Origin of the sequence: Rhodococcus sp. SG20037 (assembly GCF_031763325.1) — a bacterium.
In the GTDB taxonomy this organism is placed as follows: domain Bacteria; phylum Actinomycetota; class Actinomycetes; order Mycobacteriales; family Mycobacteriaceae; genus Rhodococcus_F; species Rhodococcus_F qingshengii.
On record NZ_CP134497.1, the window covers coordinates 3,430,001 to 3,487,671 of the forward strand.

The window sequence follows — 57,671 nt, forward strand, 5'->3', positions numbered from 1 at the left end:
AAAAAACTCAACTAGCAAAAAATGTGTCGGCAACCATTCAGACGGAAGAATGAACAATCACCGACGAAAAATACTCACACCCCAAACATCAGAACCGAAACCCGAAGGCCCGGAACATAATCCGACATGCGAAGTACCAAAAAAATTTGGCACTGACATTCATCGACACACTGTTGAGTTCTCAAAGAACACGCACACACCATCACTTCAACCAGGTTGAAAGCTCCGGGGCAAGGGTTACAATCTTAGCTTGTTCGCTCCAGGGAAGCAAGTTCCCGCTGAGCGTGATTGTCTCCGACTTCGTCCAACCGCGTTTCCCCGGCCTGTCGGTCGGGGTTGGTGTCCGTGTCGCTCTGACTTGGACAAAGTTACGCGAATGAAAACTGAGCGTCAAACGTGCAGGTCGCAGATGTTCGACAGGTTAAATCCGCTGGTAGCCCGCCCGGAGGCGGGCCACCAGCGGCCACAGGAGCCCCGCAAGACAACTGTGACCCCACACACGTCAGTTTGGAAGGATTCTCACGCCGGCGAAGTTGCGCTTTCCGCGCCGGACGACCAACCAGCTGCCGTGAAGCAGATCGGATGCGGTGGGCTCCCAGTCGTCGGCCGACACCTTCTGGTTGTTCACCGAAGCACCGCCCTCTTTCACGGCGCGTCGAGCGGCCCCCTTGCTCTCGCACAAGCCGCTCGTCACGAGCAGATCGATGATCGTGCGCGGCTCCCCCGGCGCCAATTCGCTGACCGATGCTTCTTTCAGCGCCGCGGCTAGCGTCGACTCGTCGAGTTCCGCCAGCTCCGCCTTGCCGAACAACGCCTGACTGGCGAGCTCGACAGCACGGGTGTTGTGTTCCCCGTGAACCAAGGTCGTCATCTCCGCGGCAAGTCGCTTCTGCGCTTCTCGCGCATGCGGCCGCTCCGCTGTTGCAGTCTCCAGCTCCGCGAGTTCGTCCGCAGTCAGGAAGGTGAACCAGCGCAGGTACTTGATCACGTCGGCGTCGCCAGTGTTCACGAAGTACTGGTACCAGGCGTACGGGCTGGTCATCTCGGGGTCGAGCCACAAACTTCCGCCACCGGTCGACTTTCCGAACTTTTTGCCATCGGCCGAGGTCACCAGCGGAACCGTCATTGCATGAACGCTCTCACCGTCGACACGACGGTTGAGTTCGACGCCGGCAATGATGTTGCCCCACTGATCGGACCCGCCGACCTGCAGAGTGCAGCCGAGATCGCGTCGCAAGTGCAGGTAGTCGTTGGCCTGGAGCAGCATGTAGCTGAACTCGGTGTACGACATCCCGTCCGACTCGAGACGACGCTTCACGGTGTCACGCGCAAGCATGACGTTCACGGAGAAGTGTTTACCGACATCACGCAGGAAGTCGATGGCCGACATCTTGCCGGTCCAGTTCATGTTGTTCTCGATGACCGCGCTCGTCGGCGAATCGTCGAAATCCACGAATCTTTCGAGCTGACCACGGATGCGACCTGCCCAGTCCGCGACGGTATCGGCGGAGTTCATCGTCCGTTCCCCGACGTCACGGGGGTCTCCGATCAGGCCCGTTGCACCGCCGGCAAGAACGATCGGGCGGTTGCCGGCGCGCTGAAACCGCTTGAGCGCGAGGAGCGGAACCAGGTGACCTGCGTGCAGGCTCGGTCCTGTCGGGTCGAAGCCCGCATACAACGTGACCGGTCCGGCCTCGAGATCTTTACGCAAAGCGTCGAGATCGGTTGATTGGGCGATCAGCCCGCGCCAGGTCAGTTCGTCGAGAATATTCTCAGTCACGGACTCGATCATCCCATCTTCACGAAATGACCGGCGCTCGCGGGCTTCGGCGATACGCGGACACCGCCGGGGAGTCCGGAATCCAGAGGCGCCACGGGACCTCCGCCGCGGTGCTGACACCCACCCGCGGTCCGCTCACCCATTCCTTCGACTCCCCCAATTCGAGCCGAATCCGCGACGCCGGGTCGAACACGTCTGTTCCGTTGTCCCCCAGCGTGATTGCGGCGGAAGCGCCGAGATTACCCGGCCCTCTGGCCCATTGGTGAGACGGCCGGTCCGGCGATCTCCTTGCGGACACCACATCGTGGCCGGCTTCGATTTCGGCGGCTCGGAGCAGAACACCGCCCGCGACACCATCCGGGCCGTACGAGATGTTCATACAAAAGTGCATTCCATAGCTGCGGTAGACGTAGAGACGCCCCGCCCGCCCGAACATCACGCTGTTCCGCGGCGTTCTCCCCCGATACGAATGTGCTGCCGGATCCGGCCATGGCCCGTCCTTCTCCCCTCCGTACGCCTCGACCTCGACGATCCTCAGCGAGATGTCGTCGACGGTCAGGGTCGAGCCGAGAATTGTCAGGCCCGCTTCCAACGGGTTCTCCACATTTTCCAAGGTCTCGATGCTCACCCTTCGATTGTGCCCACGCCGTTGACTCATCGGTCGGCCGAGTCGCATAATTCAACAAGTGATGAATTATTGAAACGAGGCGAACCGTGACCACAACGCCGGCAATAGATATCCGCGGACTACGAGTCGTTCGCGGCAAGCACGAAGTTCTTCACTCGCTTGACCTGCAGGTATCAGCAGGATCGATCACCGGACTGCTCGGCCCGTCCGGCTGCGGCAAGACAACCCTGATGCGCGCGATTGTCGGAACACAGATCGTCGAAAGTGGTGAGGTCAGAGTGCTGGGCGATCTCGCCGGTTCCGTTGCTCTTCGCCACCGGGTCGGATATGTCACCCAATCCCCCAGCGTGTACGGCGACCTGACGGTCACTCGAAACGTCCAGTACTTCGGCGCTCTTTACGGCAAGTCCGGCGCCGACGTCGCAGCAGCGGTCGACGCCGTCGGATTGAGCCGATACGCCGACCAGACCGCCGCCGATCTGTCTGGTGGTCAACGCGGGCGAGTCTCGCTGGCTTGCGCGTTGGTGGCGTCACCTGATGTGTTGATCCTCGACGAACCGACCGTCGGCCTCGATCCGGTGCTTCGCGTCGAATTGTGGGAACGATTCGCTGACCTTGCTCGCAGCGGAACCACCCTGTTGGTCTCCAGCCACGTCATGGATGAGGCCGACCACTGCGCTGAGCTGATCCTGATGCGAGACGGGCACCTCCTCGCTCAACTCACACCCGATGAATTGCGCGCCAAAACCAGATGTGAACGGCTCGAGGACGCCTTTCTCGAGCTGATTCGGACTTCACCCGTCGGAGGCGAAATATCATGAGCATCAGGATCTTCGGTGCTACGACCGTACGCATTCTGCTTCAGCTCCGCCAAGATCACCGCACGGTGGCCATGATCTTGTTGGTCCCGTCGTTACTGATGATTCTGCTCTATTTCCTCTACCAAGACGTCCCGACGCCACCCGGCCAGGTTTCGCTCTTCCAACGAGTGGCGATCACGATGTTGGGAATCTTGCCGTTTGTCGTCATGTTCCTGGTCACGTCCATCGCGATGCAACGCGAACGCAGTTCAGGAACCCTCGAACGCCTGCTCACCACACCGATGGGCAAACTCGACCTTCTCGCCGGATACGGGGCGGCATTTTCGCTCTCCGCCGCCGCTCAGGCAGCCCTCGCGTGCGCGGTTGCTTTCGGATTCCTCGGACTCACCATCGCCGGCAGTCTTGCCTGGGTCATCGTCATTGCAGTTCTCGGCGCAATACTGGGCGTTGCGCTAGGCCTGTTGGCCAGCGCATTCGCGAAGACCGAGTTCCAAGCGGTGCAATTCATGCCGGTAGTTGTGGTTCCACAGCTCTTCCTCTGCGGACTCCTGGTACCGCGCGACCAATTGCCGACCTGGCTCGAATGGATCAGCAACGTCCTCCCCTTGAGCTACGCCGTCGACGCACTTCAGCAAGTGTCGATGCATGCCGACGCGACGGGTCAGATGTGGCGTGATCTCGCCGTCATGGCGGGCTTCGCCGCCGCCGCACTCTCGCTGGCCGCGGCCACACTCGATCGCCGCACTCCATGACCGACAAGGACACGAGTCCTGCACCGATTCGTTCGGGGCGACGACCGGGCAAGTCGGAGACTCGCGCGCAGATCCTCGATTCGGCGCGACGGGCGTTCTCCCAGAACGGTTTTCGACGAACAACCGTTCGATCGATAGCTGCGGCCGCTGACGTCGATCCGGCTATGATTCATCACCATTTCGGGAGCAAGGAGCAGTTGTTCACCGCTGCGATCGCGCTACCGATCGATCCAGCAAAGGTACTGGGACCGGTTCACACCTCCCCGACCGAAAACCTCGGCGAAAGCCTTCTCCGGGCGGTGATCGGGCTATGGGATTCGGAACACCAGCCGGCGATTCTGGCGGCTTTTCGATCAGCCATTTCCGGCGACGGATCGCAGTTGATCCAGAGCTTTCTGCTCGATGTCGTATTGCGCGACATCATTCCGCGGGTGGACACACCACCTGGTACCGGCTTGATCAGAGCGGAATTGGTGGCATCTCAGATGGCCGGACTGCTTGTCACGCGATATGTGCTCGGACTCGAACCACTCGCATCATTGAGCGTTGACGCGTTGGTACCGCTGGTGGCGCCGAACCTCCAGCGGTACCTGATCGGTGAATTACCGATCTAGCCTTCAGCCCGCGCGAGCAACTTCTCGTGTTCGTCGTCCGCTACATCGCGTGCCTCGTCGATCAACAGAACGGGAATGCCGTTCTCGATCGGGTAGGCACGTCGCAGGCGCGGGTTGTAGAGCAACTCGTCCCCGACCAGCAGCAGCGGGCCTTTGTCCTGGGGGCAGGCCAAAATGCTGAGCAACGTCGAATCAATAGCCACGTGTGTCCTCTCGAACCGATCAAACAGAATGTCCTCAGGCTACCGTGCTCCGGTGCTCACCCTCGTCGGCATCAACTGCGCGGCAATTGCCTTGGTCAGCCGCTTGTACGACTGCGACTCGGAATCGAGGAACCAGGTCCGTGGCCCCGGCGCCGGCAATCCGGCCGCAGCCAACGCAGTGGAGCTCGGACGGTACGACGAACCCACCGGGATCTCGTCAACCACGTGCACGATATCCGGACGAGCGTCGAAAGCGATGCGCGAGAGGGCCTCTGCAAGCTCGGCAGAACGGAACTGCCGCCCCGGACGCCATGTCACGGCAGCGACCGCGAGCTGATGCGGCGCGTCACCGACTCCGTATGCGACGGCAAGATCCACCCGCGCCACACTCGACAACGCGTCGACGATCGGCTGGGTGAAGACGGGACCGCGGACCGTGGAAATGACCGTGTTCTTGTGGTCGATCAGCCAGTAGTCGCCGTCGGCGTCCCGGCGGAAGAGATTTTCGGTGGGAATCCACGAATCGCCGGCTTGGAAGAGACCTCGCATGGCTCCGCCCGAGAGATCGGCGGTGAATCCCGCGCGCCCGAGCAGCAATCCGACCTCGTCTTCGGCGCACTCACGGACAAATCCGTTTCCGTTCTCGAGGAGCCGACCACTCAGCGGGTCGTATGCCGCCAACCGCACCTGCGCGCTACCCGGCAGTGGGCGCCCCTTGGAACCAACTTTGGAGCCTGCAACATTGGCAAGAATCACGTCGCCTTCGGTCGACGCATAGAACTCGAGTACCTGCGCGGGGTCGAACGCCTCCGTTGTCCGCTTCCACAGACCATGGGGCATGCCCGAACCGATGAACAGGCGGACCGGATGACTACCGTCGATGAGAAGAAGATCCTCGTCGAGTATCTCGCGCATCATCGACCACGTGTAACTCACGACCGTCACGCCGTAGCGGTGGATTTCCTCGACGAACCTCGCGGGGTTCAGTCCACGTGAGAGCGCAATGCGTGAGCCACCGGCCATGGCACCACCGATGGTCGCGAGCAGACTCGACGAATGATGGAGTGGTGCAAGGCAGTACACGGTGTCACCGCGATCGAGATCTGCCGCCGTGGCCGTGCCGAAGGCCGACAGTGCCCACCGGTAGTTGGTGATCTGCTTGGCCTCGAGCACACCGCCGGATTCCGCAAAGATGATGAAGGCGAGTTCGCGGGCGACACCGGGATCCGGTCGGTACCACCCGGGCAGATTGACCTTCGTCGGATCGATTTGTTCGAGATCGATCACGTCGTGTGACGGATCCACCTCGAGGCCACGGGCATCGCCGCCGCCGAGCACCAGTACCGGCCGACCGGTAACCACTGCAGCATCGACGTTTTCCGGATCGGTGATGATCCGATCGACCGACCCCAGCTTGACCGCCGCCGTGATGTCGGAGCCTGGCGGAAGCATGACCGCGACGGCACCAAGTCGCGACAGGGCCGCGATGGCCGCGAGTGCGCTGGGGCGGGTCTCCATCAGGACACCGACATGCGCTGCCGGACGCACTCCCACGGAGATCAATCCACGCACGACATTGTCGATACGCGCGTTGACCGCTTCATAGGTGTGCACGCGATTGTCGAAGAGGAAGCACTCGCCGTTCGGCGCCTTTCGACGCTGCTCCGCCAGCAACTGGCTCAGCGAGATCTTGGTGTGCGGCTGAATCTGGTTGAGTCGAGCCAGACGTGGCAACGCTCGTGCCGCTTCTCCCGACAATTCGAAAGTGCCGCGCAACGCACCGGCGGCAAGGTCACTGATTCCCTTGGTGACTCCTGCACCTACTTCAGCGACCGAGGCGACGGTGTGGATGATCCGATTGCTGATCGACACACCGGTCTGGTCTTCGAGGTCGGCGCCGTAGACCATGTTCGCGATACGGTCCGGGAGGGGTCCACCCGTCTCGGTCCACTGTACGAATTCACCGGTGGTCGGCCAGGTGTGATTGGCCGCGGTGGAACCGACAACCAAACCGAAATGGCCTGCACGCAAGGTAGATTCGTAGACCTTCGCCCGCGGAGCGGCTTGACTGATGCCTCGAACCGCTTGCGGCTGGCCGATGTCGTCGACCTCACCGACGAATGCCAGGATGGGGCAGGTGATCTCGGCGAGCGAGACCAATTGATCCTTGATGACGAACCCACCGGTCATCATTCGGTTGTGCACGATGAACTGCTTGAGCAGTTCGGCTACCGCGGGCCCCGACCACGCGACCCAACCCTCGGTCGCGAGGAAGCGGCGTTGCTGCTCCCGCGGAAGCAACGCCTCACGGTCGTGCAGTTGAAGCAGAAAGTCGACGCGCATCTTCAGCGTCTTCACGGGATCGAGCAACTGGAACCCGGTACGGGCCATCCACCCGGTGACCGCCAGGCGATTGAAGACGTGATCGGCGAGGAAATCTGCACCCTTGGTTGCCAATCCCGCCGGGATGCCGAAGGGTAGCGCGGCGAGTGTGTCGACCGGACTGCCGAAGGTGATGACGCTGGCGATGTTTCGACTACGCCGATACGCGGCAGCCTGATAGGCGAACATGCCACCCTGCGAATAACCGGAGATGTGAACATCTTTTCCGGTGTGACGGTGGATGTGATCGACGATGTCGCTGAGAGCGATGATGTGATCGGCGAGGTTACGATCCCAACCGCCCTCTTCGGAGTCGGGCGAACCGAAATCGACGACCCAGGGATCAAGGCCCATCTCGTGCAGAATTCCCACAGCGCCCTGGTCACGGGTCACGTCGTACACGTTCGCCGACATCATCATCGGCGGGATCAGCAAGATCGGTGCGCCGACGGTTTCCGGGTCACTGTCCGGGAAGTAGCGCCGTAGCCGATACATCGCTGCGCGTTCGACGATCTCGAACGGCGACGTGGTCGCATCCGTTTCCAGCCCACCCAACCGGACGACCTCGAGGCCGTTTTGTGCTGTCGCAACCACCCGACGAATCGGGCCCAGCACAGACTTGGAATTCAATCCCACCATTTCACTCCCAAGTTACTCACCATGTGACGTCAGTCTCATTTTTCCCGCGCGCGACAAGCCTACTGACGACGAATACGCGTACGCGGTCAGGGAGCAAATTCTGCTACCTGACCGCGTACGACCGAAGGACTACTGCCGAAAAGAGAGCGACAACACTCGTGACCGCGAGGTCACAGGGTCCATTCCCGCAGTGACTGCGCCACTGCTTTGACTCCGTCCAGCTGCTCGGCAACCCGCACCCCCGCAGTGCCGCCTCGCGCGTTGCGCGAAGCAATGGAACCCTCGACTGTCAGCACCTCACGAACAGCGGGTGTCAGCGCGCTGTCGACGCCGGCCAGCTCCTCGTCCGTGAGATCTTCGAGTCCGACCCCTCGTGCTTCGGCGACACGCACACACGCTCCGGCAGCCTCGTGGGCAACCCGGAACGGCACGCCCTGACGCACCATCCACTCCGCGATGTCGGTGGCCAACGTGAACCCTGCCGGAGCTAGTTCCGCCATGTGCTCGGTGTGGAACTCGAGCGTCTGCACCAGACCGGTGATGGCCGGGAGCAGCATCTCGAGCTGCGCAACCGAGTCGAAAACCGGTTCCTTGTCCTCTTGCAGATCGCGGTTGTACGCCAGCGGCTGAGCCTTGAGCGTCGCCAACAATCCGGTCAGGTTGCCGATCAAACGACCCGACTTACCGCGCGTCAGTTCCGAGACATCCGGATTCTTCTTCTGCGGCATGATCGACGATCCCGTCGACCATGCGTCGGCAAGCGTGATGTAGCCGAACTCCGGTGTGCTCCAGATGATGATCTCTTCCGCCATACGGGAGAGATCGACACCGATCATCGCAAGCACGAACGCTGCCTCGGCCGCAAAATCACGCGAAGCCGTTGCGTCGATCGAGTTCTCGGCCGAGCTGTCGAACTTCAATTCCGCTGCAATGGCTTCGGGGTCGAGACCGAGCGAGGAACCGGCCAGTGCACCGGAACCGTACGGGGACACCGCAGCTCGCACGTCGAAGTCGCGAAGGCGCTGCACGTCCCGCAACAGTGGATGTGCGTGAGCGAGCAGGTGATGCGCCAACAGGACCGGCTGAGCCGCCTGCAGGTGCGTCTTGCCCGGCATCACGGCATCCGGATGCGCCCCGGCCTGAGTCGCCAAAGCATCGACCACGTCGAGAACTCCGGTGGAGATGCGGCGGACCGCATCGCGAAGCCACATGCGGAACAGCGTGGCCACCTGGTCGTTTCGTGAACGTCCAGCACGCAGGCGTCCACCGACCTCAGGCCCGACACGCTCGATCAGACCACGCTCGAGTGCGCCGTGTACGTCCTCGTCCGAATCACTGGGCCCGAAGGCGCCACTGGCGACATCTGCCGCCAGACGGTCGAGACCGTCGAGCATTGTCACGAGATCGGCTTCGCTGAGCAGACCGGCCTTGTTCAGCACACGCGCATGCGCCTGCGACGCCCGCACGTCGTACGGAGCGAGGACCCAGTCGAAGTGAGTCGACTTGCTCAGCGCCGCCATGGCAGCGGCCGGTCCGGACTCGAACCGCCCGCCCCACAGCGCACCTTCGTTGGTGCCGTGTTTTTGAGCGTCTCCGTCACCGCGAGCCGTCATGGCTCAGAGTCCCAGATCGCGCTTCGCGGCGACCTTCGACGACAGACCGTGGATCTCGACGAAGCCCTTCGATGCGGACTGGTCGAAGCTGTCGCCCTCGTCGTACGTCGCGAGGTTGAAGTCGTAGAGCGACTCCGGGCTGCGACGACCGTTGACGGTGATGGCTCCACCGTGCAGGAAGAGACGGATGTCGCCGGTAACGCGTTCCTGCGTCTTGTTGACGAACGTGTCCAGCGCGTCCTTGAGGGGCGAGAACCAGAGGCCGTCGTAGACAAGCTCGGACCAACGCTGCTCCATCTGACGCTTGTAGCGACCGAGTTCGCGTTCGAGGGTGACGTGCTCGAGTTCCTGGTGTGCGGTGATGAGAACCATGGCGCCGGGAGCTTCGTAGATCTCACGGCTCTTGATGCCCACGAGACGGTCCTCGACGACGTCGAGACGGCCGACGCCCTGAGCGCCTGCGCGCTTGTTCAGTTCCTGGATGGCTTCGAGAACCGACACCGGGCGGCCGTCGATGGCGACCGGGCGGCCCTTGTCGAAGCTGATGATGAGCTCGTCGGGTGCGTTCCAGTTGACCGTCGGGTCCTGGGTGTAGTCGTAGACGTCCTTCGTCGGCGCGTTCCACAGATCCTCGAGGAATCCGGTTTCGACGGCGCGGCCCCAGACGTTCTGGTCGATCGAGAACGGCGACTTCTTGGAGACGTTGATCGGGATGTTGTTCTCTTCGGCGAAGGCGATGGCCTTCTCGCGGGTCCAGGCGTAGTCGCGGACCGGTGCGATGACCTGAAGGTCGGGTGCGAGGGCGCCGAATCCGACCTCGAAGCGAACCTGGTCGTTGCCCTTACCGGTGCAACCGTGCGAGACGATGGTGCCGCCGTGCGAGCGTGCAGCTTCGACGATGTGCTTGACGATCAGCGGACGGCTGATGGCCGAGACCAGCGGGTAGCGGTCCATGTACAGGGCGTTGGCCGCGATGGTCGGCAAGCAGTACTCGTCCGCGAACTCGTCGCGGGCGTCGACGACAACGGATTCGACTGCGCCGCAGTCGATCGCGCGCTGACGCACGACCTCCATGTCCTCGCCACCCTGCCCCAGATCGATGGCGACGGCGACAACTTCAGCGCCGGTCTCCTTACCGATCCAACTGATGGCAACAGAAGTGTCCAGCCCGCCCGAGTAGGCGAGTACGACGCGATCGGCCATGGTTTTTGTGCTCCTTCGGTTGAAAATCTCTATCAAAGAATAAGGGGTCAGGCGAGCGATTCGATCATGGCCGCGAGTTCCGCTCCGGAAAGCGGTTCCCGGGCCACTACGAAGATGGTGTCATCTCCGGCGATCGTGCCCACGATGTCCGGCATCGAGGACCGATCCAGTGCGCTCGCGAGGTAGTGCGCGGCTCCCGGCGGTGTCCGGAGGATCGCCATGTTGCCGCTGAAATCGGTGGAGACCAACAACTCACCCAACAGCCGTGAGAGGCGGTCGGTACCGCCGGCCACACCGCGTACCGGGTTCCCGTCCTCCGGCACCACGTAAACACCGGCGCCGCCGTCGGCGGCTCGCAGTTTCACCGCTCCCAACTCTTCGAGGTCACGAGAGAGAGTGGCTTGCGTCGCTTCGATGCCCTCGGCACCGAGCAACGCCGCCAACTCCGTCTGACTTCGGACGGGGTGCGCCGCCAGCAGCGCGATGATGCGCGACTGGCGACCGGCCCGAGTGGGAGCGACGCTCACGCCTGGTCCAGTTGGGTTCGCTGTTCCAACAGCCACACGAGCAACGCCTTCTGGGCGTGCAGACGGTTCTCCGCCTCGTCCCAGACGACGCTCTGGGGTCCGTCGAGAACCTCGTCGGTGACCTCTTCGCCGCGATGGGCCGGCAGGCAGTGCAGGACGACAGCCTTCGGATCTGCTTTTGCGAGCAGTTCCTTGTTGATCTGGAACGGACGGAAAGGTCCGACCCGATCGAGCCCGTCGTTCTCCTGACCCATCGAGGTCCAGGTGTCGGTGACCAACGCGTCGGCGCCGACGACGCCGGCCTGTGGGTCCTGCGTCAGGGTGATGGTCGCGCCGGTTTCCTCGGCGCGTTTGCGTGCTGCTGCCACGACCCAGTCCGCCGGTTCGAAGCCGGCGGGGCTTGCGATGGTGACGTCGATGCCTGCGGTCACTCCGCCGAGCATCAGCGAGTGAGCCATGTTGTTGGCGCCGTCGCCCAGGTAGGTCAGCTTCAGCCCCTTGAGCTCACCCTTCTGTTCGATCAGCGTTTGCAGATCGGCCAGAACCTGACAGGGATGAAATTCGTCGGACAATGCGTTGACGATGGGAATCGTTGCGCCCGTAGCCATTTGCTCCAGTCGCTTCTGGCCGAACGTGCGCCACACGACGGCATCGACGTAGCGGGAGAGAACGCGTCCGGTGTCCGCCAAGGTCTCTTCACGACCGAGTTGAGTGCTGCGCCCGTCTACGACGACAGCGTGGCCGCCCATCTGTGCGATGCCCATCTCGAACGAGAAACGTGTACGCGTCGAGTTCTTCTCGAAGATGACACCGACTCCGCGGGGACCCTCGAGCGGACGCCGAGCGAACGGGTCCTTCTTGAGAATCGCTGCGAGTTCGAGAACTTCGGCCTGCTGCGCAGGAGTCAGATCGTCGTCCCTGAGAAAGTGTTTCACCACGGTAGTCACTTCTCCCCCGGCTGGTCAGCCGATAGTGCGCTGTCGAAGATGGCAGGTAGTGCTGCCACGAAGGTTTCGGCCTGCTCGTCCGTGAGGATGAGCGGCGGCGCCAACCGGATCACTCCGGGTTGCGCTGCATTCACAAGGTACCCGGCTTCGCGCGCTGCGTTTTCCACCGCCGGCGCGACGTCCTCGGTCAGCACGACACCCAGCAACAGTCCTGATCCCCGTACGTGGTCGACCAACGGATGTCCCAGATCTTCGATGCCCGCCGAGATCGACTTACCCAAGCTGTCGGCGCGTGAGATCAGGTCTTCCGCTGCAATGGTTTTCAGCACGGCAAGTGCCGCCGCAGCACACACCGGATTGCCACCGAACGTCGTACCGTGCTTACCCGGTCCGAACAACTCGGCCGTTGCCCCGGTCGCGATGCAGGCGCCGATCGGCATTCCGCCACCGAGTCCCTTCGCGAGGGTGATGACGTCCGGGACGATGCCGACTGCCTGATGGGCGTAGAACCAGCCGGTCCGGCCGATGCCGGTCTGCACTTCGTCGAGCACGAGAAGTGCACCGCGCTCGGCGGTGATCCGCCGAGCCTCGACGAGGTATCCCTCGGGTGGCACCACGACGCCGCCCTCACCCATGATCGGTTCGAGGAACACAGCGGCGGTGTCGGAATCGACGGCCTGCTCGAGTGCCTCGACGTCGCCGTACGGCACGAACTCGACACCGGCGGGCATCGGTTCGAACGGCGCCCGCTTGGCCGGCTGACCCGTCAGAGCGAGTGCCCCCATCGTGCGACCGTGGAAGGAGCCTTCGGCTGCGATGATCTTCTTCCGGCCGGTGGCGCGAGCGAGCTTGAAGGCAGCCTCGTTCGCCTCGGTACCGGAGTTGCAGAAGAACGCGCGCCCGGTGACGTTGCCGAGATGAGCGAGCAACTGCTCCGCCAACTCGACGACCGGCTCGCTGGCGTACAGGTTGGAAACATGGCCGAGTGTCGACAACTGAGTAGTGACGGCTTCGACGACGGCCGGATGTCCGTGTCCGAGGATGTTGACCGCGATTCCGGCCAGGAAGTCGACGTACTGCTTGCCGTCGGCGTCGGTGAGTACGGCGCCGTCACCGCGGACGAGAGCAACCCGGGGTACGCCGTAATTGTTCATCAGCGAAGCGGACCACCGCTGCTGCAGATCGATCGTGCTCATGAGATAGCTCCCTGCTGGGGACCGGCGACCGAGGAACCCGGCACGACCATCGTGCCGATTCCTTCACCGGTGAAAAGTTCGAGTAGGACTGAATGTTCGAGCCGACCGTCGATCACGTGCGCCGACGGCACACCTCCGCGCACCGCGCGAAGGCAGGCCTCCATCTTGGGCACCATGCCGGCGTCGAGACTCGGCAACAACTGGGCCAGGGCGTCGGTGTCGATTTCGGTGGCCAGTGAGGCTCGGTCCGGCCAATCGGTGTACAGGCCCTCGACGTCGGTGAGGACAACGAGCTTCTCGGCACCGATCGCCTCGGCCAGTGCTGCAGCAGCGGTATCGGCGTTGATGTTGTGGACGACACCGTCGGCGTCGGGTGCGATGGTCGAGACGACCGGAATACGTCCTGCCGCAATGAGATCGAGTACCGCGTCTGGGTTCACGGTGGTGACGTCCCCGACCAGCCCGATGTCGGTCTGCTCCCCCTCGACCGCAACAGTGCGTCGAGTAGCGGTGAACAGGTGCGCATCTTCACCGGAGATACCGACCGCGTAAGGACCGTGCGCGTTGATCAAGCCGACGAGTTCACGGCCGACCTGACCGAAAAGCACCATCCGCACGACGTCCATCACCTCGGGCGTCGTGACCCGGAAACCACCGCGGAACTCACCCTTCATGCCAAGGCGTGCCAGCATCGCGTTGATCTGCGGGCCACCGCCGTGCACGACGACGGGATGGATGCCGACAGTCCTCAGGAACGCCATGTCGGCGGCAAATGCCGTTTTGAGCGTCTCGTCGATCATGGCGTTTCCGCCGTACTTGACCACGACCACCTTGTCGCGGAATCGCTGCAGCCACGGCAGCGCGTCGGCAAGGACATGCGCTTTCTGATGCTCGCTGATCACGGGATACGTCTCGGTCATGACGAATACGCCGAGTTCTCTTCGACGTAAGCATGCGAGAGGTCCGTGGTGCGAATGCTCACGGACTCGTTGCCGATTCCCAGATCGATGTCGAGTTCGATGTCGATCCCACTCAGGTCCACCTCACGCGCCCCCGGAGCACCGACGCCGTCGATGCAGACGGGACTCCCGTTGAAGGACACACTGATTCGATCGGGATCGAGCTCGATGGGAGCGATACCCACTGCGGCGAGAACGCGACCCCAATTGGGATCGGAACCGAAAAGCGCTGTCTTGACCAGGCTGTCGCGGGCGATGGTCCGGGCGCCGATCAACGCATCGGACTCGGACGCCGCGCCGCGAACCGTCACCTTGACCCGCTTGGTGACACCCTCGGCGTCTGCCATCAACTGATCCGCGAGATCATCACACACGGCCAGCACTGCGGCGTTCAGTTCGTCCTGCGTCGGCGTGACACCGCTGGCGCCGGAGGCCAACAGGAGCACTGTGTCGTTGGTGGACGTGGCGCCGTCGACGTCGAGGCGATCGAAGCTCAGGTGGGTGGCGGCGCGCAGAGCAATATCGAGCTGCTCGGCCGTTGCGACAGCATCGGTCGTGACGACGCACAGCATCGTGGCCAGCGCAGGCGCGAGCATGCCTGCGCCCTTGGCCATTCCGCCGACGTTCCATTTGTTCGCGTGGTGCAGCGACGCCTGCTTCGGCACGGTATCGGTGGTCATGATCGCGTATGCCGCGTCGGTGCCGCCGGAGATTCCGCCGGCCAGTTCGTGCACTACCTCGGTGACACCGGGGATCAGCTTGTCCATGGGCAAGCGGTCACCGATAAGTCCGGTCGAACAGACAGCGACCTCGATCGCGCCCGTCTCGGTGCCCCAATTACTCAGTGCCGAAGCAACTTCCTCGGCAGTCTTGTGTGCATCCTGGAATCCACCCGCGCCCGTGCAGGCGTTCGCGCCGCCCGAGTTGAGCACCACCGCGCGCAGCTTGCCCGTCGTCAGGACCTGCTGAGACCAGAGCACCGGAGCTGCCTTGACCTTGTTCAGGGTGAAGACGCCGGCAGCGGCCAGATCGGGTCCCTCGTTGAGCACCAATGCGAGGTCCGACTTGCCACTCTTCTTGATACCGGCAGCAATTCCGGCACCGCGGAATCCGGCAGGTGCGGTGACGCCCTGCGTGCGGAGCAGACGTCCCCCGGCGACGTGAACCACGTCTGCAACGGTCGCGTCAGGCTCGGTTGCGTTGTCGATCTGCTGCGGATTGTCGGTGCTCACGGAGCTACTCCCACGGTAGAGAGACCTGCGGTCTCGGGTAGGCCAAGGGCGAGATTCATCGATTGCACCGCGCCACCGGCGGTGCCCTTGGTGAGATTGTCGATTGCCGAGATGACAACGAGCTGACCGGCGTCGGCGTCAACGGTGACCCCGATCTGTACGGCATTGGATCCGATCACGGCACCGGTCTGCGGGAAGACTCCGGCAGGCAGTACGTGGATGAACGGCTCGTCGTTGTATGCCTTTTCGTAGATTTCACGCGCTTGCTCTTCGGTGGCCGTGGTGGCTGCCGTGCAGGTCGCGAGGATGCCGCGCGGCATGGGCGCGAGGACTGGAGTGAAGGAAACACTGATGTCCTTGCCGCCTGCGGCCGAAAGATTCTGAATGATCTCAGGGGTGTGGCGATGGACACCTCCGACACCGTACGCACGGACGGAGCCCATGACCTCGGAACCCAGCAGATCGGCCTTCGGCGCCCGGCCGGCGCCCGAAGTGCCACTGACCGCAACCACGTTCACGTGCGACTCCACGATCCCCGCGGCAACGGCGGGGGCCAGCGCGAGGCTCGCAGCCGTCGGGTAGCAGCCCGGAACGGCAATGCGGGTTGCGCCTACCAATTTCTCACGGGCACCGGGCAATTCAGGAAGCCCGTATGGCCAGGTACCGGCATGAGTGCTCTTGTAGTACTTCTCCCAGGCTGCGGAATCCTGCAGCCGGAAGTCCGCGCCGCAGTCGATGATGACCGTCGATTCGGGTAGCAACTTGGCGTACTGAGCCGAATTTCCGTGCGGGAGACCGAGGAAGACGACGTCGTGACCCGAGAGGATCTCGACAGTGGTCTCTTCGAGTACCCGCGACGAGAGTGGAAGCAAGTGCGGATGATGCTCACCGAGCGTCGAACCGGCGTTGCCACCGGCGGTCAGCGAACCGATCACCAGGCTGCCGTCGACATAGGAGGGGTGCCCGAGAAGCAGACGCAGAACCTCACCACCGGCGTACCCACTGGCGCCGGCAACGGCGACTCTGATCGGCTTGCGTGCGTTCTCGGTCGTACCACCTTCAGTCATGTCACACAGTATGCATCATTGTGCATCGGAATGCATAATTACTTACCCATGGATCGCCGGATCTCCTCGAGCTTGGCCTTTGCGGCCTTCTGGCGCTCGTCCCACTGCTCGTCGACGGACTTTCCGGCAGGACTCTCGTGCGCCAGTTCGGACGAACCTATTGAAGTACCGAAGCGCCCCTCTATCTTCTCCCGAACGCGGTCGAAAGTGGGCACTCCCCCTTCGGTGTAGTCGGGTTCGGGAATTCTCGGATCGGTCGCAAGTACCACCGGGACGTCGATGATCTCGTCGACCTCCACAACGGTGTCGGGCAGTTCGACTTCTTCGGCGTCGGTGATCTCGTTCTCGTCCTCGACGCGGTTCGGCTCGAGGCTCGCGGCAGCGGTGTCCACCACGGAAAGAAGGACCGACAAACTCGGACGACGCTCGACCACTGCGCGGACGACCGCGAGGAAGTCCTTGTCGTCGAGTGCACTGGCGGCCTCGACTACCTGGTGCACGGACCCATCATGTTCGGACCCATCATTTCGTGACACTGTCAGTCCCTTCTCGAAAACGCCGACGGACAATTCCGATCCTTCCACGACCGTCCGTCGAAGGGGTCAGCGTGACGCGAGATACGCGGCAAACGCTTCCTCGCTCGAATATTCGGGGACGTATCCGAACTGTTCCTTGAGCCGCCGATTGTCGAGAACCGGTCGGTACTGGAGAAATCCGACGCGCTCCGGACCGTGTTCCGTTACGCCCAATCGCCGTCCGACGCGTAGAACGCCTCGCAACAACCATGCAGGAAGCGTCACCGTGCTCTTGCCCATCCGGGAAGCCAACTCGTCGACGGTCAGCACGCCGTCGCCCGCGACATTGAAGATGCCCACTTGGTTTCCGGTCACGGCCTCCGCAAAAGCGCCCGCGACATCGGTGTGCCAGACGAAGACGAAGGGGCTGTCGCTCCCGGCAACCTTGAGCAGCTTGCGGCGATCGAACAACGCGGTGATCTGATTGTCGACGCTCTCGCCCAAGATCGTGCCGATCCGGAAGACAACTTGTTCCAACTCCGGGTGTTCGACGCGATATTCGGCGAGCATCTCCTCGACCAGGCGTTTGTGGCGACTGTATGTGAATTCGTCGTTGCCTCGGACAGGTACGTCCTCGGTGATCCACGGTGGGTTGTCGGAGTGGTAGCCGTACGCCGCTCCGGACGAAGACACGACGACCCGTCCAACCCCGTGTTCGACGCAGGCCGCGAGCACGTTTCGTGTCCCGTCGACGTCGACGCGGTACTCCTGCTCTGCTGTCGTTTTCTTGCCGGGATTCACGATGGACGCAAGGTGGATCACGACGTTCGGTCGGTACTGACCGAACACCCGCCCCAATTCTGTGGGGTCGCAGACGTCCGCCCTGACGCGGCGGATGCGATCGTCCGGCGTGTCCTTGACCGTGAGGTCGACACAGACGACGGTGATGCCCTGCGCGATCAGTGCGTCGATGACAGCGGTACCCAGGAACCCGTTTCCGCCCGTGACGAGTGCGACGGTCATGCCGGTACCGCCTTTCGGGCGCGTCGCTTGGACCAGATCGTCGCCAGAGCCAACCCGGCGATGATGTCCCAGATCCCCCACCAGCCGGCCACGACGGCCATGCCACCGAGCCCGTCGAAGAACGTGAACACCAGGCCAAGCCCCAGCCCGGCATTGCGGATGCCGACCTCGAAAGAGACGGCGCGACGGCTGTATTCGTTCAACCCGGTGACGGCGCCGCAGAAGTATCCCAGTGCTAGGGCAACCGTGTCGTGCAGGAAGACCGCGAGCAGTACCACCCCGATGTAGTCGACGAAGTACGACGCGTTCCCCGACACCCCCGCGACGATGAAGATCAACAACGCCACCAACGAACCGTTTTTCACCCAAGGCTGCGCTTTCGCGGCGATCTCCGGAAACCTTCGTGCCGCCCAGATGCCGAGAACGAACGGCACACCGATGATCAGGGCGATTTGCGCGACCATCTCGAGCGCATTCAGGTTCACGGACTGCAACAGAGCGTCGGTCTCCGGGCGTCGGCTCCCCCAGAACGCAAGATTGAGCGGCATGAGGAAGATCGCGAGGACGTTCGACACCGCCGTCATGGACACCGAGAGTGCGACGTCGCCGCCCGCCCGGTGAGTCAGGACGTTCGAGATGTTCCCTGGCGGGCAGCACGCCACCAGGATCATGCCGAGTGCTACCGACGGAGCCGGCGAGAGAATCAGCGTCAGGAGAAAAGTCACTGCCGGCAACAGCAGGAACTGCGCAGCAATACCCACCGCCATCGCCTTGGGTTTGGTGAGCGCACGACGAAAGTCGTCGACCGAGGTGTCGAGGGCGATCCCCAGCATGATCGCGGCCAGCACCGCGTTGAGGATCATCAACGATCCCGGGTTGAAGTTGAGCACCACGTCGTCGATCGGCATCACTGTCCTCCCTTCGTCAGAGCGGCATCAAGCAGTCCGATGTGCCGCTTGATCGCCGAGCGGTAGGCGTCCTTGTTCACGTAGTAGGCCATTCGTCCCAACTTCAGGTACTTGTATCCCCCGGACAGATCGGGAGGAGGACCGGCCGCCGCCGCCGAGAATTCCCGCGCCGCGGCGGGGGCTTCGGTACGTGCGGTGATCAATTTGGCCACCAACTCGGCCTGCTCGAAACGGCCCTGCCACCCGAGACCGGATGCTTCGACCATGCCGAGAACAAAGAGATTGTCGTGGCGGCGACTCGCGACGTTGAGGAACAGGTCCGGGGCAGCGCCCGACCAGTCCAAGTCCTCGCGCGCGATGAAGGGATAGTCGAGGTGATACCCCGTGGCGCAGAGAACGAGGTCGTAGTCGGCAGACGATCCGTCGACAAACCGCACCGTCTTCCCCTCGAACCGGTCGACGTCGGCGCGCACGTGCACATCACCGTGCCCGATGTGGTGCAGGATCAACGAGTTCACGACCGGATGCGATTCGTAGATCTTGTAGTCCGGTGCCGGAAATCCGAACCGCACCGGATCACCCGTGAACTGCTTGAGTACCAAGGTGTCGACGCGTTGTTTGATCCACGGCGGCAACGGCTTTCCCTGATTCAAGGTGTCCGAGGGTCGGCCGAACAGATACTTGGGGACGAAGTAGTAGCCTCGCCGAACGCTCAGGTCGACGCACTCGGCCTGGTGGACGGCATCGACGGCGATGTCGCATCCACTGTTGCCCGCTCCGATGACCAGTACCTTCTTCCCGCGGAAGATCTCGGCGCTGCGGTACTGGCTCGTGTGCATCAACGTGCCGGTGAAGTCGCCCCGGAAAGTCGGCATGTTCGGCTTCGACAGCGTTCCGTTCGCGATGATCACGCCTCGATACCGCGCGACTGTTGTCTCACCGCTGCGACTGCGCGTGGTGACCTGCCATAGCGAATCGACCGGCGAAACTTCGACGACGGTAATGCCGAAGGCAAAGTGCCTGCGAAGATCGTGAGTATCGGCGTAGTCGCGGAAATAATCGGCAAGTTCGACGTGGCTCGGGTAGTCGGCCACCGAATCGGCCATCGGGAACTCCGCGAATGCGGTGGTGCCCTTCGAAGAGATGAGGTGCGCCGACTCGTAGACGGTGCTGTGCGGGTTGTCGATGTCCCAGAGCCCACCGACGTCGTCGTGGCTCTCGAAGCCGTCGAACGCTATCCCGGCCCGATCGAGGTTTCGCGCGCCGGCCAATCCAGACGGGCCCGCTCCGATCAGCGCGTACTTCTCCTCTGTGATCATCCGTCGAGCGTCGCAGATAGTCCGAATCTTGCAGCAATATGCCGGATAATGACGTTATGAGTGCACCAGATGCCGGCAACGGTCGCAGGATAGATGAAATCGATCTGAGGATAATCAATGCGCTCCAGCTCGCACCGCGATCGAAGTGGCTTTCGTTGGCCGAACCACTCGAACTCGACGCCGCGACTCTCGCCCGTCGTTGGAATCGACTCTCCGAATCGTCGTTGGCCTGGGTCACGGTCACTCCAGGGCCACAGGTCCTGGGCAGCATCGTCACAGCGATCATCGAAATCGATTGCTCACCTGCTCTTCTCGACACCATCGCGGCACGGCTGACTCGCTCGGCCCACGCCGTGACCATCGAAGCATCAACGGGCAGAGCAGATCTGCTCGTCACAGCCGGTACCGCGGATCTGGCGTCGATGTCGCGCTTCATCTCGGAAGACGTCGCAACGATCGACGGTGTACTGGCGACACGAACCTCGATCATCACACGCTGGTTCACCGAAGGTGGGCGATGGAGACTCAATGCGCTGGCACCGTCCGAGAAGGGTGTGCTGACCACCAGCGAAAACCGTACTGCCGTGCGCGCTCGGCCGACCGGGATATCCGAACAGGATCGCAAGGTTCTGACGAAGCTCGCTTACGACGGGCGCACTCCCATGAAGGAGTTGGCCGACGCGATCGGTGTCAGTCCCGCTGCGTGCAAACGCCAGATCGACCGGCTCACGTCTTCGGGGTTGGTGGCGCTGCGGTGTGAATTCGCGCGGCCGCTGGCCGGGCTTCCCGTGCTCGCCACTTTGTGGTGCCGCGTCGAACCCGAGCTTCTCGATACGGCGGGACGAGTGCTGAGCCGAGCGCCGGAAGTCCGAAACTGTTTCGCGGTGGTGGGCGCCGACAACCTGGTGGTTCAGTTGTGGCTGCATTCTCCTGCAGAACTCGATGCATTCGAAACTCGTCTGCGCAAGGAGATTCCGGGTCTTTGCGTCACGGAACGATCCATCGTGCTGTATTTGCGCAAACTGCTCGGCCACGTGCTCGACCAGCAAGGGCGACGGACGGACACCGTTGCGCCAGATGTGTGGCTTTCCGATTCACCTCAGTCGAAAAGCCGATAACACGACAGAGCCCACGACCACCGGCAACGGTCGTGGGCTCTGTGATCAGTTGAGGAAATCAGCCGCGCATCTGCGCACCGACGGCCTTGGACGCCGCCTCCACTGCCGCATCACGCGCGGCACTGGCCTCGTCCTCGGTCAGCGTCCGGTCGACACCACGGAATCGCAACGCGAACGCGAGCGACTTGCGGCCTTCACCGACCTGCTCGCCCTCGAAGACGTCGAAGAGGCGAATGTCTTCGAGAAGTTCGCCGCCGCCGGAACGCAGAGCTTCCTGCACCTTGGCTGCCGGAATGTCGCGATCGACAACAACTGCCACGTCCTGGAGCACTGCGGGGAACGGCGAAATGCGCGGAGCGGGCAGATTCTCGACCAATGGCAAAGCGTCGAGATCGATTTCCAGTGCGCAGGTGCGCGCGGGCAGTCCCGCGCGCTCGAGAACAGCCGGATGCAGTTCGCCCGCATGACCGACTACGTTGCCGTCAACGACAACCTCGGCGCAACGGCCGGGATGCCACGGCAGGTACTGCGCCGCACGCAGTTCCACCTCGACGCCTGCTGCAGCTGAAATGACCCGCACGGCTGCAAAAGTGTCCGAAGCCTCGGCCTGACGGCCAGGACCCCAGGGGCCGCTCGGCTCACGCAAACCACTCAACACTGCAGCGATGTGCACGGGCTGAGCCGGCAACGACGCGATCAGGTTCGCGATCTGCTCGTCCGTCGGACGACGATCCACCGGCAATGCATCCACCGGCTTGGTGTCGGGGCCCGGCAGGACGACCTGCGCGATGCCGTACAGCGACAGATCACGCTGACCGCGAGAAGCGTTGCGAGCCAGGATCTCCAGCAGACCCGGGAGCAGCGTGGTCGCCAACTCCGGACGATCGGCTTCGAGCGGGTTGAGCACCTTGCTGGTGTTGCGGCGCGGATCATCCGCGTCGAGGCCCCAGACGTCGAAGACGTTCGTCGGCAGGAAGACCGGAGGAAGGACCTCGACGTAACCGGCGTGAGCCACGGCCTTCGAGACCGTGCGCTTTCGCCGCTGCGACGGAGTCAACCCACGTCCGGCCGGAGCGGCGGGAAGCACAGACGGGATCTGCTCGAGACCTTCGAGGCGAAGAACTTCCTCGACGAGGTCCGCAGGCTGCACCAGGTCCGGACGCCACGACGGCGGCGTCGCGACCAACTGGCCGTGTCCTTCTTCGCTGACGCCGACCTCGACGTTGCAGCCAACCTGGGTGAGGCGGCGAGCTGCGGTGCCGTTGGGGTACGTGACTCCGGCGACACGGTCGGGCAGGTCGATATCCATGCGAATGGCAGCGCGAGGGGCGACATCGCCCACGTCGGTCAGGACCGGTTCGATCCGTCCGCCGGCAATCTCGACCAGCAGAGCGGCTGCGCGGTCGACGGCCGCGAGCGGAATTGCCGGATCGACGACGCGCTCGAAACGCTTGCTCGCCTCACTCGGCAGCTTGTGCCGGCGCGCCGTCTTGAAGACTGCGAGCGGATCCCAAGTAGCTCCTTCGAGGAGGATGTCCGTCGTTGCCGTTCCCACCTCGGTGGTTGCGCCGCCCATGACGGCAGCCAGCGAGATGACTCCGGAATCGTCGGCGATGACAACGTCTTCGGGATCGAGCGTGCGTTCGACGTCGTCGAGCGTCGTCAGCTTCTCCCCCGCCTTGGCGCGACGGACCACCAGGTCGCCCTGCACCGAGGTCGCATCGAACGCGTGCAGAGGCTGACCGAGTTCGAGCATCACGTAGTTGGTGACGTCGACGGCCGGCGAGATCGGGCGAACACCCGAGAGCAGAAGTCGACGCTGCAGCCACCACGGGCTCACTGCCTGCGGATCGATACCCGTGATCTTCCGCATCACGAAACGCGAAGCCTTGGACTCCGGTTCGAGGCGCACCGGCCAGGCTTCACCCTCAGCCGGGTGAGCGGGAACCGAAGCGGGATCGGCGTATTCGAGATCGAAGCCGCACGCGAGTTCTCGCGTGAGACCGCGGACCGAGAAGCAGTAGCCACGGTCCGGGGTGATGTTCAGTTCGATGATCGTGTCACCGAGACCGAGCAACTCGTTGCCGTCCGCGCCGGGTTCGGCGGTACCGGGCTCGAGCACCAAGATGCCCGAATGGTCTTTGCCGATACCGAGTTCCGAGACGGAGCAGATCATGCCGTCGGACACCTGGCCGTACGTCTTGCGAGTGGCGATTTCGAATCCGCCGGGCAGCACCGCGCCGGGCAACGCAACGACGACGAGGTCACCCTCGTTGAAATTACGCGCGCCACAGACGATGCCGCGAGGCTCGGGTTCGCCGACCTCGACCTGGCAGAAGCGGATCGGCTTCTTGAACTCGGTCAGTTCGGTGATGGAGACGACCTTGCCGACGACCAACGGGCCGTCGATCGCCTCGAGTGTGTCGAGTTCCTCGACTTCGAGTCCCACCCGGACGAACCCGGCGTCCAGCTCTTCCGGGGTCACCTCCCAGTCCGGAGTTGCCCGCTGCAGGATCTCGGTCAGCCAGGATTGCGCTACTCGCACGTCTGCTCAGCTCTCTCGTTTGTCGATAAGTCTTTGTGAAGGTTCCGCGGACCGGATCGGTCAGCCTGCGACACCGAAGGGCAGCGTGAAACGCACGTCACCCTCGACGATGTCGCGCATGTCCGGGATACCGTTGCGGAACTGCAGGGTCCGCTCGAGGCCCATGCCGAATGCGAAACCCGAGTACTCGTCGGGATCGATACCGCTGGCGCGCAGAACGTTCGGGTTGACCATGCCGCAGCCGCCCCACTCGACCCAGCCTGCGCCGCCCTTCTTGTTCGCGAACCAGACATCGACCTCGGCCGACGGTTCCGTGAACGGGAAGTAGTTGGGGCGCATACGGGTACGCGTCTCGGGGCCGAAAAGGGCACGAGCGAACGCGTCGAGAGTCCCGCGCAGGTTGGCCATGGTCAGGCCCTTGTCGACGGCCAGGCCTTCGACCTGCGAGAAGACAGGCGTGTGGGTCGCATCGAGTTCATCGGTGCGGAACGTGCGGCCCGGGCACACCACGTAGATCGGTACCTCACGCGAGAGCATGGTGCGGACCTGCACCGGCGAGGTGTGGGTACGCAGCACCTGGCGCGAGTTCTCGGGTGCCAGGTGGAAGGTGTCCTGCATCGTGCGGGCAGGGTGATCCGGCAAGAAGTTGAGCGCGTCGAAGTTGAAGTGCTCGGTCTCCACCTCCGGACCCTCGGCAACTTCCCAACCCATCGCGACGAATACGTCGGCGACCTGCTCGGAAATCAGGCTGATCGGGTGACGCGCCCCGACGGGGTGACGATCGGAAGGCAGAGTGACGTCGATTGCCTCGGCAACCAACACCGCGGCGTCACGCTCGGCGAGGAGGACCTCACGACGAGCGTCGTACGCGTTGTTGATCCGAGTGCGGAAGATGTTGACGCGCTTACCGGCGTCCGCCTTTTCCTTGCCCGGAAGGCTGCCGAGTCCCCGGCGAGCGAGGGCGATCGGGGACTTGTCCCCCAGGTGCTCCACCTTGACGTGCGCCAGCGCATCCAGGTCAGCGGCGTCCGCCAGCGCCTTCTCGGCGTTCTCAGCCGCAGCGGTCAACGCCTCTTCGGTGAGTACACTCGCGTCGACCTCCGGCGGTGTCGCGCCCTCATTTTTGGCCACGGCTGTGACGCTCCTGTCGCTTCTCGGTTTACTTCTCGTACTGCGTGCTTCTTGTACTGCTTACTTCTTGTACTGCGAGCGAGCTTTCGAACTCGCTCGAGCATTGTCTCTGCTCTTGTATTGTCTCAGGCTTCCGCAAATGGGATTCCGTGAGGTCTTCGCGTGCGTTTTCAGCCGTGATCGGTGGCGCGATTTTGCACCCGCGCGCTTGCGTACAGGCAAATTGCCGCCGCTGTCGCGAGGTTCAAGCTTTCGGCGCGGCCATGGATCGGAATCCTGACCCGATGATCAGCCTGCGCGGCGATCGCCGGATCGAGACCGTGCGCTTCGTTACCGAACAGCCAGGCCGTCGGCTTGCTCAGCAACTCGTCGGCCTCGTCGAGATCGACCTCGCCGTCAGCTGCAGTCGCGAGAATCTGAATGCCGGCTGCGCGAATCTGCTCGATCACCGACACTGTGTCTCGATCGCGGACGACTGGCAGGTGAAACAGGCTGCCCGCCGACGAACGAACGACCTTGCCGTTATGCGGATCGACGCTGTCGCCGGCGAGGATTGCCGCATCGGCACCCACTGCGTCGGCGATGCGAATGACGGTGCCCGCGTTACCTGGTTCGTTGACCTCGACCGGCACTGCGAGCAGGCGGGTCTCCTGATGGACGGCTGCGCTCAGCGGTACGTCCAGTAGATCGCTGACGGCAACGAGTCCGGGCGGCGTGACGGTATCGCTGAGAGCTTTGATTGCTCGATCGGTCACACGAGCAACACGAACTCCAGCGGTCAGCGCCCGATCGATGACGTGCTGATAGCGCTCGGCTGCGTCCTCGGTGTAGAAGAGGTCGTGTACCGGGCGGGCCTCGCCATTCGAGAGTGCACCGTTCAACAGTTCGGTGACCGAGTTCTCGCCCTCGACGAGGAAACGTCCTGCTTTGCGTCGTTCTGCTGTGCGCAGGAGCTTGACAGCAGAAACGACCCGCGGAGTCCGCTCGGTGAGCGGGTCCACGGGCCGTTGCTGTGATGCGTGAATCAGGCTGCTTCTCCGGCAGGAGCGTTCACGTCAGCCGGCAGAGCGGCCTTCGCGAGTGCGACCAGGCCGGCAAAGGCCTCGGCATCGGAGACAGCGAGCTCGGCCAGGATCTTGCGGTCGACGTCGACCTCTGCCAGACGCAGGCCCTGGATGAGGCGGTTGTACGTGATGTCGTTTGCACGAGCTGCAGCGTTGATACGCGTGATCCACAGCTTGCGGAACTCGCCCTTGCGCGCACGACGGTCGCGGTACGCGTAGGTGAGCGAGTGGAGCTGCTGCTCCTTGGCCTTGGTGTACAGACGCGAACGCTGTCCACGGTAGCCGCTGGATGCAGCAAGAATTGAACGACGCTTCTTCTGGGCGTTGACCGCCCTCTTTACGCGTGCCACTTGAAAAATCCTGTCAATCTAGGGGCTGAAAGTACGGCCCCGGGTGGTCAGTAAGGGGGCGACTCAGATGCCGAGCATGCGCTTGATGCGCGGAGCGTCGTCAGGGCTGACAACAGCGACACCGTCGAGACGACGGGTAACCCTGCTGGACTTGTGCTCGAGAAGGTGGCGACGGCCGGCCTTCTGGCGCATGAGCTTTCCGCTGCCGGACACCTTGAATCGCTTCGAGGCGCCGCTGTGGCTCTTCATCTTGGGCATGGAGTCCTCAGTTCTTGTTACGTGGTGGATCTTGGGAAATCGACTAGCTGGCCGGAGCCTCGGGAGCGGCATCGCCGGTCGCCGGTGCTTCCGGAGCTGCTTCACTGGAAGCCGGTGCGGCCGGAGCCGGACGCGGAGCAGCCTGAGCCACTGGCGCCTGAGCGCTCTCCTGCGCCTTGACACGAGTCTTGGCGCCCTTGTGCGGTGCCAGGACCATCGTCATGTTTCGGCCGTCCTGCTTTGCCGAGGTTTCGACGAATCCGAGATCTGCGACGTCTGCTCCCAGACGCTGCAGAAGGCGGTAGCCGAGTTCGGGGCGTGACTGCTCACGTCCGCGGAACATGATCGTGACCTTGACCTTGGAACCGGCTTCGAGGAAGCGAACGACGTTGCGCTTCTTGGTCTCGTAGTCGTGGTCGTCGATCTTGGGTCGGAGCTTCTGCTCCTTGATGACCGTCAGCTGCTGGTTCTTACGTGACTCACGTGCCTTCTGTGCAGCCTCGTACTTGAACTTGCCGTAGTCCATGATCTTGCAGACCGGTGGACGGGCGTCAGGAGCTACCTCGACCAGGTCGAGGTCGGCCTCAAGGGCCAAGCGGAGTGCATCTTCAACACGCACGATGCCTACCTGTTCGCCGCCAGGTCCGACCAAACGAACCTCGGGAACGCGGATACGATCGTTGATGCGGGTCTCAGTGCTGATGGGGCCTCCTAGGTTGAACGGTGCGGTCTTCATGACCGCACGCAGCCCGTACCGCCCGCACCCCAACAAAAAAGCCCCGCTGTGATGATTGCTCATCCGCGGGGCCCGATGTCGACCGATCACATAGGATCCAGCTCACGCCGAAACCTATCTCCTCGACTGAGCGAGGAACCTGACGAAGAATGATCTCCGATAACAGGTGACCGGAACCACTGAACTGCAGTTTCACCTGCCGTGCAGAGGTGGGAGTCGGACTCCACTTGCTGCCCCCGAACAAGTCGGAGGCGGTCGTTGCAACAAGAGTAACAGGTCGCCACAGATGAAAGAAATCGGTGCCGCTCCCAGTGCTGCCGGGAGAGGCCCGATTCAACACCGTCACGGCCTGATGGAATCCTTACATCCATGAGTGAGAACTTCGAGGCAGAACAGAACACCGACGGCGCGAACCCCGACGTCCGCGAACTCTCCGAAGTTCCCGCGGTCGAGGTCATCAGCCGCGCTGCAGTGATGCTGATGAGTTCGGCTGCCGAAAAACTCGGCCTCTCCGACGCCGATCCGTCTTCCAGCCCCTACCTGGACCTCGACGAAGCGCGTCGCGTCATCACGGCACTTGCCGGACTCGTGACTGCGTCGGTCGAATACCTCGGCCCTCATGCCGGACCCATCCGTGAAGGCCTCCAAGCCCTGCAGCGCGCATTCCGTGAGGCGTCCTCGCACCCGGACGAGCCAGGAAAGGGACCGGGCGAGAAGTTCACCGGTCCGGTCTACTGAGTTGGCAACCGCCAACAAGACTCAACCGACGCCCGAGGACGTCGACGCATTCATTTCACGCGTCGACGACCGCAAACGCGCCGACGCCGTGGAGCTGATCTCCCTGCTGTCGGCCGCAACCGGCGAGCCTGCTGTCATGTGGGGCTCGAGCATCATCGGATTCGGGGCACGGCACTACCGATATGCGAGTGGCCACGAAGGTGACACCCCACTGATCGGGTTCTCCCCCAGGGCCACCGCGCTCACGTTGTACTTGTCGCTGAACTTCGACGACTACACCGACACGCTCGCTCGCCTCGGCAAGCACAAAATCGGCAAGGGCTGCCTGTACGTCAAACGGCTGAGCGACGTCGATATGACGACCCTGACCGAACTGATCACGGATTCCGTTGCCGCAGCCCGCAACATGATCGACTGAGTCACTCACCCACGGGGAGAAACAGGCCGAGCGTCTTCGGGCGGTTGCCCGAAGACGGTCGAATCGCGTGGTGTGAAGTGATCGTTCGTCAGCGTGGCCCGACGCATTCGATCGAGTCGAAACCACCGCACGGCGTCGCGCTCGCGACACCAGCCGATGAGAAACCACTGACCACGGTCCTGCGCCAGAATGTGCGGCTCAACTGCCCGCACCGTCTCCGCACCGTCCCCATCCACGTAGTGCAACGACACGACTCGACTCTGTTCGAGACCCTGCTCGACGGCCTGCCGGTTCGCGCGCGAATCCGTCAGAGCCCCGCCGTCACCGCGAATCCACACGCGGCCACCGAGCTCGGCGACCTTGCGACGACTCTCCTCGTCCATCACATCGAGCAGTTTCGCCAGCGCTGCTCGCCCATCCGGCGCAAACGGAGCATCACCCATCGCCGTCAAGGCCAACGCGATCGAAACTGCCTGCGGAACAGTGAAATTCACCGGCGGCAGCGTGGCGCGACCCACGAGTCGGTATCCACCTCCGGGACCTGAGCGCGCTTCGATCGCCGCACCCGACATCATCAGCGTCTCGATATCCCTCTTGATCGTCCGGGTGGTGACACCGAATTCCTCGGACAATCGGGAGCACGTAGTCCCTCGATCGCCCTGTCGCCGAAGTTCCTCGACGAGAGCATGCAATCTCGCAGCTCGATTCACGTTCACCAGTGTCTCAGATTCCGATACCAAACGGTGACATAATTGGTGACACTCTGTTGTCACCAACTCGGGTGCACTGTAAGTACATGAAAACTCACATCGTTCTTGTTCCCGGATTCTGGCTCGGTTCATGGGCTTGGGATGCAGTACTCCCCCACCTCGAGCGTTCCGACACCCGCGTGACCAGCCTGACACTGCCCGGGCTCGACGCAGTAGACACAGATCGATCAGCGGTCACCTTCGACGCTCACGTCCGTGCAGTCGTCGACGCCGTATCGGACTCCGACGAGCGCACGGTCTTGGTCGTACACAGCGGCGCCGGCCCGGTGGGGTACGCCGTCACCGATCGCATCCCGGATCGCGTCGCTCGGATCGTCTACGTCGACTCGGGCCCCATGCCCGACGGCGCAGCGCTGCGACCGGATCTGGCCTCCGATGTCATCGAGATTCCGCTCCCCACGTGGGCAGAGCTCGAAGCGGACGGCAGCAGCCTCGAAGGACTCGACGAGAAAGCTCTGGAGACGTTCCGCGCCAACGCGGTACCCGAACCGGCTGGGCCCGCGCGTGAGCCGATTGTCCTGACGAACGAAAAGCGCTACCAGGTGCCGTCAACCGTCGTTTGCAGCACGTTCCCCTCCGCGGTGATCGCCCAGATGGCCGACGGAGGTCATCCGATGGCCGCCGAACTGGCGAAACTCCCCGTGACGTACGTCGACCTCCCGACCGGCCATTGGCCGATGTGGTCGCGCCCCGAAGAGGTCGCCAACGTAATTCTCGAGACCAGCACTTCCTGATCGACAAAGCAGTGATGCCGGGTCGATTCCGACCCGGCATCACTGACCGATTTCTACTTGCTCACGTTCTACTAGCTCACGGAAGCGGCTTTCTTCCGTGGCGCGGCCTTCTTTGCGGCAACTGCCTTCGTCGCACGCTTCTTGGTGATCGGCTTGGCCTTGACCGGCGCGTGCTGTGCGGTGAGAACCTCACTGAGGAACTTGCCCGTGTAGCTCTCGGGGACCGCGGCAACGTCTTCCGGCGTACCTTGCGCCACAACGGTTCCGCCGCCGGATCCACCCTCGGGTCCCATGTCGACGACCCAGTCCGACGTCTTGATCACGTCGAGATTGTGCTCGATCACGATCACGCTGTTGCCCTTGTCCACCAGACCGTTGATCACGATCAGGAGCTTGCGGATGTCCTCGAAATGCAGACCCGTGGTGGGCTCGTCGAGGATGTACACCGTGCGACCGGTGGACCGCTTCTGCAATTCGGCGGCGAGCTTGACGCGCTGCGCTTCACCACCGGACAGAGTCGGAGCCGGCTGACCCAGTCGGACATAGCCCAGGCCGACGTCGACCAGCGTCTTGAGGTACCGGTGAATTGAGGTGACCGGCTGGAAGAACTCGGCTGCTTCCTCGATAGGCATGTCGAGTACCTCGGCGATCGACTTGCCCTTGTAGTGGACCTCGAGCGTTTCGCGGTTGTACCGGGCGCCGTGGCACACCTCGCAGGGCACGTACACATCCGGCAGGAAGTTCATCTCGATCTTCAGCGTTCCGTCGCCGGAGCACGCCTCGCAGCGTCCGCCCTTGACGTTGAACGAGAATCGGCCGGGCTGGTAACCGCGGACTTTCGCTTCCGTGGTGGCCGCGAACAGGGTTCGGATCTTGTCGAACACGCCGGTGTACGTCGCCGCGTTCGATCGTGGAGTCCGGCCGATCGGAGACTGATCGACCTGCACGAGCTTGTCCAGCTGATCGAGACCGTTGATTCGTGTGTGACGCCCAGGTACCTGGCGTGCACCGTTGAGCTTGTTCGCCATGACGGTCGCGAGAATGTCGTTGACCAACGTCGACTTGCCCGAACCGGAGACACCGGTGACAGCGGTGAGAACACCCAGCGGGAAACTCACGTCGATGCCGTCGAGATTGTGCTCGCGAGCTCCGACGACCGTGACCTGGCGTTTGCGGTCCACCGGTCGACGAATGGCCGGAACCTCGATGAAGCTACGACCTGACAGGTAGGCGCCGGTCAGAGATTCTTCACACGTCAGCAGTTCTTCGTATGGCCCGCTGTGGACGACCTTGCCGCCGTGCTCGCCGGCGTACGGTCCGATGTCGACTACCCAGTCGGACGTGCGGATCGTGTCTTCGTCGTGCTCGACGACGATCAGCGTGTTGCCGAGGTCGCGCAAGCGCGTCAGGGTTTCGATCAGTCGTCGATTGTCACGCTGATGCAGGCCGATGGACGGCTCGTCGAGTACATACAGCACGCCGACGAGTCCGGAACCGATCTGCGTTGCCAAGCGGATTCGCTGGGCCTCGCCACCGGACAACGTGCCAGCGGCACGCGAGAGGGAAAGGTATTCCAAGCCGACGTCGAGCAGGAACCCGAGTCGTGCCTGAACTTCCTTGAGGACCTGACCCGCAATCGCCTCTTCGCGCGAGCCGAGAGTGAGGCTGTTCAAGAAGTCCGCGCAATCGGAGATCGACAGTTCACAGACCTCGGCGATGGACTTACTGCCGAAGTCCCCAGCCGCGATAGTTACCGACAGGATTTCCGGGCGCAGGCGAGCACCACCACACGCCGGGCACGGGGTGTCGCGCATGTACCCGTCGTACCGTTCCTTCATCTGATCCGATTCGGTCTGCTCGAGCCGGCGATGCAGGAACGGCATCACACCTTCGAACTCCGCGTAGTAGGAACGGGTACGGCCGTACCGGTTCTTGTACCGGACGTGAACCTGCTCCTCGCTGCCTTCGAGGATTGCTTTACGGGCCTTCGCCGGCAACTTGTTCCACGGCGTCTTCATGTCGAATCCGAGAATGTCGCCGAGGCCGGACAGCAAACGTCCGAAGTACTCCGAACTCTGGCCCATCGACCACGGCGCGATTGCTCCGTCTTCGAGACTCAGGTCGGGATCGGGAACCACCAGATCCGGGTCGACCTCCTTGCGGATACCGAGGCCGGTGCATTCCGGGCAGGCGCCGTAGGGCGAGTTGAAGGAGAACGAGCGCGGTTCGAGATCGTCGATCGCGAGTGCGTGGCCATTCGGGCAGGCCAACTTCTCGGAGAAACGACGCTCACGATCAGGTGCATTTTCTTCACGGTCGACGAAGTCGAGGACCACGATGCCTTCAGCCAAGCGAAGTGCGGTCTCGACCGAGTCGGTCAGGCGCTGCTTCGAACTCGCCTTGACCTGCAATCGGTCGACCACTACTTCGATGTCGTGCTTTTCCTGCTTCTTGAGCTTCGGCGGATCGGCCAGCGAATGGACGACACCGTCGACGCGCACTCGCGAGTAGCCCTGGGTGTTGAGCTGATCGAAGAGATCGACGAACTCGCCCTTACGAGTACGGACCACTGGTGCGAGGACCTGGAACTTGATGCCCTCCTCCATCTCGAGCACCTGGTCGACGATCTGCTGGGGCGTCTGACGTGCGATCTTCTCACCACACACCGGGCAGTGCGCCGAACCTGCGCGGGCATAGAGAAGTCGGAGGTAGTCGTAGACCTCGGTAATGGTGCCCACCGTCGAACGGGGGTTGCGGTTGGTCGACTTCTGGTCGATCGACACCGCAGGAGACAATCCCTCGATGAAGTCCACATCCGGCTTGTCCATCTGACCGAGGAACTGACGCGCGTATGCCGAGAGCGACTCGACGTAGCGGCGCTGACCTTCGGCGAAGATCGTGTCGAACGCGAGGCTGGACTTGCCGGAGCCGGACAACCCGGTGAAGACGATCAGGCTGTCTCGCGGGAGGTCGAGATCGACTCCTCGCAGATTGTGCTCACGCGCACCCCGCACGATCAGGCGATCCGCCACACCAATTCCCTTCATTGTCAATCGTCCGGGGCCGTCCCCCCGGAGAAGTCTCGAGTGGCCTCGCAAACGCGAGTCCTCGAGCGATCGTCATCGTAGGCCGAGCCACCGACACGTTTTTCTCACCAGGCGAGCCCATCGCTCTACCTGCCCCTATTCGAAGGTAGCCTGCGTTTCATGACGAATCAGCCCATCGTGATCGACGACTCCTACACCGGTCAGCTCTCCCCCGATTCTGCCCCTCAGCGGCGCACGGTCGAAGGCGCCGTCATCACGAAGATGTCGGTCGGCCCCATGGACAACAACACTTACCTCGTCGTCTGTTCCACGACCGGGAAATCTCTCCTGATCGATGCGGCCAACGAAGCCGAGAAGATCATCGCGCTCATCGCACAGGAAGCACCTGTTTTCGATTCCATCGTCACCACCCACCAGCACGGCGATCACTGGTTGGCCCTCGAAGACGTTCACGCCGCAACCAAGGTGCCGACCGCCGCGCACCCCCTCGACGCAGAGGTCCTTCCCGTCACCCCGGACGTACTCCTCGAAGACGGCGACAAGGTGACCGTTGGCAACTTGAGCCTCGACGTTATTCACCTGTCCGGCCACACGCCCGGCTCCATCGCGCTGGCTCTCACCGAACCGAGCGGACAGGTTCACCTCTTCACCGGCGACTCACTCTTCCCCGGCGGAGTAGGCAAGACCGCCGACCCCGAGAAGTTCACTTCTCTACTCGACGACGTGGAAAACAAGCTGTTCGGAAGGTACGACGACGCGACCGTCGTCTACCCCGGGCATGGCAAGGACACGACGCTCGGCGCCGAGCGCCCGCACCTGGCGGAGTGGCGCGAACGCGGTTGGTGACGTTTCACCTGTTCCGTACTGGACCCCGCTAACCGACTTGGCTGTCGACCTGTTCACCGTTGACTCGAAGTCGCGGAAGCCAGGTCGACAGAGTCCGGCCCAGTCCTTCGACCATCCGTTCCCCGAACACACACAGCGTGCGTTCCCACGGATGGCCGAAGGTCCCTTCCGTGAAGTCGTCCCGACTGAATATGTAGTAGTCACCGTTCGGATAGACCGGGACACGCCACTCCGCAAGCTCCTTCGCAGCAGCATGTGCCTCCGCGTCGAAGGTGTAGCCCGGATGCTGCCAATCCAGAACGACGAAGTTGGGATCGTCGTTCCAATCGGTGACAAAACAGCGCAACGCTTCGGCGTTGATCGCATCCACGCGAGCGGCCCACGCCCCGGGAGTCGCAGCTGGCGCCGCACCCAAATCGAAGACCACGGACGGGATGGGCTCGGCGATGGCGGGCCAAGATCGTGCGTCGATGCCGGGCGTGAACCCAAAGCGGTCACGAAAGACCGCCCAGTTTCTCTCGTTCTCCTCGTCCGACAGCTGTCCCCAGCCGGTGGGAAGGGTCGAGCCGAAATTCTGAGTCATCTTGGTGGTCACAACACCATCGTGCTCGAACGGTGAGCATACTGTGACACCTTCGAACACGCCGTATGCGGATACGCGGTAACGGATACTTCAGAACGGTGCGTCCGGATCAGTGGAGAAGTCATCGTCGCAGTACAGCGCGCTTCGGCGACCAGGAATCCGGCGACCGGGTCAGGCGTGCCGGGATCGCCGAACCGGACCAATTCCTTGTGAGATCGCTAGGGTGGAAAACGAACCTACATCGGGAGGCTTGAAACATGCTGGTACGTCGAATTGCTCGTCCACTGCTTTCCACGATCTTCATCGCCGGGGGAATCGATGCTTTGCGCAACCCCGCTCAGCGAGCAGCCAAAGCGTCACCGCTGATCGACAAATCCGTCGAGACGCTGCCAGGAGCAGTGACGCAGAAGGTGCCTGCTGATCCGGAAACACTCGTCAAGATCAACGCCGCCGTCCAGATCGGCGGCGGTGCCCTGCTGGCCACCGGCAAGGCGCCGCGGCTCGCGTCGTTGGTGCTCGCGGGGAGCCTGGTACCGACCACGCTTGCCGGTCACGACTTCTGGAACGAAACCGATCCGTCACTGCGAGCGATGCAGCGCACAAACTTCATCAAGAACGTCAGCTTGCTCGGCGGACTGATGATCGCCTCCGTCGACACCGAGGGCAAGCCGTCGCTCGGCTGGCGTGGCCGCCGCGCCGCGAAGAAGGCCCAGGCGTCTATCGCCGCAGCACTTCCATTGGTCGCATCGCAGACCGATCACACGAGCGATCGCGTCGAACACGCTCTGTCGGTGGCGTCCGAACGCGGTTCCGAACTTGCCGAAACCGCGAAGGCACACGGCACGGATTGGCTCGAACTTGCCAAGGAGCGCAGCTCCGAGTTCGCGGAGATCGCGAGCAAGCGAGCCGCGGAATTCGGAGAGGTCGCCAAAGAACGCGGCCCGGACATCCTCGAAGTCGCGCAGAAGCGCGGCTCCGAACTGGCCGAGACCGCACGCGAGCGCAGCGCCGAACTGGCAGAGCTGGCGAGCAAGCGCAGCTCCGAGTTCGCCGAACTCGCCCTCGAGAAGAGCAACGAGTGGGCCGAAACGGCGTCGGAGCAAACCGAGGTGCTGGGTAAGCGTGCTCGCAAGCGCGCCGAGAAGGCGCTCGAAAAGGCTCGCGCCAAGAAGGACGAATTGGCGCACTGAGTGCACCGAAAAACACGGTCAGGCCACCTTCGGGTGGCCTGACCTGTATCTATGCGGCAGTTCATCTGGGGGAACTAGACTGTCTTGGCGCTTTTGCAGCGCGTGAATTTCTCATCAAGCCTAGGAGATCCTTTGCCCGACGCGGACCCGTCACTGAACGAGCAAGAGCTCGAGCAGCAGTACGTGACGATGTTGTACTCCCGTCTCGACGATCTTCGAAAGTATGCCCAAACTCGCTTGAGCACGGTCCTCCTCGAGACCGGCGGAACCCCGCAAGCACGCAGCGAACGCGAATCCTTCAACGCCATGTACACCGAGGATCTCGCCAAGTACGACGCAGCCGAGAACGGAATGTGTTTCGGACGCATCGACTTCGACGACGAGCGACGCTACGTCGGCCGACTGGGAATCCTGGACACCGACAACGACTACGAAACGCTGCTCCTCGACTGGCGAGCTCCGATGGCACGCCCGTTCTATCTGGCGACGCCCGCGGCACCTGAGGGCGTGAAGCGGCGACGCCATATTCGCAGTCGGAGCCGCACAGTCACCGGCATCAACGACGAATACCTGGACCTCGACGCGGCCCGCGCCGCAGGCGTGGTGACCGAAGCCGGCGGCGTCGCCGGTGAGAGCGCTCTCCTGGACGCTCTGAACGCAGCGCGTACGGGTCAGATGAACGACATCGTCGAGACCATTCAGAGTGAGCAGGATGCCATCATCCGCTCCGAGCACAAGAGCGTTTTGGTCGTCCAGGGCGGTCCGGGTACCGGCAAAACCGCAGTCGCCCTTCACCGTGCCGCCTTCTTGCTCTACACCTACCGCCAGCAACTGGCCAAGGCCGGTGTTCTCATCATCGGGCCGAACGCGACGTTCCTCGACTACATCAGCCAGGTCCTTCCTTCACTCGGTGAGACCGGAGTTCTACTCTCGACGATCGGGGACCTGTACCCCGGAGTGCGTGCGACTCGTACGGATTCCCTCGCCGCCGGTGAGATCAAGGGTTCCCTCGCGATCCTCGACGTGCTCAAGAACGCCGTCCGGGATCGGCAGGAAGTTCCGTCGAAGCCGATTACCCTTCGATTCGACACGTACGACTTGAAGCTGGATCGAAAGACTGTCACGAAGGCGCGCGGGCGTGCTCGGTCGTCGCGTCGCCCACACAACCTGGCGCGCCCGATCTTCGTGGCAGCAGTCATCGAGGCGTTGGCACTGCAGATGGCCGAACTCATCGGCGGAAACCTCGTCGACGGTGGGTCACTCCTCAGTCGGGACGACATCGCCGACATTCGCGACGAGATGCGTGAGGACCCTGACATCATGTCCGCCATCGGAAAGCTGTGGCCCGAATTGTCGCCGCAGCAAATCCTCGCGGAACTGTGGACGTCGCCGGCGAGGTTGGCCAAGGCAGCGCCGCAACTCGACGACGCCCAACGCGACGAGCTTCTGCAGAGCGTCGGACCGGGTTTCAGTGCGGCCGATGCTCCCCTGCTCGACGAACTGGCCGAGATTCTCGGCGTCGACGACGCCGCCGAACGCGAACGCGCACAACGTGAATGGCGCGCGCAGATCGCCGACGCCCAGGGCGCCCTCGACATCCTCACCGGGTCTGCACCACAGGATCTCGAAGACGAGATGGATCCCGAGATCTTGATGGCGTACGACTTGATCGACGCCAGCCAACTCGCCCAACGCCACGATCAGGGCCAGCGCCAGACCACGGCAGAACGCGCTGCCGGCGACCGAACCTGGACCTACGGTCACGTGATCGTCGACGAAGCCCAAGAGCTCTCCGAAATGGCGTGGCGAATGCTGATGCGGCGCATACCGAATCGCTGGATGACGTTGGTCGGCGATACAGCTCAGACCGGTGATCCCGCGGGAACTTCGTCCTGGCAGAAGATTCTCGAGCCTTACGTCGCCAAGCGCTGGAAGCTCACCGAACTGACCGTCAACTACCGAACTCCCTCGGAGATCATGGATGTCGCGCACCGTGTGCTCGAAGAGATCGACCCGGAGCAATCCGTGCCCCGGTCGGTACGCGACAGCGGATTCGCGCCGTGGGCGCTCAAGACCACGGCCGAAGAATTGGAATCGACCGTGCGCCGTTGCATCGAGTCCGAGTCGCATCCCGGTATCACCGCAGTGATCGCCGGTTCCGAGGTCGTTGCCGATCTGGCGGGCATTGCGAGTGACACCGTAAGCGTCCTGTCCGTCAAGGACGTCAAGGGACTCGAGTTCGACACAGTGTTGATCGTCGAACCTGCCGACATTCTCGACGAGTCACCACGCGGAATGAACGACCTCTACGTCGCATTGACCCGCGCTACCCAGAGGCTCGGCATCATTCACGTCGAGTCGCTCCCCTCGGTTCTCGACGGCGTCGAAGCAGCAGAGTTGGCCTTCGATTCGTGAGCATCACGGAGTAGGTTCGTGCGTGACACCACGAATGGTGGTGTCACTCCAATTTGTGTCGACGACTGAAGGAATGACCCCTCGTGCTTGGCCTGCCCGCAAGTTCCGCCGCACCCATCCGCAAGATCGCTCGCGTGGTGATCGGCGTCGGGATGCTTGCGGCGGTGACAGCCGGTTGCTCAGAGGATGATTCGAGTTCGACGGCTGCTGCCGGCAGCGACGACATCGCTGCTGTTGCTGCCGCACCGACAGAAAAACCGGTAGACGAGGCAGATCGGCTGCGGGCGGCGCTTGCGTCTACCGGGGTCACGCCCGCCTTTTCCGACGACATGTTGCAGGCGCTCGGTGACGGCGTCTGCCAGCAGCTCGCGGCCGGAACGGATCGAGCGATGATCATCGCGAATCTGCGGGCGGTATCGCTGAACGGAGCAAGCGAACCAATGGTCACCTCCGGAAACGGCTCGGCCGCATCGACAACACCCCCCAGCGCCGATCAGCTGGCTGAAGTGTTCGTCGATGCGGCCGAGGCCGACTACTGCCGGTAGTTCAGCGAACGGTGTGCACGATCAGGACATCGGACGTCGCCTTGCGAGCGGCATCGGAAGGCACCGATCCGAGTAGACGCCCGGTCAACGTGTTCAATCCGCGATTTCCGACGACCAGCAAGTCGCCCTTCACCTCGTCGAGCAAAGCGAGAAGCGATTCGACGGGAGCGCCGACGACGGCGCGCTCGACAACATCCTTTGCCCCCTGGGCATGTGCGCGCTCACGAGCGGTGCGAAGGATCTCGTAGGTCGGAGCGGAACCGGTGACCTGGTAGGCCTCGTTACCCAACGCATCAGCGGCAGCGCTCACGTCCTTGGGATCAGCCGGGTAGTACGCACACGCGATGACGAGCTGAGCGTCCGAGCCACTGGCAATGGCGGCAGCTCTGTCGACTGCCTTCAGTGACGACTCGGAGCCATCGGTTCCTACGACAACGGTCCGGTAGGCACTCATTCATTCCTCCATGGTTACGGGACGGACGGTACGGCCGGCACCGGGCGCAACGCTGTTGCGCCCGCTCGACAACCGCTGCGCTGACATTAGCGGGATTGTGCCGCGGATAGTGTTATTTGCAGTACACGCCACAAGCCCACAGTGAATGTGATTCTTCGTCACAGACACATTTGTTCGGTGGTGACCACTCAGCGAAGTTTGCCAAAGCGGGGCCCGAACAGCGCCGCCGGAAATACTTCCTGCTCGACCAGGGCGGTACGCCACGGCGTCGCCAATTCCAGCAACCGCTTGGCACCCTCCTCACCCAGCGCATCCCACGGAGCCAAAGCGAGGTCGTCCGTCAGGTCTTCGACGACGTCACGCAAGTCCTGCCCGTCCTCGGTCAGCGCACCGGACGAACGATCCAGCAGTTCGCGGTCCTTCAAACTCTCGACGGCCTCGTCCCACTGTTCCTGCGACCATCCGCGACGAGTCTGCGCGAATTTGCGCTGAAACCCGATTCCCGTCGCGGTGTGCGTGATCAACGCGTCCAGGCCGTTCAATCCCGCGGTCTGAAGGGCCGCAATGTGGCCGTCACCGCGATACTCACGCAGCAGTGTCAGCGCGTGCCAGAAACGCAGGTGCGGCTCGGCCGGCCAGTCGAGCGACGCCCAACCCGCGTACAGAGGGCGGCCGTCCACTCCAGGAATGTTCTGGGCAGCGATCGACACGAGTTCGGCGGCCTCGGCCATGTCCGCCGATCCTGTCACGTCTGCACCGAACAGGCGGACGTACGCCGCGTCGATTGCCCGATACCGCGCGGCGACAACCTCTGTGGGCCTTGCCAATTCCCAGGCACGTGGGATGACACTGGCGATCAATTCAGGATTGAAGTTGAAGAAGGTGGCCGTGACGACAGTCGCGGGTGGAGCGCCGAGCGGAGCTGATCGCCCGGCAAAGTACACCATTCGGCCAGGCTCCAACCCGACGCCGACAAGTTCCTTCTCCGTCTCCGGGACGAAGTACGCCAAGGAATGGAGAAGTTCGAGAGTCCGCGCGGTCTTGCCTGCAGTCTGTGCATCCATACCTGAAACCGTAGCGGTCGAAAGCACGAACGCACGCGAGGCGACCTACTTGAGACCCGCGGCGTCCATTCCTCGAAGCTCCTTCTTCAAATCCGAGATTTCGTCTCGCAATCGCCCAGCCAACTCGAACTGAAGGTCACGTGCAGCGTTCATCATCTGATCGGTGAGTTCCTTGACCAGATCTGCCAATTCGGCCCGAGGCATCGATTTGGTGTCGCGCCCCTCGTACACACCCGCACTGACCGCACGACCGGCCTCACCCTGCGCACGCCGACCACGCGTCGCATTGCGACCCGAACCACCGACGTCCACGGACGCCGCAGTGTCCTCTGCCTCCTCGTACACCTGATCGAGAATGTCCGCGATCTTCTTGCGTAGAGGTTGTGGGTCGACGCCCATCTTCTCGTTGTAGGCGACCTGCTTCTCGCGTCGTCGCTCGGTTTCCTCGATGGCCTGCGCCATGGAAGCGGTGATCTTGTCCGCATACATGTGCACTTGACCGGATACATTTCGAGCCGCTCGGCCGATCGTCTGAATGAGGCTGGTGGAGCTACGTAGGAAACCTTCTTTGTCGGCATCGAGAATCGCGACCAGCGACACCTCGGGAAGGTCGAGTCCCTCACGCAGGAGGTTGATGCCGACCAGCACGTCGTACTCCCCCAGGCGGAGCTGACGGAGCAACTCGACTCGCCGGAGCGTATCGATATCCGAGTGCAGGTAGCGGACGCGAATACCGAGTTCGAGCAGGTAATCGGTCAGATCTTCCGACATCTTCTTGGTCAACGTCGTGACCAGCACACGCTCGTCACGTTCCGCTCGCTCGCGGATTTCGTGAACGAGATCGTCGATCTGTCCCTTGGTGGGTTTGACGATGACCTCGGGATCGATCAATCCGGTCGGGCGGATCACCTGCTCGACGAACTCACCGCCGGACTGACCCAACTCGTACTTACCTGGTGTCGCCGACAAGTAGACGGTCTGACCGATCCGCTGACTGAATTCTTCCCAAGTCAGAGGGCGGTTGTCTGTTGCCGACGGTAGCCGGAATCCGAACTCGACCAGGTTTCGCTTGCGCGACATATCGCCCTCGTACATGGCGCCGATCTGAGGAACCGTCACGTGCGACTCGTCGATGACCAGAAGGAAATCTTCCGGGAAGTAGTCGATCAAGGTTGCGGGGGCAGTTCCAGGGCCACGGCCGTCGATGTGGCGCGAGTAGTTCTCGATGCCGGAGCAGAATCCGACCTGTTTGATCATCTCGAGGTCGTACTGCGTACGCATGCGCAGACGCTGAGCCTCGAGGAGCTTGCCCTTGCCTTCGAGCTCGGCGAGTCGCTCTTCGAGTTCCGCCTCGATGTCCTTGGCGGCGCGCTCCATGCGTTCAGGGCCGGCGACGTAGTGCGTCGCCGGGAAGATACGAACCGTGTCGACCTGGCGAACGATGTCACCAGTCAGTGGATGGAGGTAGTACAGTGCCTCGATCTCGTCACCGAAGAATTCGATGCGGACCGCCAGCTCTTCGTACGACGGAATGATCTCGACCGTGTCGCCGCGCACGCGGAACGAACCTCGCGTGAACGCCATGTCGTTGCGGTTGTACTGAACGTCGACGAGCAGACGCAGGAACGCATCCCGCGGCACCTCCACACCGACGTCCAGCTGAATCGAGCGATCGAGGTACGACTGCGGTGTACCGAGGCCGTAGATGCACGACACCGATGCCACCACGACCACGTCCCGTCGTGACAGAAGGCTGGACGTCGCCGAGTGGCGCAGCCGCTCGACATCGTCGTTGACGGACGAATCCTTCTCGATGTAGGTGTCCGTCTGGGCGATGTACGCCTCGGGTTGGTAGTAGTCGTAGTACGAGACGAAGTACTCGACCGCGTTGTTGGGTAGCATTTCCCGAAGCTCGTTCGCGAGCTGAGCCGCCAAAGTCTTGTTCGGAGCCATCACCAGAGCCGGGCGCTGCAGCTTCTCGATCAACCACGCAGTCGTGGCCGACTTGCCGGTACCGGTCGCACCGAGGAGGACTACGTCCTTCTCCCCCTCGTTGATCCGTTTCTCCAGCTCGGCGATAGCTGCCGGCTGATCGCCTGCCGGTTCGTACGGGCTGACGACCTCGAAGCGCGCGTCTGAGCGCTCGATGTCACCAACCGGCCGAAACTCGGAATGCGCAACCACGGGATGTTCGGAAGCAAACGCCATGAAACCAGGGTAAGCGCACCTACCGACACAATGCCCGCTCGTCCGCGTTCAGCCGAAAATGCAGTTCGGCGGTAGGTTCTTCGACCATGAGCGAGGAACGTCCCCACATTCACCGGCCGAAGGTCGAAACCTTCGACATCGCAGCTCGCACCAACGTCGATCCCAAGGGCTTCGTTCGCCCGGTCGAGCACTACCGCGAAGAACCGTGGGGGCTGTACATGGCGCGCCACGCCGACCATCCCCGGTTTCACTACCTGGAGTCCTGGATCATTCCCGAACTCGGAATTCGGGCGTCGATCCTGCACTTCACCCCGGAACACATCCGAGACTGGGATTTCTATGTCGACATCGGCGACTTCATCCGCGGCGACCAGGTCTGGACGTCCGAGGACCACTACCTCGACCTGATCGTGCAGACCGGACGCAGCGTCGAATTGCTCGACGTCGACGAATTGCTCGAGGCGAACACCGCCGGGATTCTCGACCCGAAGACGTCAGAGCGTGCGATGCTGAACGCGGCCCGCGCTATCGAGGGCATCGCCGCCCACGGTCACGATCTCGACGCCTGGCTCACCTCGGTGGGCATGCCGGTCACGTGGCGCTGAGTGGTTAGAGGGACCAGCCTGATTTCTCGGCCCACTCCCATGCCCGGTGGAAAGCGGCGTCGAACCACGGCGTCTTGACTCCCAGGTAGGCATCGATCGCAGCGGCGTAGTCGTCGATGCCGGCGGCACTCTCGGCTGCCTTGACCTTGAGTTCGGCATATTCGGCACGCGCCGCTGCGTCGGCGCGAAGCCAGTCACGGAAGAGGATCGCGAACTGCTGACCCGGCCAACCATCCACCCGAATGTGGATGTTCGCGCGGCGCCCTGGATCGGCGCTTCCGTGAATTCGCTTCGCCCACACCGCCGGATCGGTCTCGCCACCGAGGTACGACGGTTTCGGGTCGTCGGCGACGATGTGCTCGATCCGGGGGAACCCGGCAGCGGCCAGATCTTCCGCGAGATCGTCGGCAACGCCGAGGTGCTCGACAGTGATCTGAATGTCGATCACGTCCTTGGCATCGAGACCAGGCACTGCGGTCGATCCGATGTGATCGATACGGCGCGCACGGTCACCGGACGCCAACGACAACCGGCCGATGATTCGTTCGGCCTGCGCCGGCCACGACGGGTCGGCTGGAGTCAGCTCGGGCAGTGCGCGCACTACCGTGCCCTCGCGGAGGTTCTTCTCGAAGGGAACAAGTCGATTCGCCCACAAGTCGCGGACCACGTCGTCGAGTGAACCCGGCTCTCCGCTGTTGTCGAGCCACACGTCGGCAACAGCACGACGCTGATCGTCATTTGCCTGCGCTGCGATGCGCGCACGAGCGTCGGATTCAGGCATGCCGCGCGAGCCCACCAAGCGCCGAACTCGTTCCTCCTCGTCGACGTAAACGATGACGACCAGATTGAATGCCGGCGCCATCGAACCCTCGACCAACAGCGGAATATCTTGAACGAGCACTGCATCCGACGGCGCAGACGAAATCTGCTCCATCGTCCGCGCACCGATCAGTGGGTGGAGGATGCCGTTGAGAGTTCCGCGTGACGTGTCGTCGGCAAACGCCAACGACGCTAGCGCGGGTCGGTTGAGGCTGCCGTCCTCGGACAGAATCCCGTCGCCGAATGCATCGACCAGAGCGGCAAGTCCCGGAGTACCGGGCTCGACCACTTCTCGGGCGATCAGGTCGGCGTCGACGATGACGGCTCCCAGTTCGCTGAGGATTTTCGACACTGTCGACTTACCGGCTCCGATGCCTCCAGTGAGGCCAACTCTCAACACACTCGACAGTCTCTCATCTCCGCGCCCGAGAGATTCAGACACGCCTACTGATCGAACACGCCGGGGCGTTCGAGGCTCAAATACCACAATTTCGGTGACCGTGCGGTTATGTTCTAGCGAACGCACCTGTACCTGCACCTTCTCGAGAAAGTGGACGCCATGCGAGCAGATCGCGACCATCACGGTCAGCACCGCCTCGGAATGCCGAACGGCGTGCACTGCATAGAGTTTCCCGAAGTTGCTTTTGCCCTGGCAGAGCACCGTCGTACGTGGTTCACGATGCTCGTGAGCCAAGGCCGACACAGCTTCGCGTCGATGCGTAAGCGCACAGCCGAAGCGACCGCCACCTACTGGGTGCCTGCTCCCGCAAACTGAGTTCTCTTCACGAAGTACAAAATGACCGGCAACCCTTCGGTGCCGGTCATTTTTGTGTTCACTCACTGAATTGATTCTTCGCTCGCAAGTGACACCTGGCAGAGAAAAGAACCCCGCCCCTGCACGTGCAGGGGCGGGGTTCTTCACAGATCTCGCCTGATCAGATCAAGCGGTAATCCTTATGCGTTGCCCGACAGCTTCTCGCGAAGTGCGGCGAGTTGTGCATCGCTGGCAAGCGATCCGCCAGCGGACTCGGCCGGAGCGGAGCCGGCAGCAGCCGGAGCCTCGGCGTCGTCTGCAGCAGCCGTCTCCGAGGAGTAGCCGGCAGCAGCGGTGGCAGCCTCAGCGGCCTCGTCTGCAGCGGTCTTCTCCATCTGAGCGGTGTGCATCTTGTGGCGACGCTCAGCCTCGGCGTAGCGGTTCTCCCACTCTTCACGCTGCTTGTCGAAGCCCTCGAGCCATTCGTTGGTCTCGGGATCGAAGCCCTCGGGGAAGATGTAGTTGCCCTGCTCGTCGTACGAGTCGGCCATGCCGTACTTGGACGGATCGAACTCGGCGTTGTAATCCTCGTTGGCCTGCTTCAGCGACAGCGAGATACGACGACGCTCGAGGTCGATGTCGATGACCTTGACGAGTGCATCGTCGCCGACGCCGACAACCTGGTCCGGAACCTCGACGTGGCGCTCAGCGAGCTCCGAGATGTGAACGAGGCCTTCGATTCCCTCTTCGACGCGCACGAATGCACCGAACGGAACCAGCTTCGTGACCTTGCCGGGCACGATCTGGCCGATGGCGTGCGTGCGGGCGAACTGACGCCACGGATCTTCCTGCGTTGCCTTGAGCGACAGGGAGACGCGCTCGCGGTCCAGGTCGACGTCGAGAACCTCGACGGTGACCTCGGTGCCGACCTCGACAACCTCGGACGGGTGATCGATGTGCTTCCAAGACAGCTCGGAAACGTGAACCAGACCGTCTACGCCGCCCAGGTCCACGAATGCACCGAAGTTGACGATGGAGGACACGACGCCCTTGCGGACCTGGCCCTTCTGGAGCTGGTGCAGGAATTCGCTGCGAACCTCGGACTGAGTCTGCTCGAGCCATGCGCGGCGCGACAGGACCACGTTGTTGCGGTTCTTGTCGAGCTCGATGATCTTGGCCTCGATCTCCTTGCCGACGTACGGCTGGAGGTCGCGGACGCGACGCATTTCGACGAGCGAAGCGGGGAGGAAGCCACGAAGACCGATGTCAAGGATGAGGCCGCCCTTGACGACCTCGATGACGGTGCCCTTGACGGCCTCGTCCTTCTCCTTGAGCTCCTCGATGGTGCCCCAGGCACGCTCGTACTGAGCGCGCTTCTTCGACAGGATCAGTCGACCTTCTTTGTCCTCCTTGGTGAGGACGAGAGCCTCGACCGCATCTCCCACGGAGACGACCTCATTGGGGTCGACGTCGTGCTTGATGGAGAGCTCACGAGAAGGGATGACGCCTTCGGTCTTGTAACCGATGTCGAGCAGAACCTCGTCGCGGTCGACCTTGACGATGGTTCCTTCGACGATGTCGCCATCGTTGAAGTACTTGATCGTGGCATCGATGGCGGCGAGGAAGTCCTCGGCGGAGCCAATGTCGTTAATGGCAACCTGCGGCGAGGTGACGGTTGTGGAGGGCATATGTTGAATTGCTCCGGACGAGTTGTGGTCGGTTGATGGATTTTGTCGGACGAGATGCGCAACTGTGGCGTACAAATGTTGGAAGTACTTTGTGAAGTACTAGATCGAAGTACCCAGCTGCATCAATAACGAACAACCGAATACCGGATCACATTCCACACCGCGGAAGCGCACCGCGAGCTCCCTCGGTCCGACCGATTCCGAGACCTTGGTAAAGATCTCGTATAGACAATCGGTCGGATGACAGACACTCGCGTGAGTAAGACTACGCGTCGGCTATCTTGCCGGGCAAACCCGGGTACCCTGCGCCCGCATCACCCGTTCTACTGTGTTGTTCATGTCTGACGAGCGCCATGCCGCTGCCAATTCCATTCTCGGTACCAGCGGCGTCGGCCGAGTCCGTGTCGATTCGAGTGCCAGCGACTGCGCCAGCCGTGCGTGGTGGGACGCCGACGCCGACGATTACCACCGAACCCACGGCGAGTTTCTGGGCGTGAACAGCGCGGAAGGTGAATTCGTCTGGTGCCCCGAAGGGCTGCACGAGGGCGATCACCACTTGCTCGGCGACATAGTCGACAAAGACATATTGGAAGTGGGTTGCGGCTCGGCACCGTGTGCCCGATGGCTCGCCGGACATGGTGCTCGGGCCGTCGGTCTCGACATCTCGATGGGGATGCTCGCCCGCGGGCAGGACGCGATGAATGCCGGCGGACCGGCAGTCCCGTTGATTCAGGCAAGTGCGGAACTCCTGCCGTTTGCCGACGGGAGTTTCGACATCGTCTGTTCCGCGTTCGGCGCCGTCCCGTTCGTTGCCGATTCGCAGCGAGTGATGAACGAAGTCGCCCGGGTTCTGCGTCCCGGCGGATCGTGGGTCTTTGCCGTCAACCATCCGATTCGATGGATCTTCCCCGACGATCCCGGGCCGAAGGGCTTGACCGCGACCCTCCCCTACTTCGACCGCACCCCGTATGTCGAGGTCGATGACAACGGAGTCCCCACCTACGTCGAGCATCACCGCACCATCGGCGACCGGGTTCGTGAGATCGTCGCCGCCGGACTTCAGGTGCGCGACATCATCGAGCCCGAATGGCCGGAGTGGTTGGACCGCGAATGGGGACAGTGGAGTCCCCTGCGCGGCCAACTCTTTCCGGGCACTGCAATTTTCAGCGCCGTCAAACCCTGACGGCTACAGCAGCTTCGACAGGAAAGCCTTGGTCCGGTCGTGCTGAGGATTGGCCAGGAGTTCCCGCGGCTCGCCTGCCTCGACCACAACTCCCCCGTCCATGAACACCAACTGGTCGGCGACCTCGCGGGCGAATCCCATCTCGTGGGTGACGACCACCATCGTCATGCCTTCTTTGGCCAACTGCTTCATCACGGTGAGAACTTCACCGACCAGTTCGGGGTCGAGCGCGGACGTCGGCTCGTCGAACAGCATGAGCTTCGGGTCCATCGCGAGGGCGCGGGCGATGGCAACTCTTTGCTGCTGACCACCCGACAACTGGGCCGGGTAGGCGTTGGCTTTGGCGCTCAACCCGACCTGATCGAGGAGGTCCTTCGCTCGTTCGACAGCCTTCTTCTTACTGACGCGCTTCACCTGCGTCGGCGCTTCGATGATGTTCTCGAGAGCGGTGCGGTGCGGGAACAGATTGAAGTGCTGAAACACCATCCCGATGTCGCGGCGTTGTTTGGCCGCTGCTCGCGGGTGAAGTTCGTACAGTTTTCCGTTCTTCTCCGAGTAGCCCACCAGGTCGCCGTCGACGTACAGTCGGCCGGCGTTGACCTGCTCGAGGTGATTGATGCAGCGCAAGAACGTCGACTTGCCCGACCCTGACGGCCCGACGAGACACAGGACCTGACCGGGGTCGATTTCGAGCGAAATCCCTTTCAGGACCTCCAATGCGCCGAAGTTCTTACAAACTCGGTCTGCTTTCACCATGGGGGTCATTTGCGTTCTCCTCCGGGGGTATCCGGAAGCGTTTCCACTACCGTAGCTTTTCCTTGCGCGTCGGCCAGTGCCTGAAGTTGGCGTGTGGTCAGTGCTCGGGTTGCGCCCTTCGAATAGTGACGCTCGACGTAGTACTGCCCGATCATGAGCAGACTCGTGATTGCGAGGTACCACGTCGCCGCCACCATCAACAGGGGAATCGGCTCGAAGTTGGCGCCCGAGATATCGCGCGCTCGACCGTACAACTCGAAGCTGTAAGGGACCGCCGTCACGAGCGAGGTGGTCTTGAGCATGCTGATGACCTCGTTACCGGTCGGCGGAATGATGACGCGCATCGCCTGCGGTAGAACGGTTCGTCGCATCGTCTGACTCCACGTCATACCCAATGCAACAGATGCTTCGGTCTGGCCCTCGTTGACCGAACTCACGCCGGCGCGGACGATCTCGGCCATGTAGGCGGCCTCGTTCAATGCCAAACCGATCACGGCAAACAGAAACGCTGCCTGCAAGTCCTGGAGATTGATGTGCGCAAACTGATGTACGAAGGGAATACCGAGATCGATGCTCTTGTAAATCGACGGGAACAGGCCCCAGAAGACCAACTGCACGTAGACAGGTGTTCCTCGAAAGATCCACAGATAGCCCCAAGCCGCGGCGCGAAGCACCGGGTTGGGAGAGAGTCGCATGACTGCCAGAATCACACCGAGGACGATCGCGATCACCATTGCCAGCACCGTCAGCTGGATCGTTGTCCACGCACCAGCGGAGATGCGTTTGTCGAACAGATACTGACCGTAAGTCCCCCATGCAAAGGCTTCGTTGGTCGCCGCGCCGTAAACGAACAGTCCGAAGAGGACCACGACGACGACCGCGGCAATCCAACGACCAGGTCTGCGTAGTGGAATCGCCTTGATCGGCACCGGATCGCCGGTCTCAGTTGTTGTCATGTTCATCAGCTTTCCGCGCCGTTGATCTTGGATACTTCGATGACGCCGGCCTCGACACTCCAGGTCTGCGCGATCTGTTGATAGACACCGTTGTCGATCAGGTACTGCATTGCCTGCTGCAGGGCGGGACCGAGGGCGGAGCCCTTCACGATCGGCCAGCCGTAAGGCGCCGAATCGAAGGGTTCTCCCGCAGCTTCCATCCGGCCCTTGCTCCGTTTGATCGCATAGCCGGTCACTGGTGAATCAGCGGACAGCGCGTCGACTCGACCGAGAATGAGCGCGTTGGCCGCGTCGTCCTGGCTGTCGTACTTGATCTTGTCGATCGGGGGTTTGCCCTCGGCCACGCAGGCCTCGCTCTTGGCCGGCACCTCGTCGATGTCCTCGGTGGTCGTGGTCTGCACCGCCACCCGAAGCCCGCACGCATTGTTCGGATCGACTGGCTTGTCCGGCCGCTGGGCCCACTGGATACCCGCGCTGTAGTACGTGACAAAGTCGACCGTCTTCTCGCGCTCCTTGGAGTCGGTGAACGAAGACATGCCGAGGTCGTAGCTTCCCGACTGAATAGCGGGGATGATCTTGTCAAAGTCGGCTTGGTTGAAGACAGCTTCGACCCCGAGCACGGCGGCAACGGCATTCATCAGGTCGACGTCGAAACCGACGATGTTGCCGTCCGCGTCCTTGAATTCGTTTGGCGCGTAAGGAATGTTGACCCCGACCTGCAGTTTGCCCGAATCCGTGACCTTGGACGGCAGAAGTGCGGCGATCTCGGGCACCTTCTGGACATCAAGTGGCGGCCCCTCCGGAACGAGGCCCTCGTTGTTGGTGACACATCCGCCGCACAATGCGACGATCAAGCCCACCAACAGGACTCGCACCACGTTGGCGCGGATACGCCCGCCACTGCTCGAGCCATAACTCACGCCACGTGGCCTTGGTGCCCGTGCGTTTTCATCGACCACGACTCTGCTCTCCACTCGTCGATCGCCGCACTTGCAACGTCCATCCGAAATTCAGTCGAACGGTAGGTTACGGCAGGAGTTCCACCGTCGCCGACTTCGCAAGATTCCGGCCTGTCGTACAAGAATCAGCGACGCAGAGTGTGTGCGTACACGACTTCGGAAAATTCGCTGGTCGATGCCAAACCGCCGAGGTCGGCGGTCGCGATGCCCGACGCGATGGTCGTGCGAACCGCGTCTGAAATGCGGCGTGCTGCCGCAGACAACAACCGATCGCCACGCGCATCACCGAGCCAGTCGAGCATCATTGCACTCGAGAGGAACAGTGCCGTCGGGTTCGCCCGATTCTTCCCGGCGATGTCGGGTGCTGCACCGTGCGCAGCCTGAGCCATGACCTGCGTCTCGGAAGCGTTGATCGACGGCGCGGTTCCGAGTGAACCGGACAGCTCGCCCGCCAGATCCGACAAGATGTCGCCGAACATGTTTTCGGTCACCACGACATCGAAGTCGCCGCCGCGTCGAACCAGGTGCGCCGCCATCGCGTCGACGTGCTCGTCGTCGACGACTACGTGTGGGTACTCCGCAGCGACGGTTCGGCAGGCGTCACGGAACAGGCCGGTGGTCAGTGTGAGGACGTTGGCTTTGTGGACGATCGTGACGTGATTGCGCCGTCGCGACGCCAACGCGAAGGCAGTGCGTGCGATCCGTTCACACGCAGCGCGGGTGAACACACCGACGGCCAGCGCGATGTCGGGCGTCGGCATGAACTCGCCGCTGCCGACTGCCATGTTCCGATCCGCGTACAACCCCTCGGTGTTCTCGCGGACGATCACCAGATCCATGTCGGGGACCATTGCCTTGACACCGGGGAACGCCGCTGCCGGTCGGATGTTCGCGAACAGCTCGAACTTCTTCCGGATGACGCCGCCGGGTGTGAGTTGTCCGCGAAACCTCTCCGGATAGGACGCACTGTCGTGGGGTCCGAGAATCCAACCCTGCAGCTGCCCCAACCCATCGATGGTCTCGTCGGGAATCGGCGTGCCGTGGCTGTCGATGGCCGTACTCCCGAGCGGAAGCTCGACCCACTCGACGGGCGGAGCATGAACCGCTGCCAACGCCGCATCCACGATCTGCCGTGTCGCCGGGACGATTTCGTGGCCGATTCCGTCGCCGTGCATGAGCCCCAGCCGCATGGCCGAAGTACCGATTGCGCTCGCACCTGTCATCAGGCAATCATTGCTCACCATGGTCCAGTCGGTGGAATTGCTCCTCGATCCAGTGAGTGAGTCGGCAGTGCGAGCACAATGGCAGCTACTCGCCGACGCCGGTTTACCGAGTCAGGCCTCTCATCACAGCCCGTCCAACCGTCCGCACATCACGCTGTTCGTCGCCCGTGAGATCCCCGCGGAGATCGACGAACTGTTGAAGCGGCGCTTCTCGGCCCCGGACTTCGAGGTCCGACTCGGTGGCTACGTCGTGTTCGGCGGCAAGCAGATGGTCTTGGCGCGCTCGGTCATTCCTTCGCGCGCACTCCTTCACCTGCACCGAGAAATAGCCGAGTCAACAGTTGGCTCGACGGCACTTCCCGCCCACGTCGAGCCCGGCGCGTGGACGCCTCATGTAACGCTCGCCCGACGCGTCGAACCTGCACGTCTGGGTGAAGCCATCGCCCTGCTGGGCACCGACGTGATTCACGGGCGCTGCGGCGCGATCAGGCGCTGGGACGGCGAACAGAAGACGGAATGGTTACTGACGCCGCCGCTGTGACAGAGCGGGTTGCACGTCGGGTCACCAGGATTCCCGCGATCACCGCGAGTGCACCAACCGGCTGATTCCAGCCAACGCTTTCGTTCAAGACTATTGCGCCGAGAGCGACGCCCACCACTGGACTGAGATAAGTGACGGTGGACGCCGCAGTCGGCCCCCACCCCTGAACGACATTGGTGTTCCAGATGAATGCGAGCCCGGTCCCCAGTGCGCCCAGAGCGATCATCGACAGGACAATTGCCGGCGTCAGGTGCATCGGTGTATTCGCGATGACCGGTGAGGCCAGAACCATCACGAAAGCTCCGATACTGATCTGTAATAGCGCGACTGTGCGGGTGTCGACGCCGAGAGGAAGCACGAAACGTCTGAGGTAGACAAACGAAATCCCGTACGACGCAGTCGCTCCCAGGCAAGCGACCTGAGAACTGACACTTCCGCCGACGCCGAGATTCCACGGCGCCAATACGATCAGCACCCCACCGAATCCGAGAAGCAACCCCAGCGATTTGTATCGCGTCAGCGTCTCCCCCGGCAGAAAGGCAAGGGAGACAGCCATAGTCATCAGTGGCGTGGTGGCGTTGTAGATGCTCGCGAGTCCCGAAGACATGTTTTGCTCCGCCCAACTGAACAGCAGCCACGGCACGATGCATTGTGTCGCTGCGAGAAAAGCCATGTGTTTCCAGACGCGAAAGTCCCTCGGTAGGCCGATCCGGCTGACCGCTGACACGAGAACCAGCGCGAGCGCACCGAAGACCAAGCGCCACAGAACTACTTGCGTGAAGGACAGACCTTCGAGCCCGATCTTCATGAAGAGGAAACTGGCTCCCCACACCACCGCAGCTGCGGTGTATTGAAAGGCCAGACTTGCCCTCAAAGGGTGAAGTCTCCGTGCGGACTGACGTCGTGACGAGTGTCGGGCGTTCGGCCGGCAAGAGCTAGTACGTTCAGGACCAGTAGGACCAAGACGCTGACGACGATGATTGCCATGTGTCCAGCCTGACGGAATGTCCCACGTGGCAGTAGTGGCAGAAAAGCCAGACTTGGACGATTTTCTGCCACTTTCCTGTTTTTCTGTCACACTCGAAAGATGCTCGCGAAAGTGGTGGTCCCACTGATGCCGATGACCGAGGCGTTCGAACTCGGCGTCGCATGTGAAGTCTTCGGCTTCGACCGATCCGACGAAGGCCTCCCCACGTACGACTTCTCTCTGATCGCCGCAGTTCCGGATCCGATCCGAACGCGGTTCGGGTACAACATCGATGTTCCGTACAACCTCGATTCTCTCGACGACGCCGATCTCATCGTCGTGTCCGCCGGCGGAACCTACGACGCCGGCGACGCGTACATGTGCTCACCGAGTCCCGACTCGAGTGTCGATCCCCTGTTGGTCAAACTCAACGAGGCCGTAGCCCGGGGCGCCAAGGTGGCGAGTCTGTGCACCGGAGCGTTTGTCCTCGGGGCGGCTGGACTACTGGACGGAAGGCGATGCACGACGCATTGGCGGCATGCAGAGAGGCTTGCCCAGACGTATCCGGAAGCCAAGGTCGATCCGGACGTGTTGTACGTGGACGAAGATCCGGTGTTCACCAGCGCAGGCACCGCGGCAGGAATTGACCTGTGCCTGCACATCGTCCGAAAAGAACAGGGTTCTCGCGTTGCCAATGGCATCGCGAGAAGGATGGTGGTGCCGCCCCATCGTGACGGTGGGCAAGCCCAGTACGTTGCCACTCCCCTCGCCTCGACGCCGAGTGCAACCCTTGCCCCGCTCCTCGACTGGATGACGGAGAACCTCGCCCTCGACCTCACTGTGGGCATGGTCGCGGCCCGCGCGAACATGTCCGCGCGCACGTTCGCGCGCCGTTTCCAAGCGGAAACGGGAACAACCCCCGCCCGCTGGCTCAGCGATCAGCGAGTACTGGCCGCCCAACATCTCCTCGAGAATTCCGACCTCTCCGTCGACGTCATCGCAGAACGCGTCGGATTCGGCGGCGGTGCCGTGCTTCGCCAGCACTTCATTCGTCTGCGTTGCACCACGCCGCAGGCCTACCGCCGGACGTTTCGGGCGACCGAGAACGCAAGCTGAAATCGGCTCAGGGAAGAATCAGCGGTTCCGGGGCGTTGCACACACCAACAGCCCGCACAATGGAAAGGACCCCTGTGGCCACCCAGACACTCACCCAGCAGAACTTCGACGAAACGATCAACGGCAGCGACGTCGTCGTCGTGGACTTCTGGGCCTCCTGGTGCGGCCCGTGCCGCCAGTTCGCACCGACGTTCGAAGCCTCTTCGGAGAAGCATGCCGACGTCGTTCACGCCAAGGTCGACACCGAGGCCGAGCAGGGAATCGCAGCGGCCGCCAACATCCGCTCCATCCCCACGATCATGGCCTTCCGCGAAGGCGTACTCGTGTTCAACCAGGCCGGCGCGCTTCCCGCCGCTCAGCTCGAGGAGCTCGTCACTCAGGTCAAGGCACTCGACATGGACGAGGTCCGCAAGCAGATCGCAGAGCAGACCGCATCTGCTGAATAGCGTGAAAAGGCTGGGCCGGAATCGAAGTCGATTCCGGCCCAGCCTTTTTCGTTGCTGCCTAGTGAGCCGCGCTGTCCCAGCTTCGACCGGTTCCCACCGAAACATCCAGAGGTACCGACAGCTCGATGGCTGTGGCCATCTTGTCCTTGACCAGCGCGGTGACCTCCTCCAACTCGGAGGCAACCACTTCGAGCACCAATTCGTCGTGCACCTGCAACAGCATGCGCGACTTCAATCCGGCGTCGGCGAGAGCCTTCTGCACGTTGATCATCGCCACCTTGATGATGTCGGCCGCAGTGCCCTGGATCGGCGCATTGAGGGCAGCACGTTCGGCAACCTCACGACGCTGACGGTTGTCGCTGTTGAGGTCCGGCAGGTAGCGACGACGACCGTAGAGCGTCGAGGTGTAGCCGTCCTTACGTGCCTGCTCGACCACCGCGTGGAGGTAATCCCGCACGCCGCCGAAACGAGCGAAGTACGCATCCATCTGCTGCTTCGCTTCTTCGGTCGAAATCTTCAGCTGCGACGCCAATCCGTAGGCACTGAGCCCGTAGGCCAGACCGTAGGACATCGCCTTGACCCGGCGCCGCAGTTCTGGAGTCACCTCTTCGATCGGTACACCGAATGCGCGCGAGCCGACAAAGCTGTGCAGGTCCTCACCGGTGTTGAATGCCTCGATCAGTCCCTCGTCGCCTGATACGTGCGCCATGATGCGCATTTCGATCTGGCTGTAGTCGGCAGTGAGTAGAACGTCGAACCCTTGCCCGACTACGAATCCGTCGCGAATCTCGCGCCCCGCGTCGTTTCGCACCGGGATGTTCTGCAAGTTCGGATCGGTCGACGACAGACGTCCGGTCGCGGCAACCGTCTGGTTGAACGTCGTGTGAATGCGTCCGTCTTCGGCTACGGCCTTGAGAAGACCGTCGACGGTCACCTTCATACGCGTCGCATCACGGTGCGCGAGAAGGTGTTCGAGGAACGGGTGTCCTGTCTTGTCGAACAGACCCTGCAACGCCTCGGCGTCGGTGGTGTAGCCCGTCTTCGTCTTCTTTGTCTTGGGCATGTCGAGTTCTTCGAACAAGACCACCTGCAGCTGCTTCGGCGAACCCAGGTTGATCTGCTTGTCGATCACCTCGTAGGCCGAGTTTGCTGCGTCGGCGACCTGGGAGGCGAAACGGCTCTGAAGATCGTGCAGATGCGCGCTGTCGACGGCGATGCCGGTGGCCTCGATCTGAGCGAGCTCGATCGTCAACGGCAGTTCCATGTCGGAGAGGAGCGACTTGGATTCGATCGACTCCAACTCGGTGTCCAGTGCAGCTGCCAAGTCGAGAACGGCCTGAGCGCTGAGCATCGCGGTCTCGGCCGCTTCGGCATCGAGCTGCTCGGTGTCGTCGAGCAGTGAAAGCTGTTCCTGGCCGGATGTTTCGGCGCGCAGTTCACGCTTGAGGTAGCGGAGCGAGAGGTCGTCGAGATTGAAGCTGCGCTGGCCCGGCCGGACGAGGTACGCGGCCAGAGCAGTGTCGCTGGTCAGTCCACCGAGCGTCCAACCACGCCCACGCAGAGCATGGATCGCCCACTTGGCTTCGTGCAGCGCCTTCGGCTGCGATGCGTCGGCGAGCCAATCACCGAGAGCTGCTTCGTCTTCCGGTGTTGCCGTCGACGCCGCGATGTATGCACATTCACCGTCGGAGGCCGCGATCGCGAGTGCAGTGACGTCGCCGGCGAACGGAGTTCTGGTTCCGAGCACCGTCACGCCGTGACGCTCACCGGTTCGTGCGTGGGCGTCGAGCCACGCGGCAACCGCACCCGGGGCGAGTGCGTCGCCGCTGACCTCGAACCCTTCCTCTGCTTCGGGCTCGGACGACGACAGGGTCGCGAACAGTCGATCGCGGAGAACCTTGAACTCGAGATCGTCGAACAACGCATGAATCTTCTCGCGGTCCCACGGGGCCAACACCAACTGCTCGGGCGTGTACGGCAAGGGAACGTCGCGAACCATTTCGGTGAGCTGACGATTGAGCAGGACGTTCGCGAGGTTCTCCCGCAGTGAGTCGCCCACCTTGCCGCGGACCTTGTCCACGTTGTCGACCAGTCCCTGCAGGTCGCCGTACTCACGGATCCACTTGGTGGCGGTCTTCTCGCCGACGCCGGGGATGCCGGGGAGGTTGTCACTCGGGTCGCCGCGCAGGGCAGCAAAATCGGGATACTGCGCCGGGCTGAGGCTGTACTTCTCCTCTACGGCCGTCGGCGTGAATCGGGTGAGCTCCGAGACACCCTTCTTCGGGTAGAGCACAGTGACGTTGTCGGTCACCAGTTGCAGCGAGTCACGGTCACCGGTCACGACGAGAACCCGGTATCCGAGTGCCTCCGCCTGCGTGGTCAAGGTGGCGATCACGTCGTCGGCTTCGAAACCTTCCTCGGCCATGACCGGGATGCCCAGCGCGCCGAGAACGTCCTTGGTGATGTCGATCTGGCCCTTGAATTCGTCCGGAGCCTTCGCGCGCTGCGCCTTGTATTCGGGGAACAGGTCGGCGCGAAACGTCTGACGCGACACGTCGAAGGCCGCGGCCAGGTGGGTGGGCTGCTCGTCACGAAGAAGGTTGATCAACATCGACGTGAAGCCGTACACCGCGTTGGTGGCCTGCCCACTGTGTGTCTTGAAGTTCTCTGCAGGCAGCGCATAGAAGGCGCGAAATGCCAACGAATGCCCGTCGAGAAGCATCAGAAGAGGGCGATCGTCCGCCTTGCCGGTGGTGCCGGCTGAAGCGGTGGACGTGCTGGACCGAGTTGTGGTTGCGGGGCTCACGGTTCATCAGTCTAGGGATCGCGACCGACATCGACGCCTTCGCCGTTGTTTACGCAGGAACAGACACAAGAATCGGACAATTGATGCAGCCTTCGGCCTTCGATACGGAACCGAAACATCCCGGAAATCTCAGAACCCCATCTGAAGCGAACGGAGCCGTTAGAGTCCGGAAATCGCAGCAACGAAACAATCCCTGTGCTGCGCGGCACCTTTGTCCAGACGCGCTATTCCCGACCCGCTCGGAGGACGTACGTGGCCCCACCCGTAGTGAAACGGCAGACCCTCGCGACACTCAGCCGACTACTGGCCT

The 57,671-nt window shown here is 62.5% G+C and carries 54 protein-coding genes (1 of these 54 cut by a window edge); 18 read left to right on the forward strand and 36 right to left on the reverse strand.

Annotated features, from left to right (window positions below):
* Nucleotides 1–502: 502 nt before the first annotated feature.
* Nucleotides 503–1,780 (reverse strand): tyrosine--tRNA ligase, encoded by a 1,278-nt coding sequence (gene tyrS / locus RHP72_RS15795; RefSeq protein ID WP_007736194.1) that lies wholly within the window; start codon nucleotides 1,778–1,780, stop codon nucleotides 503–505.
* A gap of 19 nt (nucleotides 1,781–1,799) precedes the next feature.
* The gene (locus RHP72_RS15800; protein ID WP_311093578.1) at nucleotides 1,800–2,408 is read right to left on the reverse strand and encodes a DNA-3-methyladenine glycosylase; all 609 of its coding nucleotides are present in this window, start codon (nucleotides 2,406–2,408) and stop codon (nucleotides 1,800–1,802) included.
* An 86-nt stretch (nucleotides 2,409–2,494) separates the two neighbouring features.
* Between RHP72_RS15800 and RHP72_RS15805 the strand changes: the two genes are divergently transcribed.
* Genes RHP72_RS15805 through RHP72_RS15815 form a run of 3 tightly spaced genes read left to right on the forward strand, consistent with a single transcriptional unit; the run spans nucleotide 2,495 to nucleotide 4,595 of the window.
* Entirely contained in the window at nucleotides 2,495–3,229 is a 735-nt protein-coding gene (locus RHP72_RS15805; protein WP_007736198.1) for an ABC transporter ATP-binding protein, read from the forward strand.
* Entirely contained in the window at nucleotides 3,226–3,981 is a 756-nt protein-coding gene (locus RHP72_RS15810) for an ABC transporter permease (protein WP_003944033.1), read from the forward strand. Before RHP72_RS15805 ends, RHP72_RS15810 begins: the two co-directional genes overlap by 4 nt.
* The gene (locus RHP72_RS15815) at nucleotides 3,978–4,595 is read left to right on the forward strand and encodes a TetR family transcriptional regulator (protein WP_030536723.1); all 618 of its coding nucleotides are present in this window, start codon (nucleotides 3,978–3,980) and stop codon (nucleotides 4,593–4,595) included. The genes RHP72_RS15810 and RHP72_RS15815 overlap by 4 nt, the downstream gene beginning before the upstream one ends.
* On the opposite strand, the gene RHP72_RS15820 is transcribed toward RHP72_RS15815, so the two are convergent.
* The 14 genes from RHP72_RS15820 to RHP72_RS15885 all read right to left on the reverse strand — a co-directional run bounded on the left by RHP72_RS15820 (nucleotide 4,592) and on the right by RHP72_RS15885 (nucleotide 20,328).
* On the reverse strand, nucleotides 4,592–4,798 hold the full coding sequence (locus tag RHP72_RS15820; RefSeq protein ID WP_003944045.1) for a Trm112 family protein: 207 nt from the start codon (nucleotides 4,796–4,798) through the stop codon (nucleotides 4,592–4,594). The two genes, RHP72_RS15815 and RHP72_RS15820, sit on opposite strands and share 4 nt — an antisense overlap.
* A 39-nt stretch (nucleotides 4,799–4,837) precedes the next feature.
* Nucleotides 4,838–7,819, reverse strand: coding sequence for an acyl-CoA synthetase (locus RHP72_RS15825; RefSeq protein ID WP_007736206.1), 2,982 nt, complete (start codon nucleotides 7,817–7,819; stop codon nucleotides 4,838–4,840).
* A gap of 170 nt (nucleotides 7,820–7,989) precedes the next feature.
* Nucleotides 7,990–9,432 carry an argininosuccinate lyase gene (gene argH / locus RHP72_RS15830; protein ID WP_311093579.1) on the reverse strand — a complete coding sequence of 481 codons (1,443 nt, stop codon included), beginning with the start codon at nucleotides 9,430–9,432 and terminating at the stop codon, nucleotides 7,990–7,992.
* A gap of 3 nt (nucleotides 9,433–9,435) precedes the next feature.
* Complete coding sequence (locus RHP72_RS15835; RefSeq protein WP_007736221.1) at nucleotides 9,436–10,635, reverse strand: argininosuccinate synthase; 1,200 nt, start codon at nucleotides 10,633–10,635, stop codon at nucleotides 9,436–9,438.
* Between the two features lie 47 nt (nucleotides 10,636–10,682).
* A complete protein-coding gene (locus tag RHP72_RS15840) occupies nucleotides 10,683–11,162 on the reverse strand; it encodes an arginine repressor (RefSeq protein ID WP_007736224.1) in 480 nt (159 codons plus the stop codon).
* On the reverse strand, nucleotides 11,159–12,109 hold the full coding sequence (argF, locus tag RHP72_RS15845; protein ID WP_064075615.1) for an ornithine carbamoyltransferase: 951 nt from the start codon (nucleotides 12,107–12,109) through the stop codon (nucleotides 11,159–11,161). The genes RHP72_RS15840 and argF overlap by 4 nt, the downstream gene beginning before the upstream one ends.
* Nucleotides 12,106–13,305 (reverse strand): acetylornithine transaminase, encoded by a 1,200-nt coding sequence (locus RHP72_RS15850; protein WP_003944100.1) that lies wholly within the window; start codon nucleotides 13,303–13,305, stop codon nucleotides 12,106–12,108. The genes argF and RHP72_RS15850 overlap by 4 nt, the downstream gene beginning before the upstream one ends.
* Entirely contained in the window at nucleotides 13,302–14,225 is a 924-nt protein-coding gene (argB, locus tag RHP72_RS15855; protein WP_007736229.1) for an acetylglutamate kinase, read from the reverse strand. The genes RHP72_RS15850 and argB overlap by 4 nt, the downstream gene beginning before the upstream one ends.
* Complete coding sequence (argJ, locus tag RHP72_RS15860; RefSeq protein WP_064444684.1) at nucleotides 14,222–15,472, reverse strand: bifunctional glutamate N-acetyltransferase/amino-acid acetyltransferase ArgJ; 1,251 nt, start codon at nucleotides 15,470–15,472, stop codon at nucleotides 14,222–14,224. The genes argB and argJ overlap by 4 nt, the downstream gene beginning before the upstream one ends.
* A 20-nt stretch (nucleotides 15,473–15,492) precedes the next feature.
* Entirely contained in the window at nucleotides 15,493–16,563 is a 1,071-nt protein-coding gene (gene argC, locus RHP72_RS15865; protein ID WP_030536727.1) for an N-acetyl-gamma-glutamyl-phosphate reductase, read from the reverse strand.
* Between the two features lie 38 nt (nucleotides 16,564–16,601).
* On the reverse strand, nucleotides 16,602–17,063 hold the full coding sequence (locus RHP72_RS15870; protein WP_054187435.1) for a hypothetical protein: 462 nt from the start codon (nucleotides 17,061–17,063) through the stop codon (nucleotides 16,602–16,604).
* A gap of 102 nt (nucleotides 17,064–17,165) precedes the next feature.
* On the reverse strand, nucleotides 17,166–18,101 hold the full coding sequence (locus RHP72_RS15875) for an SDR family oxidoreductase (protein ID WP_054781544.1): 936 nt from the start codon (nucleotides 18,099–18,101) through the stop codon (nucleotides 17,166–17,168).
* On the reverse strand, nucleotides 18,098–19,009 hold the full coding sequence (locus tag RHP72_RS15880) for a bile acid:sodium symporter family protein (protein ID WP_007736251.1): 912 nt from the start codon (nucleotides 19,007–19,009) through the stop codon (nucleotides 18,098–18,100). Before RHP72_RS15880 ends, RHP72_RS15875 begins: the two co-directional genes overlap by 4 nt.
* Nucleotides 19,009–20,328 (reverse strand): NAD(P)/FAD-dependent oxidoreductase, encoded by a 1,320-nt coding sequence (locus RHP72_RS15885; protein WP_311093580.1) that lies wholly within the window; start codon nucleotides 20,326–20,328, stop codon nucleotides 19,009–19,011. The genes RHP72_RS15880 and RHP72_RS15885 overlap by 1 nt, the downstream gene beginning before the upstream one ends.
* 56 nt (nucleotides 20,329–20,384) lie before the next feature.
* Between RHP72_RS15885 and RHP72_RS15890 the strand changes: the two genes are divergently transcribed.
* On the forward strand, nucleotides 20,385–21,446 hold the full coding sequence (locus tag RHP72_RS15890; protein ID WP_063316069.1) for an Lrp/AsnC family transcriptional regulator: 1,062 nt from the start codon (nucleotides 20,385–20,387) through the stop codon (nucleotides 21,444–21,446).
* A gap of 58 nt (nucleotides 21,447–21,504) precedes the next feature.
* On the opposite strand, the gene pheT is transcribed toward RHP72_RS15890, so the two are convergent.
* The 6 genes from pheT to infC all read right to left on the reverse strand — a co-directional run bounded on the left by pheT (nucleotide 21,505) and on the right by infC (nucleotide 27,530).
* On the reverse strand, nucleotides 21,505–23,991 hold the full coding sequence (pheT, locus tag RHP72_RS15895; protein ID WP_311093581.1) for a phenylalanine--tRNA ligase subunit beta: 2,487 nt from the start codon (nucleotides 23,989–23,991) through the stop codon (nucleotides 21,505–21,507).
* 60 nt (nucleotides 23,992–24,051) lie between these two features.
* On the reverse strand, nucleotides 24,052–25,122 hold the full coding sequence (pheS, locus tag RHP72_RS15900; RefSeq protein ID WP_003944109.1) for a phenylalanine--tRNA ligase subunit alpha: 1,071 nt from the start codon (nucleotides 25,120–25,122) through the stop codon (nucleotides 24,052–24,054).
* Between the two features lie 170 nt (nucleotides 25,123–25,292).
* On the reverse strand, nucleotides 25,293–26,123 hold the full coding sequence (locus RHP72_RS15905; RefSeq protein ID WP_030536731.1) for an RNA methyltransferase: 831 nt from the start codon (nucleotides 26,121–26,123) through the stop codon (nucleotides 25,293–25,295).
* Between the two features lie 23 nt (nucleotides 26,124–26,146).
* A complete protein-coding gene (gene rplT / locus RHP72_RS15910; RefSeq protein ID WP_003944011.1) occupies nucleotides 26,147–26,536 on the reverse strand; it encodes a 50S ribosomal protein L20 in 390 nt (129 codons plus the stop codon).
* A 63-nt stretch (nucleotides 26,537–26,599) separates the two neighbouring features.
* Nucleotides 26,600–26,794: a 50S ribosomal protein L35 gene (gene rpmI, locus RHP72_RS15915; RefSeq protein ID WP_003944043.1), complete on the reverse strand. Its 195-nt coding sequence runs from the start codon at nucleotides 26,792–26,794 to the stop codon at nucleotides 26,600–26,602.
* A gap of 43 nt (nucleotides 26,795–26,837) precedes the next feature.
* Complete coding sequence (infC, locus tag RHP72_RS15920) at nucleotides 26,838–27,530, reverse strand: translation initiation factor IF-3 (RefSeq protein ID WP_003944008.1); 693 nt, start codon at nucleotides 27,528–27,530, stop codon at nucleotides 26,838–26,840.
* A gap of 369 nt (nucleotides 27,531–27,899) precedes the next feature.
* Here infC and RHP72_RS15925 point away from each other — a divergent pair, with 369 nt between their 5' ends.
* Both RHP72_RS15925 and RHP72_RS15930 read left to right on the forward strand, forming a co-directional pair.
* Entirely contained in the window at nucleotides 27,900–28,268 is a 369-nt protein-coding gene (locus RHP72_RS15925) for a DUF1844 domain-containing protein (RefSeq protein WP_007736262.1), read from the forward strand.
* 1 nt (nucleotide 28,269) lies between these two features.
* Complete coding sequence (locus RHP72_RS15930; protein WP_007736263.1) at nucleotides 28,270–28,686, forward strand: DUF1801 domain-containing protein; 417 nt, start codon at nucleotides 28,270–28,272, stop codon at nucleotides 28,684–28,686.
* A gap of 5 nt (nucleotides 28,687–28,691) precedes the next feature.
* On the opposite strand, the gene RHP72_RS15935 is transcribed toward RHP72_RS15930, so the two are convergent.
* Nucleotides 28,692–29,402 (reverse strand): YafY family protein, encoded by a 711-nt coding sequence (locus RHP72_RS15935; RefSeq protein WP_064112535.1) that lies wholly within the window; start codon nucleotides 29,400–29,402, stop codon nucleotides 28,692–28,694.
* 80 nt (nucleotides 29,403–29,482) lie between these two features.
* On the opposite strand from RHP72_RS15935, the gene RHP72_RS15940 reads away from it, so the two are divergent.
* Nucleotides 29,483–30,190 carry an alpha/beta fold hydrolase gene (locus tag RHP72_RS15940; protein ID WP_030536734.1) on the forward strand — a complete coding sequence of 236 codons (708 nt, stop codon included), beginning with the start codon at nucleotides 29,483–29,485 and terminating at the stop codon, nucleotides 30,188–30,190.
* 71 nt (nucleotides 30,191–30,261) lie between these two features.
* On the opposite strand, the gene uvrA is transcribed toward RHP72_RS15940, so the two are convergent.
* On the reverse strand, nucleotides 30,262–33,222 hold the full coding sequence (gene uvrA / locus RHP72_RS15945) for an excinuclease ABC subunit UvrA (RefSeq protein WP_024487477.1): 2,961 nt from the start codon (nucleotides 33,220–33,222) through the stop codon (nucleotides 30,262–30,264).
* A gap of 174 nt (nucleotides 33,223–33,396) precedes the next feature.
* Here uvrA and RHP72_RS15950 point away from each other — a divergent pair, with 174 nt between their 5' ends.
* Nucleotides 33,397–34,083: an MBL fold metallo-hydrolase gene (locus tag RHP72_RS15950; protein ID WP_058227016.1), complete on the forward strand. Its 687-nt coding sequence runs from the start codon at nucleotides 33,397–33,399 to the stop codon at nucleotides 34,081–34,083.
* A gap of 28 nt (nucleotides 34,084–34,111) precedes the next feature.
* Here RHP72_RS15950 and RHP72_RS15955 read toward each other — a convergent pair whose 3' ends face one another.
* A complete protein-coding gene (locus RHP72_RS15955) occupies nucleotides 34,112–34,678 on the reverse strand; it encodes a DUF2716 domain-containing protein (protein ID WP_225320039.1) in 567 nt (188 codons plus the stop codon).
* Nucleotides 34,679–34,923: 245 nt separating this feature from the next.
* Here RHP72_RS15955 and RHP72_RS15960 point away from each other — a divergent pair, with 245 nt between their 5' ends.
* From RHP72_RS15960 to RHP72_RS15970, 3 genes are all read left to right on the forward strand, one after another.
* A complete protein-coding gene (locus tag RHP72_RS15960; RefSeq protein WP_081557925.1) occupies nucleotides 34,924–35,856 on the forward strand; it encodes a DoxX family protein in 933 nt (310 codons plus the stop codon).
* Between the two features lie 132 nt (nucleotides 35,857–35,988).
* A complete protein-coding gene (locus RHP72_RS15965; protein ID WP_007728751.1) occupies nucleotides 35,989–38,271 on the forward strand; it encodes an ATP-binding domain-containing protein in 2,283 nt (760 codons plus the stop codon).
* Between the two features lie 83 nt (nucleotides 38,272–38,354).
* A complete protein-coding gene (locus RHP72_RS15970; RefSeq protein ID WP_007728747.1) occupies nucleotides 38,355–38,816 on the forward strand; it encodes a DUF732 domain-containing protein in 462 nt (153 codons plus the stop codon).
* A gap of 1 nt (nucleotide 38,817) precedes the next feature.
* On the opposite strand, the gene RHP72_RS15975 is transcribed toward RHP72_RS15970, so the two are convergent.
* The 3 genes from RHP72_RS15975 to uvrB form a co-directional block, all read right to left on the reverse strand.
* Entirely contained in the window at nucleotides 38,818–39,270 is a 453-nt protein-coding gene (locus tag RHP72_RS15975; RefSeq protein ID WP_003944055.1) for a universal stress protein, read from the reverse strand.
* A 188-nt stretch (nucleotides 39,271–39,458) separates the two neighbouring features.
* Nucleotides 39,459–40,334 carry an SCO6745 family protein gene (locus tag RHP72_RS15980; protein WP_007728746.1) on the reverse strand — a complete coding sequence of 292 codons (876 nt, stop codon included), beginning with the start codon at nucleotides 40,332–40,334 and terminating at the stop codon, nucleotides 39,459–39,461.
* Between the two features lie 45 nt (nucleotides 40,335–40,379).
* Nucleotides 40,380–42,542, reverse strand: coding sequence for an excinuclease ABC subunit UvrB (gene uvrB, locus RHP72_RS15985; protein ID WP_007728743.1), 2,163 nt, complete (start codon nucleotides 42,540–42,542; stop codon nucleotides 40,380–40,382).
* Between the two features lie 86 nt (nucleotides 42,543–42,628).
* Between uvrB and RHP72_RS15990 the strand changes: the two genes are divergently transcribed.
* Nucleotides 42,629–43,147, forward strand: a complete 519-nt coding sequence (locus RHP72_RS15990) for a DUF402 domain-containing protein (RefSeq protein WP_003944071.1) — start codon at nucleotides 42,629–42,631, stop codon at nucleotides 43,145–43,147.
* Between the two features lie 4 nt (nucleotides 43,148–43,151).
* Here RHP72_RS15990 and coaE read toward each other — a convergent pair whose 3' ends face one another.
* Nucleotides 43,152–44,366 (reverse strand): dephospho-CoA kinase, encoded by a 1,215-nt coding sequence (gene coaE / locus RHP72_RS15995; protein WP_047272286.1) that lies wholly within the window; start codon nucleotides 44,364–44,366, stop codon nucleotides 43,152–43,154.
* A 159-nt stretch (nucleotides 44,367–44,525) separates the two neighbouring features.
* Here coaE and RHP72_RS16000 point away from each other — a divergent pair, with 159 nt between their 5' ends.
* Nucleotides 44,526–44,741, forward strand: coding sequence for a hypothetical protein (locus RHP72_RS16000; protein WP_003944056.1), 216 nt, complete (start codon nucleotides 44,526–44,528; stop codon nucleotides 44,739–44,741).
* A 179-nt stretch (nucleotides 44,742–44,920) separates the two neighbouring features.
* On the opposite strand, the gene rpsA is transcribed toward RHP72_RS16000, so the two are convergent.
* Nucleotides 44,921–46,408, reverse strand: coding sequence for a 30S ribosomal protein S1 (gene rpsA / locus RHP72_RS16005; protein WP_003944095.1), 1,488 nt, complete (start codon nucleotides 46,406–46,408; stop codon nucleotides 44,921–44,923).
* Nucleotides 46,409–46,745: 337 nt separating this feature from the next.
* Here rpsA and RHP72_RS16010 point away from each other — a divergent pair, with 337 nt between their 5' ends.
* Nucleotides 46,746–47,591, forward strand: a complete 846-nt coding sequence (locus tag RHP72_RS16010; protein ID WP_311093582.1) for a class I SAM-dependent methyltransferase — start codon at nucleotides 46,746–46,748, stop codon at nucleotides 47,589–47,591.
* A gap of 3 nt (nucleotides 47,592–47,594) precedes the next feature.
* On the opposite strand, the gene RHP72_RS16015 is transcribed toward RHP72_RS16010, so the two are convergent.
* From RHP72_RS16015 to RHP72_RS16030, 4 genes are all read right to left on the reverse strand, one after another.
* Nucleotides 47,595–48,356, reverse strand: a complete 762-nt coding sequence (locus tag RHP72_RS16015; protein WP_019748634.1) for an amino acid ABC transporter ATP-binding protein — start codon at nucleotides 48,354–48,356, stop codon at nucleotides 47,595–47,597.
* Nucleotides 48,353–49,309 carry an amino acid ABC transporter permease gene (locus RHP72_RS16020; protein WP_019748635.1) on the reverse strand — a complete coding sequence of 319 codons (957 nt, stop codon included), beginning with the start codon at nucleotides 49,307–49,309 and terminating at the stop codon, nucleotides 48,353–48,355. Before RHP72_RS16020 ends, RHP72_RS16015 begins: the two co-directional genes overlap by 4 nt.
* The gene (locus RHP72_RS16025; RefSeq protein WP_024487476.1) at nucleotides 49,309–50,181 is read right to left on the reverse strand and encodes an ABC transporter substrate-binding protein; all 873 of its coding nucleotides are present in this window, start codon (nucleotides 50,179–50,181) and stop codon (nucleotides 49,309–49,311) included. Before RHP72_RS16025 ends, RHP72_RS16020 begins: the two co-directional genes overlap by 1 nt.
* A 206-nt stretch (nucleotides 50,182–50,387) precedes the next feature.
* The gene (locus tag RHP72_RS16030) at nucleotides 50,388–51,485 is read right to left on the reverse strand and encodes an isocitrate/isopropylmalate dehydrogenase family protein (protein WP_311093583.1); all 1,098 of its coding nucleotides are present in this window, start codon (nucleotides 51,483–51,485) and stop codon (nucleotides 50,388–50,390) included.
* Here RHP72_RS16030 and RHP72_RS16035 point away from each other — a divergent pair.
* Nucleotides 51,451–52,026, forward strand: coding sequence for a 2'-5' RNA ligase family protein (locus RHP72_RS16035; RefSeq protein WP_311093584.1), 576 nt, complete (start codon nucleotides 51,451–51,453; stop codon nucleotides 52,024–52,026). The two genes, RHP72_RS16030 and RHP72_RS16035, sit on opposite strands and share 35 nt — an antisense overlap.
* Here the strand turns inward: RHP72_RS16035 and RHP72_RS16040 are convergent.
* Nucleotides 51,971–52,900, reverse strand: a complete 930-nt coding sequence (locus tag RHP72_RS16040; protein WP_058227012.1) for a DMT family transporter — start codon at nucleotides 52,898–52,900, stop codon at nucleotides 51,971–51,973. The two genes, RHP72_RS16035 and RHP72_RS16040, sit on opposite strands and share 56 nt — an antisense overlap.
* A gap of 213 nt (nucleotides 52,901–53,113) precedes the next feature.
* Between RHP72_RS16040 and RHP72_RS16045 the strand changes: the two genes are divergently transcribed.
* Both RHP72_RS16045 and trxA read left to right on the forward strand, forming a co-directional pair.
* Entirely contained in the window at nucleotides 53,114–54,109 is a 996-nt protein-coding gene (locus tag RHP72_RS16045) for a helix-turn-helix domain-containing protein (protein ID WP_311093585.1), read from the forward strand.
* Between the two features lie 74 nt (nucleotides 54,110–54,183).
* Nucleotides 54,184–54,555 (forward strand): thioredoxin, encoded by a 372-nt coding sequence (trxA, locus tag RHP72_RS16050; protein ID WP_311093586.1) that lies wholly within the window; start codon nucleotides 54,184–54,186, stop codon nucleotides 54,553–54,555.
* Nucleotides 54,556–54,613: 58 nt separating this feature from the next.
* On the opposite strand, the gene polA is transcribed toward trxA, so the two are convergent.
* Nucleotides 54,614–57,361, reverse strand: coding sequence for a DNA polymerase I (gene polA / locus RHP72_RS16055; protein ID WP_030536747.1), 2,748 nt, complete (start codon nucleotides 57,359–57,361; stop codon nucleotides 54,614–54,616).
* Between the two features lie 303 nt (nucleotides 57,362–57,664).
* Between polA and RHP72_RS16060 the strand changes: the two genes are divergently transcribed.
* On the forward strand, nucleotides 57,665–57,671 hold the 5' portion of the coding sequence (locus RHP72_RS16060) for a branched-chain amino acid ABC transporter permease (protein WP_037126618.1). 1,304 nt of this gene lie beyond the right edge of the window; the window shows 7 of its 1,311 coding nt (coding positions 1–7); it begins with the start codon at nucleotides 57,665–57,667; the stop codon falls past the right edge of the window.

Coding starts and splice junctions, on each gene's coding strand:
- RHP72_RS15810 (WP_003944033.1), top strand. CDS start 3,226: ATGAGCATCAGGATCTTCGGTGCTACGACCGTACGCATTCTGCTTCAG.
- RHP72_RS15815 (WP_030536723.1), top strand. CDS start 3,978: ATGACCGACAAGGACACGAGTCCTGCACCGATTCGTTCGGGGCGACGA.
- RHP72_RS15825 (WP_007736206.1), bottom strand. CDS start 7,819: ATGGTGGGATTGAATTCCAAGTCTGTGCTGGGCCCGATTCGTCGGGTG.
- argH (WP_311093579.1), bottom strand. CDS start 9,432: ATGACGGCTCGCGGTGACGGAGACGCTCAAAAACACGGCACCAACGAA.
- RHP72_RS15835 (WP_007736221.1), bottom strand. CDS start 10,635: ATGGCCGATCGCGTCGTACTCGCCTACTCGGGCGGGCTGGACACTTCT.
- RHP72_RS15850 (WP_003944100.1), bottom strand. CDS start 13,305: ATGAGCACGATCGATCTGCAGCAGCGGTGGTCCGCTTCGCTGATGAAC.
- argB (WP_007736229.1), bottom strand. CDS start 14,225: ATGACCGAGACGTATCCCGTGATCAGCGAGCATCAGAAAGCGCATGTC.
- argC (WP_030536727.1), bottom strand. CDS start 16,563: ATGACTGAAGGTGGTACGACCGAGAACGCACGCAAGCCGATCAGAGTC.
- RHP72_RS15875 (WP_054781544.1), bottom strand. CDS start 18,101: ATGACCGTCGCACTCGTCACGGGCGGAAACGGGTTCCTGGGTACCGCT.
- RHP72_RS15880 (WP_007736251.1), bottom strand. CDS start 19,009: ATGCCGATCGACGACGTGGTGCTCAACTTCAACCCGGGATCGTTGATG.
- RHP72_RS15885 (WP_311093580.1), bottom strand. CDS start 20,328: ATGATCACAGAGGAGAAGTACGCGCTGATCGGAGCGGGCCCGTCTGGA.
- RHP72_RS15890 (WP_063316069.1), top strand. CDS start 20,385: ATGAGTGCACCAGATGCCGGCAACGGTCGCAGGATAGATGAAATCGAT.
- rpmI (WP_003944043.1), bottom strand. CDS start 26,794: ATGCCCAAGATGAAGAGCCACAGCGGCGCCTCGAAGCGATTCAAGGTG.
- infC (WP_003944008.1), bottom strand. CDS start 27,530: ATGAAGACCGCACCGTTCAACCTAGGAGGCCCCATCAGCACTGAGACC.
- RHP72_RS15925 (WP_007736262.1), top strand. CDS start 27,900: ATGAGTGAGAACTTCGAGGCAGAACAGAACACCGACGGCGCGAACCCC.
- RHP72_RS15940 (WP_030536734.1), top strand. CDS start 29,483: ATGAAAACTCACATCGTTCTTGTTCCCGGATTCTGGCTCGGTTCATGG.
- RHP72_RS15950 (WP_058227016.1), top strand. CDS start 33,397: ATGACGAATCAGCCCATCGTGATCGACGACTCCTACACCGGTCAGCTC.
- RHP72_RS15960 (WP_081557925.1), top strand. CDS start 34,924: ATGCTGGTACGTCGAATTGCTCGTCCACTGCTTTCCACGATCTTCATC.
- RHP72_RS15975 (WP_003944055.1), bottom strand. CDS start 39,270: ATGAGTGCCTACCGGACCGTTGTCGTAGGAACCGATGGCTCCGAGTCG.
- RHP72_RS15980 (WP_007728746.1), bottom strand. CDS start 40,334: ATGGATGCACAGACTGCAGGCAAGACCGCGCGGACTCTCGAACTTCTC.
- uvrB (WP_007728743.1), bottom strand. CDS start 42,542: ATGGCGTTTGCTTCCGAACATCCCGTGGTTGCGCATTCCGAGTTTCGG.
- RHP72_RS15990 (WP_003944071.1), top strand. CDS start 42,629: ATGAGCGAGGAACGTCCCCACATTCACCGGCCGAAGGTCGAAACCTTC.
- RHP72_RS16000 (WP_003944056.1), top strand. CDS start 44,526: ATGCGAGCAGATCGCGACCATCACGGTCAGCACCGCCTCGGAATGCCG.
- rpsA (WP_003944095.1), bottom strand. CDS start 46,408: ATGCCCTCCACAACCGTCACCTCGCCGCAGGTTGCCATTAACGACATT.
- RHP72_RS16010 (WP_311093582.1), top strand. CDS start 46,746: ATGTCTGACGAGCGCCATGCCGCTGCCAATTCCATTCTCGGTACCAGC.
- RHP72_RS16015 (WP_019748634.1), bottom strand. CDS start 48,356: ATGACCCCCATGGTGAAAGCAGACCGAGTTTGTAAGAACTTCGGCGCA.
- RHP72_RS16020 (WP_019748635.1), bottom strand. CDS start 49,309: ATGAACATGACAACAACTGAGACCGGCGATCCGGTGCCGATCAAGGCG.
- RHP72_RS16035 (WP_311093584.1), top strand. CDS start 51,451: ATGGCCGAAGTACCGATTGCGCTCGCACCTGTCATCAGGCAATCATTG.
- RHP72_RS16030 (WP_311093583.1), bottom strand. CDS start 51,485: ATGACAGGTGCGAGCGCAATCGGTACTTCGGCCATGCGGCTGGGGCTC.
- RHP72_RS16045 (WP_311093585.1), top strand. CDS start 53,114: ATGCTCGCGAAAGTGGTGGTCCCACTGATGCCGATGACCGAGGCGTTC.